Below are 43363 nucleotides of genomic sequence, written 5' to 3'. Positions count from 1 at the left end.
ACGGCTTGAGCCCTGTCGAATACAGGTCTCAAGCCGCTTAGGCTGGTTTTCATTATTTACCCTGTCTACTTGACGGGGAGCAGTTCAATGCGGGCTCGCCTTTTTGCTTGCGCTACATTTGGGTATGATAGAACGGAAAGGGGAGGACACCTATGGGAGAACAATTATCAGACCGCCTGCTCGGGGACTGGTCACATTTGATTGAATCCGAGATGGAGGAGCCATATTTTCAAGCGTTGAAGACGTTCGTCGACGAGGCGTATAACACGACGACGGTCTATCCGGCGCGCCAAGACATTTGGAACGCGTTCGTCTACACGAAGTTCAAGGACGTCAAGTGCGTCATTCTCGGACAAGATCCGTATCATGGCCCGAATCAGGCGCACGGCCTCAGCTTTTCGGTACAGGACGGCGTTCGTTTCCCACCATCGCTTCGAAACATCTTCCAAGAGCTGGCCGATGACATCGGTTGTACACCACCGAAGAGTGGGAACCTTGAGAAGTGGGCGCGCCAGGGCGTATTGCTCCTCAATACGGCGCTCACCGTCGAGGCGGGCAAAGCCGGTTCACACCGGGGTCAAGGATGGGAAACGTTCACCGACACGATTATCCGAGAGCTTGGCAATCGAGAGCAACCAATCGTTTTTATTCTTTGGGGTAACGATGCCAAGAAAAAACAGACGCTCATCGGTGAGCAGCACTTAATTTTGACATCGGTCCATCCGAGCCCGCTCTCGGCTCACCGCGGCTTCTTTGGTTCAAAGCCATTCTCGCAAGTGAATGCGAAGCTCAGTGAATGGGGCGTCGAAGAAATCGATTGGTGTTTATGACAGTTCGCGCATGCGGACTGTTTTTTTGGTTGACGTCAGAAAAAAGGTCTGGTATCGTTACTACCAACAAGATGCTTTAGTGCTTAAAAGCGAATGTGCATAAAAGCATAACTGTATAACAGTAAAAGTGATGACCAAACCGAAGTAGAGACATCTTCCCTGGCCCAGAGAGCGTGTGGTGCTGCGAACACGCCCAAAAGATGAATCGAATTACAGTTTGCGAGCTCTCAACGATTGAGCGGTCCCCCGTTACCGGAATGAAGTGACTAGACGTCTGTCTAGTAATCAGGGTGGTACCGCGGCAACCGTCGTCCCTATCGAGTGATTCGATAGGGACTTTTTGACGTTTCATATACAAAAGGAGGAACCAACATGTTGACACAACTGATCCCACGCCACTTGGCGCCACATATCTCTCCACAATTCTACGACGAGTACACGCCGACCGATCACGCTGTTTGGCGGTTCGTCTTACGGCTCAACTTGCATACGCTCGAAGGGAAAGCCCACCCGTTTTACATCGAGGGATTGAAGAAGACCGGGATGGGGCCGGAACGGTTGCCAAACGTCGAGGCGATGACCGAAGAGATGCGTTCGGCCGGATGGTCGACGGTCGCCGTCGATGGACTCATCCCTGGTGTCGCCTTCTTCGACTTCCAAGGGAACGGGATGCTTCCGGTCGCGACCGATATCCGAAAAGTCGAAAACATCTTATACAGCCCGGCGCCGGACATCATTCATGAAGCGGCTGGCCATGCCCCGATGCTGATGGACCCCGATTTTTCAAATATCGTTAAACGGTTCGGTCAACTTGGTGCCAAGGCGTTCATGAACCGGGAAGAGCATGCCTCGTTCGCGGCTTTGAAACGGTTGACTGTCGTGAAAGAGAACGCCAACTCGACGGATGAAGAGATTGCAGCGGCAGAGGCGGCGGTCCATGCGGCGAAAGCGCAAGTGACCGGATTCTCTGAAGCGCAACAAGTCGCGCGCATCTTTTGGTGGACGGTCGAGTTCGGATTGATCGGTGACGTTGACAACCCGCTTATCTACGGGGCAGGCCTCTTGTCTTCAGTAGGCGAGAGTCGTCACTGTTTGACAGACGCCGTCACGAAGCATCCGTTCGACCTCGAACACGCCCTCGAGACGAAACAAGACGTGACGAATATGCAACGTGAGCTGTTCGTCATTCGGGACTTTGACGCTTTGATCGATGCGCTTGACGAGCTCGAGCGCCGGATGGCCGTTCATCAGGGCGGTATCGCCTCAATCGAGAAGGCGCTCGCCTCGGGCAGTCAGGCGACCGTCCGCCTCGAAGACGGGACGGACCGAGTCGGCGTGGTCCGCCACATGACGAAGCACGACGGGCACGTCCTCATCCAATGGAACGATTGTGTGAAAGTCGACAACGGACAATTAACGAACCTCGAGAACCACGGTTTGCTCATTCTCGACGGGCCGATTCAAGACGTGTTGGCGACGGCAGCGATTCGACTCGATGGACAGGTCGTCAACGAGATGGCAGACGAGTTGCGTTTAGAAAATGTCGTCATTGAGCTGGAAGGGCGCCGAATCGAACTGGCGACACTTGAAATTCGCCAAGATTCGATTCCGTCGGTCTTTCCGGGGACCGACGTCGAGGAGCTCGTCCTCATCGAAAAACCGGTCATCGTCGAACGAGATGCGCGCGTTTGGACGAACGATGATCCGATGTTCAACCGTGTCCGTAACTTGCGCGAACAAGGAGCATCTATCGATGAGATCGTCCCGACGATCCTCGAAGACCACGCGGACGCCTGGTTGCTTCAAATCGAGTGTCTCGAACTCGTCGAATCCGAAACGCTAAAGCAGGCGCTCATTGAACGGCTCCAACAGTTACGTGCGACATCCGCTTCACGGAACGAACTGATTGGCAGGGCGTTTGATTTGCTACACATTTGAACAAGACGAGAAAAAAATGACCGCCCACTCGCAAGAGTAGGCGGTCATTTTTGCGGAACGACGATGGTCACGGATTGACTGACGTTGTCGTCTCGCGCAAGAACGTGATGAGGCGGCGATACGTCGAACTCGCGGCCGGTTTGTCCATCTCGAAGTGATACGCGTGACCAAGTTCCCCTTCGTCATAGAACACGCTCGTCACATCGGTGCGACCAGCGAGGATGGTGGCGAACTCTTTTGCCTGCGCCTCGAACGAGCCCGTGTTGCCGTCCGTGATAAACGTCGGGACGAACGTCGCTGGAATGTTGACGAGCGGGGACGCTTCCGTAACGACGGGGAGGTTCTCCCAGTTATACGTCCCGAAGTACGCCCACCCGATCCGTTTGAAGAGGAAGCGGTTGACCGCTTTTGACGACTCGAGCATCGTCCGCTTCAAGTCGTACGGGCCAGACATCAAAATCGTCCCGAGAATCGATTGTTTCGGTACGACTTGCTTCACTTCGGCTGATGGGGCGTAGCCGTCGTTCAATTGAATACCGACGAACTGAGCGACGAGTTGCGCGCCGTTTGAATCGCCGGCGAAAAAGACGCGGTCGAGGTCGAGCCGGAAGCGGTCGTTGTTCTCGACGATATAGGCGTACGCTTCCTCGATTTGTTGGAGCGGCACGGGATACGTTACGTCCGGCGCGAGCGCATAGTTGATGCTGACGACGTTGTAGCCGTTACTCGCGATGGACGTCGCATATTTGAAGACGTCGGCCTTGTCACCGCCGACGAACGAACCGCCGTGCACCCAAAAGATGGTCGGGACTTGCTTGTCGCCTTCATAACGAATCAAATCAAACGTCCCGTTCTCGTAAGACGAATGATAGTCGATATCTTTTCGGACCGACGTCTTTTGAACGACTTCGTCAAATCCTTTCATTGCGACTTCGTTGCCACCGGAAAATGAGGTTTTGACGAGGCGGGACGTCGGTTTCGGGGACAAGAATACGTACGCGGCTCCGGCGACGGCCGTCCCGACTAGTCCGAGTCCTGCTCGTTTCAATCCTTTATTCATCATACTTCCTCCTTTATGAAGCGTTGCTTCACGATTTACTGATCGATGAGGACACTGCTCATGAACGTCTCGACGACATGCGCGATGCCATCCTCGTTGTTTGATTTCGTAATGAAATCGGCTTTTCCTTTGACTGTCGTATTGGCGTTGCCCATGGCAACACCGAGACCGGCCCACTCAATCATCGTCAAGTCGTTGTTCCCGTCTCCACAAGCAATCACTTGTGCTTGGTCGATTCCGACGTGCTTCGCTAGAAACGCAAGACTCGTCCCTTTCGTCACGCCAGCCTCTGTGAACTCGAGGAAGAACGGCTTCGAGCGAGCGACGGCGAGCTTGCCTTCGAGTTCGACTTGGAGTTTCGTCTCGATTGGTGCGAGGGTGTCCCCGTCACCGAGCATGAGACATTTGACGACCGGTGTCGTCACCGCCGTCTTGAAGTCGTCGACGTGGATGACCGGCATCCCCGTCAATTCTCCTTCGATATCGGTGTATGGGTTCGGTTGATCGGTTACGATTTCGTTACCGATGTACGTATGAATCGCGATTTCCTCACGTACACTGATATCATGGAGGTATGCGACCGTTTCAGGTGTAAGCGTGCTCGAGAAGATTTCTTCGTTCGTCGCACAATCAATAATCGACGCACCGTTAAACGACAAGATGAAACTACCGTATTTCGCAAGCTCGAGCTCACGGGCCGCGTCCCACATCGCATATGTCGGACGGCCGCTCGCAAGGACGACTTTATGTCCGCGCTCTTGGGCGTCAAGAAGCGCAGCTTTTGTTTTCGGGGAAATCGTATGGTCACTCGTGAGCAACGTATCGTCCATATCTAACACAATCATTTTATAACTCATATCGGGATGAGTCCTCCTTCGGAATCTAATGACTCCATCCTAATACGATTTAAGGTCAATTGACAACCTTGTCGCAAAAACGTAACTATAATGTAGAGAAGTGAACTTCAGAAGAGGTGGATATATGAATCGGATATTAGTAGCCGAGGATGAGCATGCGATTCGCAGCTTTATCATCGTAAATTTAAAGCGAGCGGGGTTTGATGTGTTCGAAGCGACGAACGGGCGTGAAGCGGTGACAGCATTCGACCGCCAGCCGTTCGATATCGTCTTGCTCGATGTCATGATGCCAGAAATGGACGGATTCGAAGCGTGCGCGGCGATTCGCGACTTAGACGAGAACGTCGGGATCATCATGTTGACGGCACGGACGCTTGAAGAGGATAAGATTGAAGGGCTCGGGAAAGGTGCGGACGACTACATCGCCAAACCGTTCAGTCCAGGCGAACTCGTCGCCCGGATTCAAGCGCTCCTTCGCCGGGTCGAGAAAGTGAAGCGTAAAGAGAAGAAACGGTTGAAGTCGGGCCCGTTCGCCATCGACCTTGCAGCCAAGCAAGTGACGAAGTACGGGCAACCGATTGACTTGACACCGACCGAATACGACTTGATTTGCCATCTCGTCCAAAACGAGGAAGTCGTCTTGTCGCGCGACGCCTTGCTCGACGCGGTTTGGGGCATCAATTACTTCGGGGACCGGAAGACCGTAGACGTGAACATTCGGCGACTGCGGCAAAAGATTGAAGATGATCCGAGCCATCCGGCGTTCATTGAGACGCTGTGGGGGCATGGGTACAAGTGGCGGAGACATGACGGATGAAGCAACAGCTTGTCCTTCGTATTATGATTGTCGTCACACTCGTCCTCGTCCTGCTCGTGAGCGTCCTCTCTTACGGTACGTATCGCTATTACTATGAGTATGAGTCCGAGGCGCTCCTCAGTCACGCCACGACGAGTGCCTATCTGTATCCGCAAGCGCAAGTCGGCTTCGAGACGCCGAGCGCCTTCTCGGTGCTCGTACGGACGTTCGGTTACCCGGGAACGGATTTGACGATTGTCGACCGAAGCGGCGACATCATCAAGACGACCGGACAACGAGATCAACAGGCGCTGTTCACCGAGTCGCAACTCGACCGCTTGGCCCGAGGGGAATCGGTCGTTCAAGATTACGATGTCGGTGACGAACACTTCTTATCGGTAACGAGCCCGATCATGACCGGGGAAACGACCGAACTCGCCATCAGCTTCACCCGCCCGCTCGAAGACCTCGACACGCTCATCCGAGAGATTTGGATGGCGGTCGTCATGATTGGCGTCCTCATCTGGCTCATCGCCCTCTACGCGGTCATTCGCATCGCGGACCGGTTCGTCCGTCCGATTCGAGAAATCATCGAGACGGCTGATGAGATGGCACAAGGAGATTTCGATCTCGAAGTCTACTCGAATGAGAAACATGAGCTTGGGGCGCTCGCGCGGACGTTGACGTATTTAGGCGCAAAAGTCCAACAGCATCAGTCGACACGGAACGAATTTTTATCGAACGTGTCCCATGAACTGCGGACACCGCTCACGTCAATCAAAGGATGGACCGAGACGATTCGCGGCGGCAACGAGAAGTTGTCCGAAGAGACCGAGCTCGGCCTCAGCATCATCCATTCTGAGACCGAGCGGATGATCGGCCTCGTCGAGCAGCTCCTCGATTACACGAAGATCGAAGAGAGCCGCCTCGTCTTGTATCGTCAGGAACTCGACCTCGTCACGTTGTTGCGTAAAGTGTCCGTGCAACTAAAACAGTCGCTTGAGGATAAACAGATTACCCTCATCGAGCGGTATCCACAAAAATCGACGGGTCTATTCGATGAGAATCGACTGAAGCAAGTGTTTTTGAACTTGCTCGACAACGCGATTCGATTCTCGCCGGAAGGCGGGACGTTGACCGTTCGGTTCGTTCAGTCGGAACGGGTCGCCTTCATTTCGATTATCGATGAAGGACCGGGCATCTCAAAAGAACATTTACAACGCATCACCGAGATGTTCTATCAGGCGCAAGTGACCGAAGGCAGTAGCGGCCTCGGCCTTGCCATCGCCAAAGAGTTGATTGAAGCGCATGAAGGAAAACTCGTCATCGAGAGCGAGGTCGGGCAGGGTACGACCGTGACCGTCCTCTTGCCGCTCGACCCGAGCGAGTTACATTAATAGGGTTAAACCTCCCCGATTCAGGATACATGTAATTGTATGTAGAATAAGGGAGGTTTTTCGCGTGGCCACGAAATCATTGAAACCAATTAAAGGGACACCGAACGCCGTATCGACACAGACGTCGAACGAGGCGCTCAAGATGGAGCCGCTTCCGTACGGGCGCGACCGGGCCGAGACGGTCGGAGCGATTAAGATGGTCATGGGGCAATTGCCGCGGACCGAGCTCATCGACGAGACCGAAGAGTCACTCCATTACGTCGTCGCGACGAAAGTGATGAAGTTTAAAGATGACGTCGAGTTTTTATTCGACGACGAGACACGACAAATTGAATTTCGTTCAGCATCAAGAGTCGGCTATTCAGATTTCAATGTGAATCGGAAACGGATGGAAGACGTGAGCGAGCGATATCGGAGGTTGATCAAATGAAAGATTATCAGTTGATTGTAATCGGAGGTGGCGCCGCCGGGATGACGGTCGCCGCAGGTGCGGCCAACCTAGGCGCGAAAGTCGCGCTCGTCGAGAAGAAGAAGCACCTCGGGGGCGACTGTCTCCACGTCGGATGTATCCCGTCAAAGGCGCTCATCGCCGCCTCGAAAGAAGCGAGTTCGATGATGCAAGCAGCCCGCGTGCTCGGCACCGAGTTCGATGGACGAGACCATTACCAGTCAACGAAAGCCCGTGTCGATCGTGCCCGCGAAATCATTCAAGAGCATGACGGGACGGAACGTTTTACGAAGTTAGGCGTTGACGTTTATATCGGCGAAGCGTCGTTCCAAAGCCCGTACGAGTTAAAAGTCGGGGACGATCTTTTGATTGGGAAGAAATTCGTCATCGCAACCGGATCGCAACCGACCGTCCCACCGATTGACGGACTTGATACGGTACCGTACTTAACGAACGAAGACGTCTTCCACGAGGAGACGCTACCAGAGAGCATCATCGTCATCGGAGCCGGCACGATTGGGCTCGAGCTCGCTCAGTCATTCGCTCGGCTAGGCAGTCAAGTGACGGTGCTCGAGGCGCTCGATACGTTTTTGCCAAAAGAAGATGAGTCGGTGCGGACGCTACTTAAATCTCAACTTGAGATGGCGATGCGTTTGAAGATTGGCGTGGACGTCAAACACATCTCAGAAGTGGACGGCAAGATTCATGTCGAAGCGGAAATCGACGGGGAGACCGTGCATTACGAAGCGGACAAGCTGCTCATGGCGACGGGACGAAAGCCACGGCTCGAGGCGCTTCGCCTCGACCGGGCCCACGTCCACGTCAAAGACGGATACGTTGACGTCTCATCGACGTATCGGACGTCACAACCGCACATCTTTGCAATCGGCGACACGATCAATACGCTCCCGTTCACGCACGCTGCGGGCGAAGAAGGGAAAGCCGTCGTCGCGAACGCCTTGTTCGGTCTATGGAACAAAGTCGATTATAAGAAGATGCCGTGGATCACGTTCACGGACCCGGAAGTGTTCCACGTCGGTTTGACCGAGGCCGAGGCACGAGAACAGTACGGGGAAGACGTCGACATCTTTGAAGCGAAGCTGTCCGAGGTCGACCGTTTCGTCGCCGACCGTCAAGAGACCGGTTTCGTCAAAATCATCACGCGGAAGAACGGTAAAATCATTGGCGGTCACGCGGTCGGAATGACGGCCGGCGATTGGATGCAAATCGTCGTCTACGCGATGCAGCGCGGGGATAAGATTGGAAAGCTGTCCCGTATGATTTATCCGTATCCATCACGGAGCGAGGCCGTGAAGAAGGCGGCCGACCTCTACTGGCGCAAACGTCTCTTCAACAGCCCGCTCACTGACCTCGCCCGTAAATATTTTGAATGGACAAGATGACAAAAAGCCCACGCGAGTGGGCTTTTACTGTGGCAAAATAATCGTCTCAATCATTTTTGGTGCACCTTCGGATAGGTCGACGAGTGGTTTAATCAACACTTCGACGCGACGATTCTTGGCCCGTCCTTCCGGCGTGCTGTTCGTCGCAATCGGCTTATATTCCCCATAGCTCGCGAGTGTGAATTGGCTCGGATTCAGTGTGTCGTTCGTCAATAAGCCACGCATGAAGGCGGTCGCCCGGGCCGAACTGAGTTCCCAGTTCGATGGGAAGCGGGCCGTGTTGATGGGGACGTTGTCCGTATGGCCCGAGACGACGATTTCCCGGTTACCGGCTTGCTCGAGGATGCCGCTGATGGAGCGGGCGACGGCTCGAGCCTCGGCGTCTAACGTCGCGTCCCCCATGCTGAAGAGCGCACGGTCTTGAATCGTCAAGACGAGACCGCTCGAATTGATGGTCGCTTCAATCTCGTCTTGTAGGCCGTTCTGTTTAATGTACTCGTTCACTTGTTCTTTCAGTTCGTCGAGTTTCGCGAGTTCGTACGTTCGCGGGTTCGCCGTCGTGTCCGTGTTGTTCGTCCGGTTGATGTCGCTGTTTGAGGCGGTCGATGCTTGGAATACGCTCGTCCCGCCAGAGAAGACTTGGTTGAACGACCGTGACATCTTCTCGAGTTTTGTCTGGTCGACGTTACTCGACGCGAACAAGACGATGAAGAGCGCGAGGAGGAGCGTCAATAAGTCGGCGTAGGGGATGAGCCAGCCTTCTGAAATATGTTCTTCATGATCATGCTTCTTTTTGCGCTTCATAGTCGGCTCGCTCCTTTGGAGACAAATACACAGACAGCTTATCTTCTAACGTCTTCGGCGATTCGCCGCCTTGAATCGAGAGGATCCCTTCAATCATCATCTCTTTGATGAGCACTTCGCTCTTCGAGTATTGCTTCAGTTTATTCGCGAACGGGAACCAGAGCACATACCCTGAGAAAATTCCGAATAGCGTCGCAACGAAAGCGGCTGAGATGGCGTAGCCAAGTTTTTCGATGTCGGATAAGTCTTTTAAGGCAGCGACAAGCCCGATGACGGCTCCGAGTACGCCGAGTGTCGGGGCGTATGTACCGGCTTGTGTGAAGACGTCAGCGTTCGCCTTATGGCGGATTTCCATGTTTTCGATATCACGTGACATGACTTCGGCGATATATTCGGACGGTTGTCCATCGATGACCATCATCATGCCTTGCTTCAAAAACGGTTCATCGACTTGTTCGAGCGCTGTCTCAAGAGAGAGAAGCCCTTCTTTTCGTGCTTGTGTCGATAAATCGACGAATTGCGTCAACATGCCGGTCTTACTTGGGAGCGTTTGTTTCGTGAATAGAATTTTAAAAAGTTTTGGAACGGTTTGTAGCTGTTCTTTCGAGACGGCGATACTGACCGCAGCGGCCGTCCCGACAAAAATGATGACCAATGCGGCCGGGTTAATCAGGGGGGCTACGCCTGCACCTTTTAGAAGCATTCCACCAATCAATGTGAAAAAGCCGAGTATAAGCCCTACTAACGTGACGACATCCATGTCTATGTTTTCCACCTTTCTAATCCAGGACATAAAAAAGCGAGAGACGCCACTCGTCTCCCGCATAATGCGTTCCCGATGGTTAAGCGCCGTTTTCGTCAATCAGCAATTGGATGCTGACATTTCGTTCTTCACGCTCTATATCGGTTAATACGTCGTATTTTTTTAACAATGCGTACAATTGATTCACAACTTCTTGATCGAGTGACCAATGCAACAATTCTTCAAGCTGGAAATAAAGATGGGCGGGCATGTACTGTGACTGGCGCTCCAAACTTCGCGAGACATCCTTTAGCGAATGATCTACCGTACTAGGGTCCACGGTTTCATTCAACCTCCTCAACGTTTATAAAGTCTATCTATCATATTACCAAAAAATCGAAGAAAGGGTTAGCGTGACATTTTCCTAGTTGGCAATTTTGTCGGCAAGGCGTAATATGTGGCTTAGAAAGAGTGAAGGGGACATGGGGATGCGACATCCATTATCGATACGGGAACGGCGGCTGAAGCGAATCGAGGCGTTATACCGAATCGTATTCGAGAAACCGGCCCGTTTTATTGCCAGCGGCTTTTTACTCGTGATTTTGATTGGGGCGACGCTCCTTTATATGCCGTTCGCGCAAAGTGAACCCGTCGCGTGGATTGACTGTCTCTTCATCGCGACGTCGGCCGCTACGGTGACAGGGCTTTCCACAGTCGACATCGGGACGGCGTTTACGACGTTTGGTGAGCTTGTCATCATGGCGTTGATTCAAATCGGGGGGCTCGGTTTTATGACCGTCGCCCTCATGCTCCTCAGCGTGCTCGGACGTAAAATCGGTTTGAAACAACGCATCTTACTCCAAGAGTCCCTCAACTTGTCAGGACCGGGCGGGACGGTAAGGCTCGTTCGAAACATCGTCTTCACGACGATCATCGTTCAAGTGATCGGTCTCTACTTTTTGACAGCAGAACTGTACGGCACAGGCGACTACTCGTTCGGTGACGCCTTGTACTACGGCTTCTTCCACGCCGTCTCGGCGTTCAATAACGCCGGGTTTGCCCTATGGCCAGATAGCCTCATGCAGTTTGAACAGAACACGTCCATCGTCATCACGATTTCCATTCTTATCATGATTGGCGGCCTCGGCTTCACGACGATTGCTGATGTGACCGAAGTGAAGGGCTGGAAGCGCTTGGCGCTCCACTCGAAAATCATGATCGGCTCACTACTTGTCATCAATGGAATCGCCTGGTTCGGCCTCATGCTGTTCGAGTGGGTGTCGAGAGAAGGGGCGCTTTACGGACGCCCACTCGGCGAAGCGCTTCACGCGACGTTTTTCCAAGCGATCACGACACGGACGGCCGGCTTCAATACGATGGATATCGCGACGATGGCGCCGGTCTCAATCGGTCTCATCCTCATCCTCATGTATATCGGGGCAGGGGCCGCCTCGACAGGATCAGGGATTAAAGTGACGACTGTAGTGGTCATTTTGGCCGACATGTGGGCGTTTCTGCTTGGGAAGAAGGAGACGGTCATCATGGAACGGACAATCGACACGTTTCAAATCAAAAAAGCGTACATGGTCGCGATTACGAGCTTCTTCTTTATAGTATTTATTACGACCTTGACGGTTTTGACGAACGGTCACTTGCCAGCGACGGCCGTATTGTTTGAAGTCGTCTCCGCGTTCGGGACGGTCGGCTTGTCGCTCGGGATCACGGCCGAGTTAAACAACAGCGGGAAAGAACTCATCATGTTCATGATGCTACTCGGTCGCGTCGGCTCGCTCACGATCCTCTTCACCGTGGCACGGCAGCTCGACCGTAAGATTCGCTACCCGAAAGAAAAACTATTGATTGGATGACAAAAAGCCCTATTAGGGCTTTTTGTGTGTCTCGTAATAGGTGACGACTTGCGGCAAATAATCTTTCAAGTCCGGGCAGACGATCCCGGTCCCGCTCAATGCGCGCATCGCCTGTGTCGTATCGAACCGGACTTGATGCTTGAAATAGTCGAGCAGTTCGCGCGGGACGCCGTACCGCTCTTGAAGCTTGAGTGCGGAAAACCCAGCCTCGGCGGCGATATGGGGGATGGTGCCGCGCGGGGCACGTGCAAACATCGTCTCGTGAATCATCCGGTACACTTCACGGACGCCGTGCGGGAACGGATCCGTCAAATGGAACGTCCGGCCAAGTCCGGCCGGGGCATGCGCGAGATAGGCTGTCGCCTCGACGACATAGTCGTACGGGACGAGGTTCACTTCGACATTTTGACGTCCGATGTAAGGAAGCGGGGCCGCCTGGCGCAACTGGTCCATCAGTTTCAAGACGAAATAGACGCCGTCGAACTTCTTCGTCTCCCCGGTCACGCTATGGCCGATGACGATGCCGGGGCGGATAATCGTGATCGGCATCGAACCGAACTCGCGCGAGACGATTGCTTCCGCCTCATACTTCGTCGCCTCATAATGATTTTTGAACGGCAGGCGGTGCCATAATTCATTCTCATATACGGTGCCTTGGCGCCGACCGGAGACGTAAGCGGTGCTGAAGTAGACGTATCGTTTGAGATGAGCGGCACGCTTCGCGAACGCGGTCATATGTTTCGTCCCGAGCATATTGATCCGATAGCCAACGTCATACGGGATACTCAAGTCGTAAGCAGCAGCGAGGTGGAACACGTAATGGACGTCCCGTTCGATGACCGAACGCGTGATTGGGTCAAGAATCACTTCGGGGAGCGTGATGTCGGCTTCGACGAGAACGAGTTGTGTTTCCTCTAACGTCGTCGCCTCGAGCAGCTCGTCTTTCAAGACGATGGCTTCTTCTTTTTGATGGGGCAAATGGAGCGCATAAATCGTGCCGATTTGGTTCGGTACCGACGCGAGATGGGTGATCAGCTTCCCGGCCAAAAAACCAGGGAACCCCGTAAAGGCGTAATGGTTCATAGTGTCTCCTCCGCTAAGTCGAGCGTGAACGTGAACGTCGAGCCGACGCCGACCGTCGATTCGACTTCGATGCTACCGCCGTGCGACTCGATGATTTCCTTACAGATGGACAACCCGAGCCCCGTCCCCCCGATTTGGCGCGTATCGGAGTTGTCGACGCGATAGAATTTCTTGAATAGCTCTTCGAACGCGTGCTCGGGGATGCCGATGCCGAAATCTTGAATCGAGACGAACGCTTGTCCATGCTCGGCTCGGATTCGGACCTCAACTTCGTGGTGTTGCGGCGAATACTTGATTGCGTTCGACAACAGATTGATGAGCACTTGCTCGATACGCGCTTGATCGGCGATGAGAGGCAGTGCTTCATCGGCGTCGTCAAAATGGATGGAATGGTTGCTCGTCTCACGGAACCGTTCGACGACGTCACGAACGAGCTCGTTCAAGATGAAACGGTCCTTTTTATACTCCTGATTGCCGTCCTCCATGCGCTGAATGTCGAGGAAGTCGTTCAACAAGTCCGTCAACCGTTTCGCTTCTTTAGCCATCGTCTTCAAGAAACGCTCTCGTTTCTCCGGCGTCAGCTCTCGACTTTGCATGAGCTCGATATAGCCGGATAAGGAAGAGAGCGGAGTCCGCAGTTCATGGGAGACCGTGCTGACGAGCTCGTTCTTGATTTGGTCCATCCGCTCTTCCTCGGTTCGATTTCGGAAGACGAACAAGAAACCACTGTCGACGCCGACTTGACGCTTCGCGTCCATACCGGTCGCGTACATCTCGTAGTACTGTTCATCCCGGTCGTTCGGTTGCGGAATCGAGAAGCGCATCGATACCTCGTGGGCCGAGCCGTCGAGCAGGAGGTCGACTTTTTTCAACATCTCCGTCCGGTCTCGTTGTCGGAACGTCGTCAAGAGCGGGATGCGCTCTTGCATCTTATTCGGGGCGATGCCGGGCAAGTCGAGCAGACGGCGGGCGTGCACGTTCATGAACAGGACGCTGCCGTTCGATTCGGTCAAGACGAACGCCTCGTTCGACGCTTGTAAAATCGACTGGATGATATCGCGCTGGCGGGCGATGGCGTTCTTCTCGCGCTCGAGCATCCGTTCGACTTTCTTACGGTCGCTAATGTCACGCATGACGGCGACGCGGAGCGTCTGGCCTTGATACGTCACCTCTTTCGGGTACACTTCTATCTCGAGGAACGTGCCGTCCTCGCGTCGACCGATGACTTCGTACGGCGTCTGGATATGGTTGCGGATACGTCGCAAGACGTCGGCCCGGTAGCCTTCGGCGATGAACTCGATTGTCTGGCGACCGACCATGTCTTCAGCGGGGATGCGGAAAATCGTCTCGGCCGCCTTGTTGGCGTCGAGAATCGTCCCGTCCTCATGGAACAAAACGGCTTCGATGACCGACTCAGCGAACATCCGATAGCGCTGTTCTTTATGGAGCAACTCGCCTTTTAACGCAATCTCCGGGCTGACGTCGAAGACGAAGAAGAAGAAGCCGATGACGCGGGCTTGCTCGTAGACGGGATGCATGAACAGCTTCCCGACGAAGTGGGTCCGGTCTTTCCGTTGAAACTTCCATTCGCGGTCGCCACGATCGAGTGCGACGCGGAGCATCTGTTCGAACGATAGCAAGCGTTCGGTCTCGTCCTGGTAATGCGTCCGTTTCTCGCTCAATTCGCGGGACTCGAAGAGGGCGAATGGGGTCATCTCGTATAAGACTTCATGGGGGGCATAGCCGAACAGCTCGGTCGCCCCTTTATTGAATCGGTTGATGAGCAAGTTCGCATCGGTCATGATCATCGCCATGTCGAGCTCCGTATGCATCATCGCTTCGAAGGCGTTATGTTGGACCGTCACCCGCGTATCGAGCGGGAGCGGTTCGATTGAGAGAATATAGACGTCTCCGTTCGGGATGGCGTGGATGCGGATGGTCGGCATCTCGTACATCCAAGGGAGTCCTTGTTCCATCCGGCGCGACAGCTCCATCGTAATCGGGGATTGATTGACCATATGAAAGATGTTTGAACGCGTCTGTAAATCTTCAGGAAATTGTTTTAAGAACGGTCGGTTCGCTTGCACGATCGTGCCGTCTGTTTGAATTAAGGCGACACCGTAAGGCAAAGCATGCAACAGGTCGTTCTGGAGATGCACTCTTTTCTCCATCAACGGGTAATCCCTCCTTCTATAAATCAAACGGGTACATCTTCATACCATTCGACACCTGTGCCTTTGTTTTCCTGCCTAGAGACGGTAAAGTAATAGTGAACGAACGATGGAGAGGACGATGAACGTGAAAGGAATGGGCTTGAGTCTCATACTCGGACTTGTGCTTTGGTGGATGGACGCCCCGGTTTGGGCGATCGTCACGGTAATCATACTTGGTCTCGTCTGGCTCATCTGGCGGAAGCGCCTATCGACGATTGACCGAATCGACCGCATGGACGGACGTGAGTTCGAGTTGTTTTTAGAGGACGTGTTCCACGCGCTCGGCTACAAGGTGACCGTCACACCGGCGTCTCGTGACTTTGGCGCCGACTTGTTGCTCGAGACACCGGACGGCTGGTCAATCGCCGTCCAGGCAAAGCGCTACGAGAAAGTCGTCGGGCTCGAGGCGGTCCAACAAGTGGCGGCGGCCGTTCCATACTATGGGGTGGATGAGGGATGGGTCATAACGAACTCGTCTTATACGGAAAGTGCCTATGAATTGGCGGCACCAAATCAAGTTCGTCTGATTGCAAGATCAGAGCTCGAGCAACTGTTGAAAGAAGCAGGGTTTAAGCGCTAGGGCAGGCGGTTTTCACATGTTTGTCAAGATGACGGATTGTGTCGAAGAAAAAGGGGTTGTCTTTTTGTTCAAACGGTGCAATAATCATCTTCGTCATATGAAATATGTAGTAGTTGAACAGAGAGATTCGGCTACACGAAACAACATTGGGGTTTCACAGAATGACCAACCGGACAAATAGAAAATTCGTGGTTGGAACGTATTAGGAGGAAAAGCGGTGCGCAAATTAATTTATGTAAAAGGTTGCGTCTTTACGCAAGGCGAGGCAACCATTTATGACGAGACAAATGATGCGATCGGATCTGTTCACCGCGACGCGGAAGGCAGTGTCCAAGTGCACAATTTGTCTGGCCGACAAATCGCTCTCGGGAAATATATCCCGAACTGTCAGAAATGGGTCGTGATGAACCACGACGGGCAAGCGATTGGTCAATTGAAAGACAAATTCTCGTTATTCGGGAAAAAGTGTGAGTACAACGTCTATGAACGCGGGCTCTATACGATTCAATACGACGTCGAGCGCTACAAGTTCAGTGTACGCGACAAGGCGGGCAAGTTAGTCGCCGAGCTTCGCAAGCACGAGGACGACAGCTTCTGTCTGACGAAAGAAGCCGACCAGCTCTCGATGTTTGAACTATTGTCGGTCTTGAAGACGCTGAGCGTCAAATCACGGATGCCGCTTGCGGTTTCTGTCTGAACGTAACGACAAGCACCAGCCTTCGGGTTGGTGCTTTTCTGTATGCAAAAAACCGCTTCATCACATGAAGCGGCCCAAGTATTGTTTTGCCTCGAGCTCGAGTGTCGTGACGCGGTGGGCGTACAAACAGAGCTTCAAGACGTGGATGATGTTCGGATGGGAGTGTCCCATTTTCTCGACCGAGCGTTTTGCCCGGGTGTCGAGCAAGTCGATTGGACTCGTCGACTTGGCATATTCGGCATATAACCGATAAAAATCGATCGGCGAGATGAAGTCGTCCTCATCACGGTCCGGGTTGTTAAATATGAGCGCAAGCAGCGAGCTCGTCTCTTCAAGCGAGAACAAGTGCTTCAAGTCGTCGAGCAAATAGATGATTGCCGCCTGTTGCAAGGAATATTTCTTTCCGACACGCGGGACGCCGATAATTTTACGCACCTCGCGCTTCGTCCAGTTTTGAATCGTCGTCGCCGATAAATGCTCGCCGGTCAACGTGTTGGCGAGAGCGACGATTTGATTGATGGACAGTCCGTTCTTTTCAATATGAAACAAATGGATTTTACGGAGCTCTTTCGGAAAGTGGTCACGGACTTCTTCCGGGAACAAGGCGATGGCCCGATCGACGTCGCCAACTTGCATATAGTGAAGGCAGTCCGCCAAAGTTTGAATTGAAGTTGCGTCGCGCATAAAGCCACCCTTTCTATAGCCGGCTTCGTTCGCCGTCTATACAGTCATTTGACCTCATTCTACCAAATGTTTGAAAAGGAAGCTAGGTTCAGACCCGATTAAGGTATAATGTAAACGTAGAAAAACTGTAGCTAAAGGTGGTCTATCGATGAATGAATGGGTCAGCTCTATCTTATCGATCGTCATCGTCCTCGTATTCCTCGTCGGACTCGAACAAGTCGGCAAGCGTCTAGGTTGGACGGACGAAACAATTCGTAAAAGTGTACATATCGCGGTCGGACATTGGTCGCTCCTCGCCGTCTGGCTCATGGAGACATGGTACGTCGCGGCAATCCCGCTCGTGTTCTTCACGTTCGCGAACGCGTTCCTTCTTTATAAAAGTCCGTCGCCGGTGCATCAAACCGAACGGAAATCATTCGGCACCGTCTATTACCCAATCGCACTGCTCGTCATCTTATATTTCTTCTTTGAATCCGAGCCGCTCGCCTTCTTGGCCGGTTCGCTCGTGTTGGTTTGGGGGGACGGCTTGGCCGCACTCATCGGTCGCAAGTATGGCACGGTGACGTACGACTTATACGGTCAAAAGCGTTCGTTCCAAGGCAGTATGGCCATGTTCCTCAGTTCATATGCCGTTCTCTTTTTATTGTTTTTGTGGGATGATGTTCCCCTTTGGCAAGTGGTAACATATGGGTTCATCATTTCCGTTGTCGCGACGCTAACAGAAGCGATTTCGTATCGAGATTGGGATAACTTTACAATTCCGATTGTAGTGGCTGTCGCCACATCGTTATTGTTGTAAATCATTTGCTCGATTGTAAAGAAAACGTTGCTTGTCACTCCCGGCAAACATTTGTATACTGTGATTCGTACTGAAACCATTCAGCGACGTGCGTCGAAGCCATTCGATGCATTCATCAGATAAAAATAGAACGTAAAGGATTGAGTGAACGCATGAGCTTTTTAAATCAATTATTAACGATACTCCCAGCCGATCGCGTCAAACAAGACGAGCCTTTGTCGGCGCACACGTATACAAAGCTTGGCGGGAACGCGGACTATTTCGTGGCACCGCATACGTATGAAGAAGTTCAGGCCGTGCTTGAACTCGCACACCGCGAGAGCATGCCGTTCATGATTCTCGGGTTCGGTTCGAACTTGATCGTCCGGGACGGGGGACTCCGCGGCATCGTCTTGAACTTGAACGAACTGAAGACGATTCGTCGTGAAGGCAATCACGTCATCGCGCAAGCAGGGGCTGCCATCATCGACGTGTCGCGCCAAGCGCTCACAGAAGAGCTGTCAGGCCTCGAGTTTGCCTGCGGTATCCCGGGAACGGTCGGCGGTGCCGTCTACATGAACGCCGGTGCGTACGGCGGTGAGACGAAGGATGTGATCGTCAGCGCGGTCGTCTTGACGCCCGAAGGCGAACTGCTCACGCTCACGAAAGACGAGCTCGACCTCGACTATCGGACGAGCCGAATCGCCAAAGAGGGGCTCATCGTGCTTGAAGCGACGTTCGCACTCGAGCCGCTCGCGTACGAGGCCATCAAAGAAGTGATGGATGACTTGACGTACAAGCGCGAGTCGAAGCAACCGCTCGAGTACCCGTCATGTGGCAGCGTCTTCAAACGACCACCGGGCTACTTCGCCGGCAAGTTGATTCAAGACTGCGGCCTGCAAGGGAAACGCATCGGCGGCGCCGAAGTGTCATTGAAGCACGCCGGCTTCATCGTCAACATCGCCGACGCGACAGCGACCGAGTACATCTCGCTCATCCGTCACGTCCAAGCGACGGTGAAAGAGAAGTTCGAAATCGACTTGGAGCCAGAAGTGAAAATCATCGGGGAAGATATCGCCGTCGAAAACGCATAAAAAAGACGCTTGAACGACAATTCGTTCAAGCGTCTTTCGTTTAGGCTTGGAGCTGTTTCGTGATGGCTTCTGACGCCGGGATGAACGGATAGTCGAGGTCACGGGCGACAGCCTCATACGTGACCGTACCGTCGATGACGTTCAATCCTTTGAGGAGGGCGGCATTCTCGCGAAGCGCTGTGAAGATGCCTTTTTGCGCGCACTCGATAATGTACGGCATCGTCGCATTCGTCAGGCCGAGCGTCGACGTGCGTGGGACGGCGCCTGGCATGTTCGCAACCGCGTAATGTTGAACGCCGAAGCGCTCGTACGTCGGTGCGTCGTGTGTCGTGATGTGATCAATCGTCTCACAAATCCCGCCTTGGTCGATGGCGACGTCGACGATGACCGAGCCCGGTGACATCTGTTGCACCATATCTTTCGTCACGAGCTTCGGAGCTTTCGCACCAGGGATCAACACCGCGCCGATGACGAGGTCGCTTTCGGCGACTTGTTTGGCGATGTTATAGCTGTTTGAGATGAGCGTGTTGATCGTGTTGCCGAACTGGTCGTCGATTTGACGAAGACGGGCTGGACTGATGTCCATGAGCGTCACGTTCGCACCGAGGCCGATGGCGATGCGGGCCGCATTCGTCCCGACGACCCCGCCGCCGATGACGGTCACGTTCGCACGTGGGACGCCTGGGAGACCGGATAAGAGGATACCTTTTCCGCCGTGCGGCTTCTCTAAAATCTGTGCCCCGATTTGAGCTGCCATGCGTCCTGCGACTTCACTCATCGGTGTGAGGAGCGGGAGCGTCCGATCGATTTCCACGGTCTCGTAAGCGATTGCGGTCATGCCCGAATCGACGAGTGCTTTCGTCAGTTCCGGCTCGGCCGCCAAGTGAAGGTACGTGAAGAGCGTCAAATCGCGACGGAAGTAGCGATATTCCGACGGTTGTGGCTCTTTTACTTTGAGCGCGAGCTCGACGTGGTTCCATACGTCTGCTGCCGTGTCGACGATTGTCGCACCAGCGTCAACATATTCCATGTTCGTGAAGCCGCTCCCTACGCCTGCTTCCGTTTCAACGAGCACGTCATGCCCGAGCTCTGTCAATACGGCTGCCCCCATCGGCGTCAGTGCGACACGGTTTTCGTTGTTTTTAATCTCTTTCAATACCCCGATTTTCATGATCCGTTCCCCTTTCAATTCCTTGACACAATTTGTTCACACTTCTAGTATAGACCCTTCCGAAAAAGCTGTCTTTATCCCACATTCTAAAAATGAAGACCCTCACTTTGTGAAAAATCACAAGGTGAAGGTCTGGTGTCTCAACGGTATTGGTCGGCTTTAATCGCCAAGTAAATCGTGGCCCGTTCTGGGAGCGAGGCCCGCGTGATTTGGGTCAATTCTTCAATCCGTCGCACCCGATACAATACCGTGTTCGGATGGATATGGAGATGGGCGGCAACTTGTTTCACGTTGCCATCGAAGTAAAAGTACCACTCGAGCGTCGTCACGAGTTCGGTTTGATGGGTCTGGTCGTACGCTTTCAGCCGTTCGAGCGTCGGGTGTGTCTCGAGGCGGAGGTTGATGCGACGGGCGAGGTCGGGCACGAGTTGATAGATCCCGATTTGTTCGAACGTGCGGGCGTTCACCAATTCAAGCGGGAACTTTCGCCGTAGCGAAGTGACACGGCGCGCTTCCTCCGCGGCATGATAGAGCGTCTCGCTCTCGAAAAAGCGACGGCTGATGCCAAGCGTCGGATTCGCCTCGGGGAACTTATCCTGAAGAAGCGTCTCGAACCGCTCAGCCCAGTCAAGTAGCATCGTCTCTTCTTCGGCCAATTCCGTTTTCATGTAATGCCAGACGAGTAATTGTTGTCCGTCAATCGCTTGGAGGACGACCTCAATCGACTGTTGGGTCGCCAGTACATAAAAGAGTCGCTCGGCGAACTGCGGGGTGATCGGTTGCAGACAGTCGATGACCGTCAATCGACTCGCCACGGCAATCGGCGCGAGTTCGTTCAAGCGCTGCTGGTTGGTCGGGCTGAGAGCCGGGGTCGCTAACACATCTAAGAAGAACCGTTCGAGCTCGGCATCGATGCGGCGTTCGTGCATCGCGATCGTCATGAGCAATTTCTTGGCGATGGAAGCCCCTTCTTTTAAGACGGTCAGCTCTTGTTCCGAGAAAGGGGTCGGGCGGGCCAAGCTCCAAATATACCCGAGCACATCATCATGCTGTTTGATGACGACGGCCGCCCGTTCGCCGAGTCCGACGGCGAGCCGCGCCGGGATGACGACGGGATCGTCGCTATCGATGACGTGCTGTAACATCCCACTTTCCCATAAGTCCTCAATGACCGTCTCCGGGACACGGCGACCGATAATCGTGGCGATGCGAGCCGGATCGGTCGAGTCGGGATGGGTGCTGTAGGCGAGCAGTTGATGATGGCGGTTCTCGATCGTGATCGGTGCGCGAATCGCTTGGCCAATCGCTTCGGCGAGCGTGTCGAGTGATTCATAGGACTTCTGCAAAAAAGGCATGTCGATTCCTCCTCTCCTTTGAGTATACCGTCTCTCTTGTGAAACTTCACAAAAAGATGGGGGAGTGGGAATGGACATGCCCGATTCGATTAAATTGGGAAGAAGAGACCGACGACGAGACCGAGCAAGGCACCGACGATGACTTGGAACGGTGTATGGCCAACGAGTTCGTTCAAGATTGGCGTCTCGTGCTTGATTCCTTTGAAATAATCGTTCAAAAGCCGCGCCTGGAATCCGACCGCTTGGCGGACACCGGTCGCATCGTACATGACGATCGTCGCGAAAATCAAGGCGAGGGCAAACATGCTAGAGTCGAGTCCCTCCATCCGTCCGATCACGGTCGCGAGAGCGACGACGGTCGAAGAGTGGGAGCTCGGCATGCCGCCTGAGGCGAACATGATTTGCAGTTCGAAGTCTCTCGTTTTAATGAGTTCTGTCACAAGTTTGGCCGCCTGCGCGATAAACCATGCGAGGAGGGCGGCGAGTAAGGGTTCGTTAAACAGCAATCGATTCACTTCCTGTCTGACAATGGTATCTTCACTATACCCGATATGACGCCACCGTAGACGTAAAGATTTCGTCAAAAAAAGCGCCAGTGGCGGAAGCCAGCTGACGCTTTCTGGTCGATTTTTGTTACCCGACGACGCCTTCAGTTTCCTGAAGTTTGTCCGCGATATTCTCGATGATATAGCGGTTGCGTGGATGCTCTTGGCACTCTTTTGAACATGAGCGCATCTGTTTCGGCTCACATTCTTCACAACAGAAGTGCTGGGCATTACACACCGGGTTGGCACAATTAACGTACCGGACCGTCTTCGTGCCGCAGTGCATGCACTCGGAGACGATGGACGGGTTGACCGTGTTGACCGGGACGTTGATGCGCTCGTCAAAGACGTACAGCTCACCTTCCCAATCCTCGCCTTTTGTCGCCTCGTCTTTTCCGTACATGGCGACCCCACCTTTTAAGTGGAAGATGTTGTCGTGACCTTGGTCACGCATATATGCGGTAAATTTCTCGCAACGGACGCCGCCGGTGCAATACGTGAGAAGCGTTTTCCCTTCGTAGAGGTCCTTGTTCTCTTCGAGCCATTCTGGCATGTAACGAGAAGCCTCTACGTCGATCTTGATCGCATTTTTAAAGTGACCAAGGTCGTACTCGTAGTTGTTACGAACGTCGAGGATGACGACATCATCGCGATGCATCATCTCTTTCCATTCTGCCGGTTCGAGGTATGCACCGTGCTGTTTCGGCACGTCAAACTCGCCATCAAAGCGCCACGTCACGAGTTCCTTTTTGTGACGGACAAAAATTTTCGAGAACGCGTGCTCCTCGACTTCATCGATTTTGAACTCGATGTCGCTGAAGTACGGGTTCGCTTTCAAGTCGTTCATGTACTGCTCGGTCTGTTCCCACGTACCAGAGCACGTCCCGTTGATTCCTTCGGAAGAAATCAAGATGCGTCCTTTGATGCCGAGGTCTTTACAGTACTTCAAGTGCTCTTGTGTGAGCGCTTCTGGGTCTTCGATGTTGACGTACTTATAGTACAACAACACGCGCATTGGTTTTGTTTCCATTTGTGTTACTCCCCTGTGTTCAGTTTTTTGCAGGAAAACGAACGTTGGGTTGTGTCGTTCGACGAATGGGCTTGCCTGCAACCACAAGTCCATTATTATATGATAGATATCACAGCTAATTTTCGCAAATACTTTTTAATTTTTTTTAAGCCGAGCAGGGGGACGTGTCCTCAGACGCGAATTCGGGTACAAAATAGTAATGAAAGCCAAAGGTGGAAATCGATATGCTCACATCACTTGAACAGTGGATCATCCAATTGATTGAATGGCTACAAGAGCTTCCAGGCGGTCCGTGGGCCGGACTCGGGGCCCCGTTCTTAGAAGCGATTTTTCCGTTTCTCCCGCTCGTCCTCATCATTTCGGCGAACGCGGCAACATATGGGTTCCTACTCGGGACGTTACTGTCTTGGGTCGGCAGTTTGCTCGGCACAATCCTCGTCTTCACGGCCGTCCGCTACGTCTTCCGAAAACCGATGACGCGTTGGCTCGAGAAACATAAACAAGGGGTCTATTGGCTTGAACGGATTAATCATATGAGTCCAATCTCGCTCGGGTTTCTCTATTCACTTCCGTTCATCCCCGTCAGTTTGATCACGTACTTACTCGCCCTGATTCAAATGCCGCTCCGCACGTTCATTATGGCGGCCGGATTTGGTAAATTGCTCGTCGTGTTGATTTTCTCGGTCATCGGCGACCAGTGGGAAGAGTTCATCCAAAGCCCGTTCCGTTTGTCGATGCTCGGATTATTACTGTTCGTCCTATGGGCGATTAGCCGTGGCCTCGAGGAACTGCTCAAGCGGCGCGCGTTCAAAAAACGGAACGAACAACTTAAACGTGAGCTCGACGCAAAACGAACGACCCTTTGAACGGATTAGATTCAAAGGGTCGTTTTTGTCAGGCTTTTTTCTTGAAGCGCGGGAAGTTGAATGCGATGGCAAGTCCACCGCAGATGAACAAGAGGAACGGATAAAACATGAACGGGACGAGCGCGGGGGACGCGGTGTTCGTCAATTCGGCAGCGATGAGGAGCTGTGCACCGTAAGGCAATAGTCCTTGGACACCGCACGAGAAGATGTCGAGCACGCTGGCTGATTTTTTCCGCTCAATCTCATACGTGTCAGCGATGTTCGCTGCGAGCGGACCTGCCACGAGAATGGAAATCGTGTTGTTGGCCGTGGCGACGTTCGTCGCACTGACGAGTCCGGCGATGCTCCATTCGGCGCCGGCCCGTCGCTGAATCCGCGAGGTGAGGGCGTCACGCAAGTAGGTAAGGCCGCCGTTATGGGAGATGAGTCCGACGAGTCCGCCCATGAAGAGCGTCAAAATCGAAATCTCTGCCATTCCAATCATCCCGTCCGCGACCGCCGTAACGAACGCGGTCACTGACAAGGTCCCGTCAAGTAGACCGATGATTCCGGTCAACACGATGCCACCGAGCAGAACGAGGATGACGTTCAACCCGGTCAAGGCGAGGACGATGACGGCGAGGTACGGGATGAGCTTGTACCATTCAAACGAAGCGATCTCGACAGAAGAGACCGTGCCGCTCGATAGGACGGCAAGGAGAACCGTCGTAATAATCGCGGCCGGCAAGACGATCCAAAAGTTCGTCCGGAATTTGTCACGCATGTTCGTCCGCTGCGTTCGCACGGCGGCAATCGTCGTGTCAGAGATGAACGACAAGTTGTCTCCGAACATGGCGCCACCGACGACGGCTGCCGCGGCGATGGCGATATTGACGCCGCTCTCTTCGTGGATACCGAGCGCGATTGGGGCGAGGGCGGCAATCGTACCGGTCGATGTCCCCATCGCCATCGAGATGAAGGCGGCGATGACGAACAGTCCACTTAACAGGAGCGAAGGCGGGAGCAATGTGAGCGCCGCGTTGACGGTCGCGTCAATCGCCCCAATCTCGCCCGCGACGTTCGAGAACGCACCGGCGAGGAGAAAGATGAAAATCATAATCAAAATGCCCGGATTGCCGGCACCTTGGGCAATCCGTTCCACCGTTTGGGTGACGCTGCCTTTCGTCATCGTAGCCGCGACGATCAAGGCGATGAGTGCCGCGATGAGTACCGGGAATTTATAAAAGTCACCATAGTAAACCCCGGCCCCGATAAAGAAGGCAAGGAAGACGAGTAAAGGCAAGAGTGCCCATTTGTTTGCAGTTGGTTGTTCCAATCGTTTCACCTCATTCATAGAAATAAAAAAGAGAGCCCTTCGAAAAAGGCTCTCTCCATGTAAGAAGCGCCTTTTTCATCTTTCAAGCACGTGCTTGCTGGATTTGGCACAGGTTCCCCGCTGCCGAGACGTCGCAGGGCCAGTCCCTCGGTCTCTCTTGATAAAAAAGTCGGATGATTTAGTTATAAGACACGTTCCCTAACCTATCTGTTTCGAACCGGTTTGTCAATAGAAAATCCCTATGCGCTTCGCATAGGGATGAGTCAGGTCGTCAAATATTGAAAATGGGCGACCCGGTTGCGCCCGGCGTATTTGCCGCCGACGTAAAGCGCCCGGTCGGCGTTTCGAATCGTGTCGTCGAGTCGTTGATCACCGAACGCTTGAATCGTATCGACCCCGATTGAGGCGGTCACTTGGATGTCGATGCCGTCGACACGGAACGGCGTCGCTTCGATTTTTTGCCGGATACGCTCGGCGATTTCGACGGCCTGGTCGGTGTCGCAATGGTTCAAGAGCAGAATGAACTCCTCGCCTCCGTAGCGCGCCGCAAAGTCCTCGGTCCGAAGCGCCTGGCGAATCCGTCGGCCGAACTCTTGGAGAACGCCATCCCCGACTTGGTGACCATGCGTGTCATTGATTTTCTTGAAGAAATCGATATCGAGCATGGCGACGGAGATGGGGTACATCGATCCGTCTGAAATTTGTTGAATTCCATATTCGTAAAACGCCCGCGCGTTGGCGAGGAGCGTCAGACTATCCGTCCGGCTCTCGGTATACAAGCGGTCTCGCTCATGGCAGCGGCTAATCGTCCGATTGAACGATTTGAGCAGCTTGACGATTTCGCGCTGAATGATGAGCGGGTAACCGTAAGCGTGTTCGCCTGTCATGATGAGCCATGTGCGAATGCCTTCGATCTCCTCGGAACGGACCGAGATAAAACTATGATAGTCGTCATGGAACTCTTCGGATAATGGAGCGTCCCATTCAAACCGCATCTCATACTCGACCGACGTTTCGAAAGGATGCGACGTTTCGAGTAAGTCGAACACGCGGGGCCTTTCGACTGGTTGACGCGTCTTCAAGTCGAAGTAGAGCGAGCGGTCGAACAAGGCGAACTCGACGAAGCCGGCGTCATATTGATTCAGCCGTTCACATTGGCTTAAAAATACTTCAATCGCTTGGGCCTCGCTTTGCGACAAGGAGACAGCTTCTTTTGCCTCGTCATACTGCTCGATGAGCGATTTGAACGCGTCTTGCCGTCCTTTTTGAATCAACAGCCGCTTGATGAAAAACGTGAGCGCGGCGGCGATGCTGCTGACGACGAGCAAGTTCGTCTCGCGGAAAAAGGAAGCGGCCAAAATAAAGACGAGGCTGACGATATACGTGTAAAACGCGATGCTTAAAAAATCACGGACGGGCACATCGACACGGAACCACCAACCGACTTGATACTTTTGAATGACGGTGTTCACGATGATGGCGAGAATCAGTCCGGCGAGCGGGAGGAACGAGTCTTGCGTATAAAACCCAAGACCGGTCTGTCCGCCGAGCGCCAAATAGACGCTTGCCGGGATGGCGAGTTCTAAGAAAGACGTGATCGCATTCCACGGGTACGTGAAGCGGAAACGCCTGAGCGCGACGCGCGGCTTCAAGTTGACGAATTGGAAGACGAGCAATCCGATTTGGTTGACGAATAACGCTGTCTCAAAATCGAAGAATAAAAAGATGATGAGGACGATGCTTTCTGAAAATGTGAAATAAACGCCTTTACGCTCGATTGAGTCCATTTGGAAGATGATGACGAGTAACGCGATCAAGATGAACGGCAGCGGCTCGATCGCCGGTGCGTTCAATACGCCTGTCGCGAACAAGGTGACGGTCAGCAGAAGAAATAAACTCCAAACACCCCAACCGAGGGCAGACATCTTGCGGAAATGGTTCATGGCCCCTCCTACTGTGGGAAATCGATGGTGTATCGTAAAATTCGGCATGATGCGGCGACAGTCCTGCCTAATCCTCATGATGGCGGAATTCTAGCATTGAGTCTACAGGAATTATCCTCTATAATGAAATTGCTTTTCAACCACATAGACGAAAGTCGATGAAAAAGAGAGTAACGATTGTCGAGTCAACAAAGCGACCTAGGGATTGGTGAGAGCCTAGGCTGACAGACGTCGCGAAACGCACTTTTGAGATGCTACCCGAACCTTGAGTAGGCGTAGCCGGGGGACCCCCGTTATCACCGATAAAGCGGTCTGCGTCATGCAGGCAAGAAGAGTGGTACCGCGGGCCATCCCGTCTCTTTGCATCTGTGCAAAGGGCGTTTTTTTTATGTTGTGAATGAGGACAAGGAGGAAATGAAATGAGTTATGAACGCAAGTATGCAGAAGCACTGTCCCGTGTCATCGGCGACGAACTGACGGTCGACCAGATTGAGGACTTGATCGAAAAACCAAAACATGAAGCACACGGGGATCTCGCCTTCCCGTGTTTCCAACTCGCGAAAGCGTATCGCAAGGCCCCGGTCATGATCGCGACAGATATCGCGAACGACTTGAACGACGACTTGTTCACGAAAGTCGAGGCGGCCGGCCCATACGTCAACGTCTTCTTGAGCCGTGACGTCGTCTCGCAAGAAATCATCAACACGGTGCTCGACGAAAAGACGGACTACGCGACGCACGCGACGCGTAACGAGACGATCGTGACCGACTTCTCGTCACCGAACATCGCCAAACCGTTCTCGATGGGCCATTTGCGCTCGACCGTGATCGGAAATGCGATCAACCAAATCGCGCGTAAGAACGGCTACGACGTCGTCGGCATCAACCACCTCGGCGACTGGGGAACCCAGTTCGGAAAGCTCATGGTCGCGTATAAGAAATGGGGCGACGAGGCAGCCGTGCGCGCCAACCCGATTGCAGAGCTTTTGAAGTTGTACGTCCACTTCCATGAGGAAGCGAAGACGCAACCGGAGCTCGAAGACGAAGGTCGCGCTTGGTTCAAGAAGCTCGAGGACGGAAACGAAGAAGCGACCGAGCTTTGGCAATGGTTCCGTGACGAGTCACTGAAAGAGTTCCAAAAAGTGTACGACCTTCTTGGTGTCGAGTTCGACAGCTTCAACGGCGAGGCGTTCTATAACGACAAGATGGACCGCATCGTCGGCATGCTCGAAGAGAAGAATCTTCTTGTCGAGAGTGAAGGGGCGATGGTCGTCTCACTCGAAGACGAGAACTTGCCACCGTGCTTAATCAAGAAAAAAGACGGTGCGACGCTTTATGCGACGCGTGACCTCGCGGCAGCCGTATATCGTCATGAGACGTACAACTTCGTCCAGGCGAACTACGTCGTCGGCGGCGAGCAGGCGCTTCACTTCAAGCAACTGTTCTCTGTTCTTCGTAAACTCGGTTACGACTTCGTCGATGGGATGCACCACGTGCCGTTCGGCTTGATTTTGCAAGAAGGAAAGAAGATGTCGACGCGTAAAGGCCGCATCGTCCTCCTCGAGGAAGTGTTGAAAGAAGCGATCGAGAAAGCGCAAGCGAACATCGCCCAGAAGAACCCGGAACTTGCGAACGCGGACGACGTGGCACGCATGGTCGGTGTCGGCGCGGTCATCTTCCATGACTTGAAGAACGAGCGCATCAACAACATCGAGTTCGACCTCGACAGCATGCTCAAGTTTGAAGGGGAGACAGGTCCGTACGTGCAGTACACAAACGCACGCGCGAACTCACTTCTTCGTAAAGGGAATTACGACGGATCGGCTTTCACCGGTGCGGACGACGATTACACATGGGGTGTCGTGACGATGCTCAACGCGTTCCCACACGTGATCACACGTGCCCACGAGCGTCGTGAGCCGTCAATCATCAGCCGTTACGTCCTTGACTTGGCCCAAGCGTTCAACAAGTATTACGGCCACGTCCGTGTCTTGGAAGAAGACGCCGGCAAACAGTCGCGTCTTGCCCTCGTCAAAGCGGTGACGATCGTCTTGACCGAAGGACTCCGTTTGATTGGTGTTCAAGCTCCAGAGGAAATGTAAGCACGACAAAAGGGACCTGTTTTTTTAAGGTCCCTTTTCTTATGCCTTCATCCGTGTCACGGTCCGTGCTTCGGTATCGTACAAACACCACTCCCGATCGAAAATGATCGCGCCGACGTTGATCACGTAGCGTTTCTTTTTCAATTTAAACGGCGTCCCAATCTCCCAAGGCAACGAGCGACCTTTTCGGTAAATGCCGGGGATATGACTGTGCCCGATAAAGACGAGCGGGTACTTGCCTTTGTCGACGATTGGCTCCCAGTCCTTGTTCCACTTCACTTGATGGCCATGCAAAAACAATGCCTCATCGAGCGTCGTCTGTTCCGGCAAGAGCGCGATGCGCGTCTTGATTGGGTGAGACACGACAAGCACCTCGTCGATTCGCTCCTCTTGATTGCCGCGCAGGCTCGGGAACGTGAGGAGTGCCTCGTAGTCCGGGTCGTACGTGACGACGTCTGTCACGTCATGGAACCGTTCATTGCGCCGCTTTTTGCCGATATGGCACTCGTACAAGTCGCCGAGGCAAAGGATATGTTCCGTCTCGCGCCGGACGGATTCGAGGACGGCTTTCAAATCAGCGAACGAACCGTGTGGGTCACTGATGATGGCGAGTTTCATCTGTAATTCGTGAACTGGGCGTCGACCGACAACTCGAGGTCTCGAACGAGTTGCATGACGGCTTGGAGGTCATCGCGCGACTTGCCTGTGACGCGGATTTGGTCGTCTTGAATTTGTGACTTCACTTTCAGTTTCGATTCTTTGATGGCGTTGTTGATTTTCTTCGCGTCATCCTTGTCGATGCCGCTCTTCAACTTGACGCGTTGACGGACCGTACCACCGAGGGCGCGTTCAACTTTTTGGTAGTCGAGGTTTTTCGTCGGGACGCCACGTTTAATCATCTTCGTGATGAGGACGTCTTTTAATTGCTCGAGTTTGTAGTCATCATCGGAGACGAGGACGAGGTCACCGTTTTCAAGTGACATCTCACTTTTTGACCCTTTGAAGTCGTAGCGGTTCAAAATCTCTTTCTCCGCAATTTGAATCGCGTTTTTCACTTCTTCGAGGTTCATTTCTGACACGATATCAAAAGAATTGTCTTTTGCCATGTTTCATCCATCCTTTATGAGGGTTTTGTTATAATGATAGCAGATTTGAAGTAGTGAAGGAGTGAAAGAATGGAACGTACTATCGATCAACAGACAAATGTAGATTTAGACCATATGGCTTATCACGGGAAAGACCTCGGGGTGACGTTTAAAGACGACATCATCCGGTTGCGTGTTTGGTCGCCCGTCGCCGACGGCATGACCGTCAAGCTTTTCCGGACGGCAAAAGCCCGTAAGTTCGAGCGGATGGAGCTTGAGCGCGCCGAGAAAGGGACTTGGGTCATCGAACTCGACCGGGAAACGTTCGAAGGACAGTTTTACGTGTTCGAGGCGGTCGTCGCCGGCAAACGTGTCGAATCGCTCGACCCGTATGCGAAAGTCGTCGGTGTGAATGGCAAGCGCGGTGCCTTGCTTGACCCGTCGTCGCTCCAACCGGACCATTGGGTGAAAGAACGACCGCTCTTCCACTCTTCGCAAGAAGCGGTCATCTATGAAGCGCACGTCCGTGACTTGACGAGCCATCCGGATAGCGGTGTCCTGCATCGCGGTAAATTCCTCGGGCTGACGGAGGTCGGCACGAAGACGCCGAACGGTTACCCGACTGGCCTCGACTACATCACTTCGCTCGGCATTACGCACTTGCAGCTCATGCCGTTCTTTGACTACGGCTCGGTCAACGAGGCGAAAGAAAGTGAAGATAACTACAACTGGGGCTATGACCCGGTCCACTATTTCGCTGTCGAAGGCTCATACGCCTCGTCTGCGGACGACCCGGCCGCTCGGATTATCGAGTTGAAGGCGATGATTCAAGCACTTCATGACCGGGGCATTCGCGTCATCATGGATGTCGTGTTCAATCATACGTATGACGCGTTGACGACACCACTCGGTCAGTTCGTACCGGACTATTATTACCGGTTGAACGAAGACGGCACGCTCGCAGACGGTTCAGGTTGTGGCAACGACACGGCGTCGGAGCGGGCGATGATGCGAAAGCTCATCGTCGAATGCGTCACGTATTGGGCGAAAGAGTTCATGATTGACGGCTTCCGTTTCGATTTGATGGGGCTGCATGACGTCAAGACGATGAACCAAGTCCGCAAAGCGCTCGACCGGGTCGACCCGTCCATCCTCGTCATCGGGGAAGGCTGGGATCTCGACACGCCGCTATCGGTACGCAAGAAAGCGAACCAACATAACGCCCGCAAGATGCCGCGCATCGCCCAATTCAATGACGCCATCCGCGACGGTGTGCGCGGTGACGTGTTCATCGAAGACTTGCCGGGCTGGGTGAGCGGTAATCTCGACATGACGGCCGACGTGAAACGTGGCATCGCCGGTGCGGTCACGAGTCAAAGCTTTGCCGATGAGCCAAACCAAGTCGTCAACTACGTGGAGTGCCATGACAACTTGACGCTTTGGGACAAGCTCGCCGTGACGAATCCGGACGATGACGAGACGACGCGCCGTCGTCGCCATCGACTCGCGACGTCCATCGTGTTGCTCGGGCAAGGGATTCCGTTCCTCCATAGCGGCCAAGAGTTCTTCCGGACAAAAGACGGAGACGAGAACAGTTTCAACTCTGGTGAAGTGATCAACCGCTTGGACTGGAGCCGGGCCGAGCTTGAGACGCCGAGCGTCGAGTATGTCAAAGGATTGATTAGTTTACGCAAGCAGTATCCGTTGTTCCGTCTCGAGAATGCGGAGCAGATTCGGAAACACTTACGTTTCTTCGACGAGGAGGAAGGCGTGATTGCGTATGAGCTACATCGCCACGTCGAAGGATACGTGGAACGTCATCTCGTTTACCATAACGGCCTTGAAGAGGAGGTCGACGTGAAGTTGCCGTCCGGGAAGTTTGAAGTGAACGTCGAAGATCATACGGTCAATTTGACGGCACCGCGTCTCATCGAAGACCGTCATATGACGATTGCGCCATTATCGACGCTCGTCGTGACGGAACGTCGTCCGGATTACAGCAAGTACGCTGTCGCCGGTGGGGCCGCGCTCGCGCTCCTCGGTCTCTGGTACGTCACGAAAAAACGCAAGAACAAGCAAAAGTGAGCACAAGAAAAGGAGACGTCATTCCGTCTCCTTTTCGTCTGGTGCCTCGGCTTCGCTTGCTTCAAGTTGCATCATTTTTTGAACGAGGATGTGTCTTGGCATATGCATCAGTTCCTCGAGTGGTACGTTTAATTTCTTGGCAAGTTCGACCGCGGTCTCGGGTGATAGTTGAAGTGGGCGCATTCGCTCCCTCCTTTCGTTCCATTCATTCATTACCGTCAGTATACAGTAAAACGGGATGGAATGAGAATGTGTTCGCGGAACACATTGAAAATCGTCAAACGGTTCGGTCGTTGCTAAGCTTAAGCTAGGAAGTGATCAAATGTACAAACAAGTCGCAGACTATCAATTTCATCAGACAGTCGAATGGTTAGAGCGTGTCGGTGGAGGATGGATGTTGTATTTGGCGCAAACCGGTTTTCTATTTTTTGACGAGACGTTTCAAATCCAATGGAAACTCGCGTGGGAATGGACGCCGTGCGCACTTTATATAGAGCCACATGGAAAGAAAGCGGTCGCGATGTTCCGCGACTTGCAAACATACGGAGTCCTCGACCTCAAAACAGGGACGATGGAGTCTCATCCGATACCACGCGCGTTTCACGAGGATTGGTTCAGTAACTTATCGCATTGGGACGGGGACGATTTATACTTGTACTCGGCAGAGTCCGATCTCGTCGCCTTGAACGTGCGCGACAAGACGTTCCGCTACAGTCTTTACGAGGAAGTCCCTACGTTCGGTGCCGTCATCGACTTGGCGTATCAACCGGACTATGATTTTGAACGTTTCACGGCACCGGGGCTTGTCACGTTGTATGATGAATTGAATCGACGTTTTCTCGTCGAAGATGTCGCGGCGAAGGAACGGTGGGTCATCCCGTACGGCGGGGAGCGAGATACGGTCATCGTCGACCAAATCGGAACGACGACCGCCATCACGTCGACGACGTCGTTCCAGTTGTTTGACCGCGAGCACGAACGCTTCTCTTCTGACGTGTGTGCCGAGAACGCCTTATTGAAAGTCATGTTGTTAGACGAGTTGGGTGACCGGCTCGTCGTCTTGTCAACGCCACGCCGGTTTTGTCACAGCTGGATTCAAGTGTTCGAGCGTTGACGTTCCTGAACCTCATTCAAGGTTCAGGAGTTTTTTGTGAAGACTCTGATGAAAGACCGTCAAAACGGGAAGAGTCTTGTGAGATGGAGAGGAGAGGACAAGAATGGAACGATTAGGACAGCATTTGGTCCGCTGGCGCTACATAGTTGTCGCGATTTGGACCCTACTATTGGCGGTATCGGTTTATTTCGGGCTACAGCTCCCTGGTGAGTTGAGGGGGAACGGGTTTGCGATTCAAGACGGTCGCTTCGCCCAAGTGGAAGATCAATTGAATGACCGGTTCGACCGGGCCGGGGCGTCGATGATCGTCTTACTTGAAGGCGGGGACCTCGACGCGGTGCTCGACGCACAGCGCGATCAACTCGAAACGGTGAACGGTGTCGAAGGTGTCATCACACCGAATGAGAATCCGGACGCGCGGTCCGGAGACGTCGCGTATTTGCTCCTCGAGTTTGACGACTACGAGACGGCCGAGGCGTCAATCGAGGCCGTCCGGGACGCGTTGATCACCAATACGGATACAGACGTACGCTTGACCGGTGAGCCGGTGTTTGCCGATGACTTGAACGAGGCATCGAAGAACGACTTGATTCGGGCCGAGCTGATTGGGATTCCGGTCGCGCTCGTCGTTCTCTTGCTCGTTTTCGGGACACCGCTCGCGGCGTTCATGCCACTCTTTGTCGGGGTGATCACGTTCATCGTGGCCGCCGGGGCGCTCTTTTTCTTCGCCCAATCGATGGAGCTTTCGATTTTCGTATTGAACGCGGTCGCCATGATTGCCATCGCGCTCGGTATCGATTTCTCGCTCCTGCTCGTCAACCGTTATCGTGAAGAGTTGGCAAAAGGGAAGTCGCGGGAAGCGGCAATCGTTCGGACGGTCGCAACGGCGGGACGTTCGATTCTTTTCTCAGGGCTTTGTGTGTTCGTCGGTTTGGCCGGGTTGTTGTTCATTCAAGTGGACGTCTTCCAAGCCATCGCGCTCGGCGCGCTCATCGCCGTCGCCGGTGCCGTCCTATCGGCGCTCACACTGTTGCCGTCAGCACTTTACATCGTCGGCGATGCGATCAACAAAGGACGTCTCATCAAGACGAACGAGGTCCGTTCTGAAGTGCGCTGGCAACAGCTCGCCCGTTTCGTGATGAAACGTCCGGTCGTGATGACGCTCGTTGCGCTTCTCCTCTTGTTGCCAAGCCTTTGGTTCGTTCGCGATTTAGAGCTGAACATTCCGGCCGCCGATGCGTTGCCGACATCGTATGAGTCACGTGCCGCCTTAGAACGCTGGGATGATGTGTTTGGCGCGACCGCGACGGATGCAGTCCTCTTGTTCGAGACGAACGATTTGACCGACTCGATGATTTTGGACGAGCTAGTCGCGTTGACCGACGAATTGAACGAAGAACCGATCGTCGATAACGTGACGACGTTCTTGACGGCATCCGGGCTCGAACCGGAAGCGTTCCAACAGCTCGCCGAAGTTGCTCCGGAACAACTTGAGGCGTTCGACCGGCTCGTCACGCTTGACGGCAATACGGACCTCGCCCTCGTCAACGTCAGCTTCGACGTGCCGCCGAGCGATAAAGAAGCGCAGGCGTTCGTCCGCGATTGGCGCGAGAAGGGGTTCGAGGTCGGGGGCCCGGCTGCGTTCAACGAAGAGATTTACGAGGAAATCTATGACAGCATCCCGTATGCCGTCATCACCGTCATCTTGGCGACGTTCGTAATCCTCATGTGGGCGTTCCGTTCCATCTTGATTCCAATTAAAGCGATTATCATGAACGTGCTCGGTCTCGGCGCGACGTTTGGACTCCTCGTCATCATCTTCGAATCGGGTTACGTCTATGACGCCGAGACGATCAGTATTTTGACGCCGGTGTTCATCTTCTCGCTCGTGTTCGGCCTGTCGATGGATTACGAGGTGTTCCTCGTCTCACGGATTGAAGAATATTACCGGGAGACCGGGGACAACGATTACGCGACGGAGATGGGACTCGCGAAGACGAGTAAAATCATCACGTCCGCTGCAATCATCATGATCGTCGTCACCGGCGCGTTCGCCTTCACCGGTGTCAGTCCGATCAAGCAACTCGGGGTCGGGATTGCGCTCGCTATCTTTATTGATGCGACAATCATCCGGATATTGCTTGTCCCATCCTTGATGAAGCTGTTCGGGGACTGGAACTGGTGGTGGTTCGGCAAGAAGAATTTACCGAAACGTAACTTACACTAAATGTACAGTTAATGAAAGAATACTGAAATTGTGGTAAACTGATTCTATTATTACGCGCAATTTTAGAAAGGAAGGGTTTTATGGATACCGAGAGGACGTGGCCTCTGTTCCAACTGCCGGACTTCTAGCGTTGAGTTTTTACAGCTGAATTCATGTAAAAATCAACAAACGGAAGATCGGAGATGGAACAGATGGAACCGCAGCTACGACTGAGGATCCTCCTCTCCGTTGAAAACGGGGAGGACAATCGGAATGAAACGAGTTGCTACCATAGTGCTCGGAACGCTGATTATGGCGTTCGGTTATTATTATTTGAATGAACAGTTTGGTTTGGCAGAAGGGGGCTTCGTCGGGTTATCGTTACTCGGCCGCTATTTATTTGATATCGATCCGGCAATCTCGATGATCGTACTCGACATCCCGTTCTTTTTAGTCGCATTGTGGTGGAAAGGCTGGCGTTTCGTCGGGCAAGCCGTGCTTGCGGCGTCGTCACTTTCGCTCAGCTATGCGATGTGGGATCGGCTCGACTTGCTCACGTTTGACGTACAAGTGTGGCCGGCAACGCTCTTTGCCGCCATCGCGAGCGGTATCGTGACCGGTTACGGTCTCGGGCTCGTCTTAAAGTCAGGCGGAGCGACGGGAGGGGACGATTTGTTCGCCCTCGGCTTGTCGAAGTGGACCGGAATTTCGGTCGGAACGATCCTCATCGCCTTTGATGTGATCGTCTTGGCGATTTCGCTCATCTATTTGCCGCTGTCGAATGCACTGTATACGCTCGTCGCCGTCTCGATCGCGGGACGTGTCGTCACGAAGATGATGACGGACGATGTGATTGAACAGCCTGCGCCGGCAGTCATGAAACCGAAGCTTGCACCAAAAAACGATCTCGCGTGAGATCGTTTTTTGTTTGAAATCATTGAATTGAACTTGCGATTCGTAATAAATCGTCTTTAGACAGGCGATGCCCCTTGTAATCAATCGCATATTCGACGCCTCCATCTTGCCAGCTCACCATTTGAGTGTCGTCCACGTCATTGAAATAAGCGTTTGACCCATCCCCTAATGTGACAGGTTCGTCCCACGTCGCGACATGGTTCCAACCGAGGTCTGTCGTCGCCCAGACGGTCAACTGTTCCGTGTCGTTTTTATAGACGAGACGAGCCTGATTTAATTGAATCACGTTGCCATATGTATCCGTCGATTTTAGAGGGAGATAGGTCGGCTCCGAAACTTCAAACGGAATAAAAGCGGTCGTGAAAGCGATAGGAAGAGGGACTGAACTGCGACCGATGAGTAGCAGTATGAAGGCGAATCCGAACAGATAAAGAAAGACACGTCTATTTTTTCTTCGTTCATTTGATGGAAACATACAAAGCTACTCCTTTTGAACAATTGATTGAATCTGCGTTCCTCAGTAACAAATGTCACAGCTTTTTCATCGCAACGTGCTTTACACTCGACATAGAAGGAGTGAAGCACAATGAAATGGATGATTCCAAAACAGCACGGCGCCTGGTCGATGCTGATTTTACCGTTTTTACTTGGTGGCATCGTCGGCGGCTGGACGCTCGCACACATCCCGTTCGCCATCGCCTGGCTGTTCGTCTACATGGGTACGTTTTTCTTGTTCCAATACGTGAAGCAACGGAAAAAGTCGCAAGAACTGCTTCGTACAGTCACCCTCTATCTGTTAATTGCAACCATCGCCGCGCTCCCTGTCTTCCTGACCGAATGGCGTCTCATATGGTTCGTTTTTGCGATGCTCCCGTTCGGTCTCGTCAACGCTTATTTCGCTAAAATGAAGGACGAGCGCAACGTTTGGAACGACGTCAGTGCCGTCACCTCGTTTTGTATCGGCGGGGTGGCCAGCTATTACCTCGGGGCGCGCGTCGTGGACGGGACGATGGTATGGCTATTCGTCTTACCGTACTTCTACTTTCTTGGCAGCATCTTTTACGTGAAGACGATGATTCGAGAGAAAAAGAGCCAAACGTATCGAAACGTTTCGTGGGGCTACCACGTCTTGCTCGTCATGGCTTTTATCGTGCTCGGTAATCCGTTACTTGCGTTGGCCTATGCGCCGAGTCTCATCCGAGCGATTGGTTTTTACGGGAAACAAGTCCCGATTATGCGCATTGGCATCATTGAAATCGCGAATTCTGTGTTCGTCCTAATCTGTCTGAGCGCCTATTTATATGTATAGAAGGGGAGACCCTTCTTTTTTAGTCGCTCGACGACGTATTCGAGATGACGGCCACTGTCGCGGCGGCCGTGGCCGCTTGTTGCATCGCGAGCAGATGGGCGAACGTTCCATGAAGTAGCAGTTCGCTCGCCTCTTCGGTAATGGTGTCGGCGGCGACGAGCTGCAAGGCGATGGTTAACGCATGCGTGTTGAACCAACGCTGCTTCTCGGTTTCAGCTACGACGATGTCGACCACGACCTGGACCGTTTCGTCGGTCGGTTCGGTGACGATTGTGAGCAGGGCGAGCGGTGGCAGATGTTCGTTTCGGACGGTGATCTTTTGCCGTTGGAGCCGCTCCCGCCAATCGAGGAAGCGTGTGACGGCATCGGTCGGGTCGAGTTCACTGAAGGTGAGCAAGTGCGAAACGAGCTGGAGTTCGTTCGAGCGGGACACGTGGACCTTCAATGCCTCGTAGTACGCCTCGATGCGTTCATTCAAAGTGCTATGGTCGTCAAACGCTTGGACGAGGACGAGGGCGGACAATAAATCTTCTTCGCTCGTCAGCCACGGATGATGTTGTTTGAACGTTTGATAGAGGGACGTCGCCTCGTCGAGTCGGCGTTCCGGGTCGTCGACGTTCAGCAGCTGACTCGCGATGAACGGACGCAACGTGCTGTAACGGAAATGTTTCCGGTCGAGTAACTGATCGAGGCGTAGTGCCTCGTCGATTGCCGGGGCGACGTCTTCATATTTGGCGTCAAGGAATGAGAGCCAGACGAGACTGTTCGTTCCGCGGAACTTTGAGAACATGCCTGTCCTTTGTTTTAAGGCGGCCTGCGCTTGTTCAAACCTGGATGGGTCGAACGGGGCATCGTGAATGGCATAATGGATGGCCATCAACCGCCGGAAGTCATCGGTGAGCGACCATTTGGTGGCTTGTTTGATTGCATCGAGTGTCTCAACGTAACGGGTGTAACGCGTCGTCATCGTACATTCCCCCTTTTTATACGTATACGGACCACCACGAAAAATGATTCAAAAAACCGCCACGGGATTTTTCCGTGGCGGTTTGTCGTCATTGGACTTGTGTGTAGAGCTTCTGCATATACTCGTTCACTTCATCGGCTGCTTGGAACATCATGAACGAGTGTTGCAAGATGATCTCTGGCGAGAAGCCGAGGTCGAGGTCGAGCGTCGATGCGAGTGTGACGTCACGATCGCTGTCGAGGACGCAACGGAAGTATTTGAACTCTTGGTTGAACTCGTTCAAGGCGTTCAAAATCGGTAGGTCTTCGACGTAATCCGGTACGTGCGTCACGGTCGCGGCGTAGAGCTCGGCGTCCGTCGTCTTTTTGTTGAAGGCGATAATCATAACGGGCTGAGCCCCAGATTTAGTCGTTTCACGCGTCAAAAACGTTACGTGCGTATCTGTCTCGCTCTCTTTGAACGTCATGTTGCGTTCAGCGACGAGCGCTTTGAATGATTCCACTTTTTCTTCGAAGTTCACAAAGAAGTCCCCCTTAAAAGTCGTTACTCTAACTTTCGCCCATTTGGCTAGGGAAAGCAAGGGGAACTAGCGTTTCATCAACATTTTGATGGCCTCTTCGACCGTTTCTGACGTATCTTCGCCATCTTGTTGCGCCGTGATGATGCATTGCTCTAAATTCTTCGCGACGATAATCGTCGAGGCGCGGTCGAGCGCCGAACGGGCCGCGCTCAACTGGGTGACGACGTCGCGACACTCTTTCCCTTCTTCCATCATGCGAATAATGGCCCGGATTTGACCTTCGACACGCTTCATCCGATTCAACACTTTCGCATCGTATTGATACTGTTCCATTCGATTCACCTCTATATAAAAATCGTTCAGTAACCCAACTATTTCTTGTGTAGTCTCATCTTAATACGTAGGGGAGTATGTGTCGAGTGACAACGTTTGATGGGAAGAATTTTTGAACGTTTACCATTTCGTCAAACATATTCCTTGCAATCAAATACCGCAGGGGGTATATTAATGACGTGGAAGCGATATGTTCAACGAATCACAAACTTTCATCGGACGCCCGCTACCAAGCTGACGAATAAATAAGTGAAATATCATAGATCAAAAGGATGGGTAAACAAACATGAAAGCATCTGCCTTGAAACGTCAAATGGATTTTGAAGTACCGGTCAACATCGTCGACGTTCGTGAACGTGACGAGTTCCAAGAAGCGCACATTGCCGGCGCGACAAATTATCCGCTATCTGAAATTTCGGAATGGATCGAGACACTCGACCCTGAAGAAGAATACATCGTCCTTTGTCGTTCAGGGGCTCGCAGCACGCAAGCAACTTGGCAAATGGAAGCGAAAGGTTATAAAGTGGTCAATATAGAAGATGGCTTGATGAGCTGGCCTGGTGAAGTCGTCAAAGGAGGAAATGCGCAATGAGTAAAAAAATCGTAATCGTCGGTGGAGTCGCCGGTGGCGCTTCAGCAGCCGCACGCCTTCGTCGCTTAAATGAAGAGAACCAAATCGTCATGTTCGACCGGGGGGAGTATATCTCATTCGCGAACTGTGGTCTTCCATATTATATCGGCGACGTCATTCAAGACCGTCAAAAGCTGCTCGTCCAAACGGTCGAGGGAATGAACAAGCGTTTCCAACTCGACATCCGTAACTTGACGGAAGTGACGAAAATCAACCGTGCCGAGAAGACGGTGTCGGTGAAACACGTCCAGACAGGTGAGACGTACGATGAGTCATACGATGTACTCGTCTTATCACCAGGAGCGAAACCGATTCGTCCGAACATCCCTGGTATTGAAGAGGCAGAAGACATCTTCACGCTCCGCAACATTCCCGATACGGATCAAATCCGCAGCTACGTCGATGACAAAGCGCCGAAACACGCGACGGTTATCGGTGGCGGTTTCATCGGGATTGAAATGGCTGAAAACTTACGGGAACGTGGCGTCGATGTCACGCTCGTCGAGATGGCCGACCAAGTTATGACACCGCTCGACCGTGAGATGGTCTCACCGGTTCACGAACACATGCGTCTCCATGGCGTCGATCTTCAGCTGTCTGACGGTGTCGATTCCTTCTCTGAGAAAGGGAAACGTGTCCACTTGAAGAGCGGTCGCGTCATCGAGACCGATATGGTCGTCTTGTCAATCGGTGTCGTGCCAGAATCGTCGATCGCAACGGAAGCAGGCCTTGAAACAGGCATGCGCGGCGCCATCCGCGTCAACGAGAAGATGCTCACGTCAGACCCGAACATCTACGCGATCGGTGACGCCGTCGAAGTGCTCGATTATATCTTCAAAGAGCCGACGGTCGTTCCGCTCGCGTGGCCGGCCAACCGCCAAGGACGTCTCGTCGCCGATATCATCAACGGTCGTGAGGTCCAATATAACGGAACGATGGGGACTGGGATCGCCAAAGTCTTCGATATGACCGTCGCCTCGACAGGCTGGAACGAGAAGCGTTTGACAGCGGCCGGTAAAGAGTTCGAAGCCGTCCACGTCCACCCAGGTTCACATGCGGGTTATTACCCGGGATCGACACCAGTATCACTTAAACTCTTGTTCCACCCGACGACCGGTGAAATCTACGGCGCACAAGGTGTCGGGATGAACGGTGTCGATAAACGCATCGACGTCATTGCGACAGCGATGAAAGGTGGCTTGACGGTCCTCGATCTTCCAGACCTCGAACTCAGCTATGCACCACCGTTCAGCTCGGCGAAAGATCCGGTCAACATGATCGGTTACGTCGCGTCGAACGTCGTCCTCGGCGATAACGAAGTCGTACATTGGAACGAGATTGACGACTTGGTCCAAAACGGCGCGACATTGCTCGACGTCCGTGACGAATCAGAGCACGAGCTCGGTAAAATCCCAGGCTCAATCAACGTTCCGCTCAACTCGCTACGCGATCACTTGGATAACTACAGCAAAGACGAAACGATTTATGTGACATGCCAAGTCGGGCTTCGCGGATATCTCGCATCCCGCATCTTGCGTCAAAACGGATTCAAGGTGAAAAACTTGAGCGGTGGCTACAAGACGTGGTCACAAGTGAGACGTGATTTCGATGCGATTGAAGCAGGAACGAAGGCAGCGAATGAGACTGCCGCAACAGCAACGGAGGAGGCACCACCAGTAATGACGAATCAACCAGTCGGGGAACCGATTTTCCTAGATACGTGCGGTCTGCAATGCCCGGGACCGATCTTAGAAGTAAACAAAAAAGTCGCTGAACTAGGCGAAGGCGAGACACTTCGTGTCCTCGCAAGCGATCCAGGCTTCTTCGCTGACATCGAGGCGTGGGCGAAAAAGACGGGCAACAAACTCGTTTCGAAACAGTTCGTCAACGGTCGAGTTGAAGCGATTCTTCAAAAAGGAAATGGCCCTGCGGCCGTCCAAGCAGGTGCACCAGCAGCTGACGGCGCATCGATGGTCGTCTTCAGCGGTGACCTTGACCGTGCCCTCGCTTCATTCATCATCGCCCAGGGTGCGGCGGCGATGGGTAAAGACGTGACGATGTTCTTCACGTTCTGGGGTCTCAACGTCATCCGTAAACCGGACGCACCGGAAGTGAAGAAACAAGGTCTCGAGAAGATGTTCGGCATGATGATGCCGTCACACGCAGGCGAACTCCCGCTCTCGAACATGAACTTCGGTGGCGTCGGACAGAAGATGATGAAGAAAGTCATGAGTGACAAGAACGTCCCATCACTCGACGAAATGATTAAGTCAGCCCAAGAGGCAGGCGTCAAAATGGTCGCTTGCACGATGTCGATGGACGTCATGGGCATCAAAGAAGAAGAGTTAATCGATGGTATCGACCTCGGCGGTGTGGCAGCATACCTCGGGGCAGCTGAAGGCGGCAACTTGAACCTCTTTATCTAATCGCATCGAATCGTAAGGACGAGGCTGGGACATAACTCAGTAGATTTATAACAAAGAGGCCCCCGGGAGCGACTTGTTCGCTCACGGGGGCCTCTTGTCATTTTTATGGGTTCGTGCACACATTTTGGACTAAACAGATAGGGGCGACCTCTGATAAAGTTAAAGTGACCAAA

At 53.1% G+C, this 43363-nt stretch carries 41 protein-coding genes, 1 riboswitch and 2 other annotated features; of the genes, 20 read left to right on the top strand and 21 right to left on the bottom strand.

Annotated features, from left to right (window positions below; translation table 11 throughout):
- Nucleotides 1-152: 152 nt before the first annotated feature.
- The gene (locus KNP76_RS11295; RefSeq protein WP_214844579.1) at nucleotides 153-830 is read left to right on the top strand and encodes a uracil-DNA glycosylase; all 678 of its coding nucleotides are present in this window, start codon (nucleotides 153-155) and stop codon (nucleotides 828-830) included.
- 121 nt (nucleotides 831-951) lie between these two features.
- Nucleotides 952-1149 (top strand) — a binding site (T-box leader).
- A 53-nt stretch (nucleotides 1150-1202) separates the two neighbouring features.
- On the top strand, nucleotides 1203-2768 hold the full coding sequence (locus tag KNP76_RS11290; RefSeq protein WP_214844578.1) for an aromatic amino acid hydroxylase: 1566 nt from the start codon (nucleotides 1203-1205) through the stop codon (nucleotides 2766-2768).
- Between the two features lie 67 nt (nucleotides 2769-2835).
- Here KNP76_RS11290 and KNP76_RS11285 read toward each other — a convergent pair whose 3' ends face one another.
- Both KNP76_RS11285 and KNP76_RS11280 read right to left on the bottom strand, forming a co-directional pair.
- On the bottom strand, nucleotides 2836-3828 hold the full coding sequence (locus KNP76_RS11285; RefSeq protein WP_034808756.1) for an alpha/beta hydrolase: 993 nt from the start codon (nucleotides 3826-3828) through the stop codon (nucleotides 2836-2838).
- Between the two features lie 35 nt (nucleotides 3829-3863).
- On the bottom strand, nucleotides 3864-4685 hold the full coding sequence (locus tag KNP76_RS11280) for a Cof-type HAD-IIB family hydrolase (RefSeq protein ID WP_214844577.1): 822 nt from the start codon (nucleotides 4683-4685) through the stop codon (nucleotides 3864-3866).
- Nucleotides 4686-4809: 124 nt separating this feature from the next.
- Between KNP76_RS11280 and KNP76_RS11275 the strand changes: the two genes are divergently transcribed.
- The 4 genes from KNP76_RS11275 to KNP76_RS11260 all read left to right on the top strand — a co-directional run bounded on the left by KNP76_RS11275 (nucleotide 4810) and on the right by KNP76_RS11260 (nucleotide 8729).
- A complete protein-coding gene (locus KNP76_RS11275; RefSeq protein ID WP_034808752.1) occupies nucleotides 4810-5502 on the top strand; it encodes a response regulator transcription factor in 693 nt (230 codons plus the stop codon).
- Nucleotides 5499-6878: a sensor histidine kinase gene (locus KNP76_RS11270; RefSeq protein WP_214844576.1), complete on the top strand. Its 1380-nt coding sequence runs from the start codon at nucleotides 5499-5501 to the stop codon at nucleotides 6876-6878. Before KNP76_RS11275 ends, KNP76_RS11270 begins: the two co-directional genes overlap by 4 nt.
- A gap of 64 nt (nucleotides 6879-6942) precedes the next feature.
- Nucleotides 6943-7308, top strand: coding sequence for a DUF1499 domain-containing protein (locus KNP76_RS11265; protein ID WP_211780081.1), 366 nt, complete (start codon nucleotides 6943-6945; stop codon nucleotides 7306-7308).
- Entirely contained in the window at nucleotides 7305-8729 is a 1425-nt protein-coding gene (locus KNP76_RS11260; RefSeq protein ID WP_214844575.1) for a dihydrolipoyl dehydrogenase family protein, read from the top strand. The genes KNP76_RS11265 and KNP76_RS11260 overlap by 4 nt, the downstream gene beginning before the upstream one ends.
- Before the next feature lie 24 nt (nucleotides 8730-8753).
- Here KNP76_RS11260 and KNP76_RS11255 read toward each other — a convergent pair whose 3' ends face one another.
- The 3 genes from KNP76_RS11255 to KNP76_RS11245 all read right to left on the bottom strand — a co-directional run bounded on the left by KNP76_RS11255 (nucleotide 8754) and on the right by KNP76_RS11245 (nucleotide 10627).
- Nucleotides 8754-9533, bottom strand: a complete 780-nt coding sequence (locus tag KNP76_RS11255; protein ID WP_214844574.1) for a flagellar motor protein MotB — start codon at nucleotides 9531-9533, stop codon at nucleotides 8754-8756.
- Complete coding sequence (gene motA / locus KNP76_RS11250) at nucleotides 9511-10293, bottom strand: flagellar motor stator protein MotA (protein WP_034807231.1); 783 nt, start codon at nucleotides 10291-10293, stop codon at nucleotides 9511-9513. The genes KNP76_RS11255 and motA overlap by 23 nt, the downstream gene beginning before the upstream one ends.
- A gap of 82 nt (nucleotides 10294-10375) precedes the next feature.
- Nucleotides 10376-10627, bottom strand: coding sequence for a hypothetical protein (locus KNP76_RS11245; RefSeq protein ID WP_251137453.1), 252 nt, complete (start codon nucleotides 10625-10627; stop codon nucleotides 10376-10378).
- Nucleotides 10628-10763: 136 nt separating this feature from the next.
- Between KNP76_RS11245 and KNP76_RS11240 the strand changes: the two genes are divergently transcribed.
- Nucleotides 10764-12143 (top strand): TrkH family potassium uptake protein, encoded by a 1380-nt coding sequence (locus KNP76_RS11240; protein WP_214844573.1) that lies wholly within the window; start codon nucleotides 10764-10766, stop codon nucleotides 12141-12143.
- A 12-nt stretch (nucleotides 12144-12155) separates the two neighbouring features.
- Here the strand turns inward: KNP76_RS11240 and KNP76_RS11235 are convergent, their stop codons facing one another.
- Both KNP76_RS11235 and KNP76_RS11230 read right to left on the bottom strand, forming a co-directional pair.
- Nucleotides 12156-13226: an SDR family oxidoreductase gene (locus KNP76_RS11235; RefSeq protein ID WP_211780078.1), complete on the bottom strand. Its 1071-nt coding sequence runs from the start codon at nucleotides 13224-13226 to the stop codon at nucleotides 12156-12158.
- The gene (locus KNP76_RS11230; protein ID WP_214844572.1) at nucleotides 13223-15397 is read right to left on the bottom strand and encodes a PAS domain-containing sensor histidine kinase; all 2175 of its coding nucleotides are present in this window, start codon (nucleotides 15395-15397) and stop codon (nucleotides 13223-13225) included. Before KNP76_RS11230 ends, KNP76_RS11235 begins: the two co-directional genes overlap by 4 nt.
- Before the next feature lie 121 nt (nucleotides 15398-15518).
- On the opposite strand from KNP76_RS11230, the gene KNP76_RS11225 reads away from it, so the two are divergent.
- Together KNP76_RS11225 and KNP76_RS11220 are read left to right on the top strand one after the other, a co-directional pair.
- The gene (locus KNP76_RS11225) at nucleotides 15519-16019 is read left to right on the top strand and encodes a restriction endonuclease (RefSeq protein WP_251137452.1); all 501 of its coding nucleotides are present in this window, start codon (nucleotides 15519-15521) and stop codon (nucleotides 16017-16019) included.
- Between the two features lie 217 nt (nucleotides 16020-16236).
- Nucleotides 16237-16716 (top strand): LURP-one-related family protein, encoded by a 480-nt coding sequence (locus KNP76_RS11220; protein ID WP_034816745.1) that lies wholly within the window; start codon nucleotides 16237-16239, stop codon nucleotides 16714-16716.
- A 60-nt stretch (nucleotides 16717-16776) separates the two neighbouring features.
- Here KNP76_RS11220 and KNP76_RS11215 read toward each other — a convergent pair whose 3' ends face one another.
- A complete protein-coding gene (locus tag KNP76_RS11215; protein WP_034816742.1) occupies nucleotides 16777-17400 on the bottom strand; it encodes a DUF1836 domain-containing protein in 624 nt (207 codons plus the stop codon).
- A 148-nt stretch (nucleotides 17401-17548) separates the two neighbouring features.
- Here KNP76_RS11215 and KNP76_RS11210 point away from each other — a divergent pair, with 148 nt between their 5' ends.
- Nucleotides 17549-18199 (top strand): diacylglycerol/polyprenol kinase family protein, encoded by a 651-nt coding sequence (locus KNP76_RS11210; protein WP_214844571.1) that lies wholly within the window; start codon nucleotides 17549-17551, stop codon nucleotides 18197-18199.
- A 152-nt stretch (nucleotides 18200-18351) separates the two neighbouring features.
- On the top strand, nucleotides 18352-19272 hold the full coding sequence (murB, locus tag KNP76_RS11205) for a UDP-N-acetylmuramate dehydrogenase (protein WP_211780878.1): 921 nt from the start codon (nucleotides 18352-18354) through the stop codon (nucleotides 19270-19272).
- Nucleotides 19273-19312: 40 nt separating this feature from the next.
- On the opposite strand, the gene ald is transcribed toward murB, so the two are convergent.
- The 4 genes from ald to trhO all read right to left on the bottom strand — a co-directional run bounded on the left by ald (nucleotide 19313) and on the right by trhO (nucleotide 23373).
- The gene (gene ald / locus KNP76_RS11200; RefSeq protein WP_034816734.1) at nucleotides 19313-20443 is read right to left on the bottom strand and encodes an alanine dehydrogenase; all 1131 of its coding nucleotides are present in this window, start codon (nucleotides 20441-20443) and stop codon (nucleotides 19313-19315) included.
- A gap of 140 nt (nucleotides 20444-20583) precedes the next feature.
- Nucleotides 20584-21798 carry a PucR family transcriptional regulator gene (locus KNP76_RS11195; protein ID WP_211780075.1) on the bottom strand — a complete coding sequence of 405 codons (1215 nt, stop codon included), beginning with the start codon at nucleotides 21796-21798 and terminating at the stop codon, nucleotides 20584-20586.
- An 89-nt stretch (nucleotides 21799-21887) separates the two neighbouring features.
- Nucleotides 21888-22313 carry a divergent PAP2 family protein gene (locus KNP76_RS11190; protein WP_029333791.1) on the bottom strand — a complete coding sequence of 142 codons (426 nt, stop codon included), beginning with the start codon at nucleotides 22311-22313 and terminating at the stop codon, nucleotides 21888-21890.
- 118 nt (nucleotides 22314-22431) lie between these two features.
- Complete coding sequence (gene trhO, locus KNP76_RS11185) at nucleotides 22432-23373, bottom strand: oxygen-dependent tRNA uridine(34) hydroxylase TrhO (RefSeq protein ID WP_034816729.1); 942 nt, start codon at nucleotides 23371-23373, stop codon at nucleotides 22432-22434.
- Between the two features lie 224 nt (nucleotides 23374-23597).
- Here trhO and KNP76_RS11180 point away from each other — a divergent pair, with 224 nt between their 5' ends.
- Complete coding sequence (locus KNP76_RS11180) at nucleotides 23598-24239, top strand: TVP38/TMEM64 family protein (RefSeq protein ID WP_034816727.1); 642 nt, start codon at nucleotides 23598-23600, stop codon at nucleotides 24237-24239.
- A 28-nt stretch (nucleotides 24240-24267) separates the two neighbouring features.
- Here KNP76_RS11180 and KNP76_RS11175 read toward each other — a convergent pair whose 3' ends face one another.
- On the bottom strand, nucleotides 24268-25554 hold the full coding sequence (locus KNP76_RS11175) for a Na+/H+ antiporter NhaC family protein (protein ID WP_251137451.1): 1287 nt from the start codon (nucleotides 25552-25554) through the stop codon (nucleotides 24268-24270).
- A gap of 72 nt (nucleotides 25555-25626) precedes the next feature.
- Nucleotides 25627-25721: riboswitch (SAM riboswitch) on the bottom strand.
- Nucleotides 25722-25817: 96 nt separating this feature from the next.
- Nucleotides 25818-27497: a GGDEF domain-containing protein gene (locus KNP76_RS11170; protein ID WP_251137450.1), complete on the bottom strand. Its 1680-nt coding sequence runs from the start codon at nucleotides 27495-27497 to the stop codon at nucleotides 25818-25820.
- A gap of 149 nt (nucleotides 27498-27646) precedes the next feature.
- Nucleotides 27647-27860: a binding site (T-box leader), on the top strand.
- 56 nt (nucleotides 27861-27916) lie between these two features.
- Between KNP76_RS11170 and argS the strand changes: the two genes are divergently transcribed.
- Nucleotides 27917-29599: an arginine--tRNA ligase gene (argS, locus tag KNP76_RS11165; protein ID WP_211780072.1), complete on the top strand. Its 1683-nt coding sequence runs from the start codon at nucleotides 27917-27919 to the stop codon at nucleotides 29597-29599.
- A gap of 39 nt (nucleotides 29600-29638) precedes the next feature.
- On the opposite strand, the gene KNP76_RS11160 is transcribed toward argS, so the two are convergent.
- Complete coding sequence (locus tag KNP76_RS11160) at nucleotides 29639-30217, bottom strand: metallophosphoesterase family protein (RefSeq protein WP_214844570.1); 579 nt, start codon at nucleotides 30215-30217, stop codon at nucleotides 29639-29641.
- Nucleotides 30214-30705 carry a YajQ family cyclic di-GMP-binding protein gene (locus tag KNP76_RS11155; protein ID WP_034804297.1) on the bottom strand — a complete coding sequence of 164 codons (492 nt, stop codon included), beginning with the start codon at nucleotides 30703-30705 and terminating at the stop codon, nucleotides 30214-30216. Before KNP76_RS11155 ends, KNP76_RS11160 begins: the two co-directional genes overlap by 4 nt.
- Nucleotides 30706-30774: 69 nt before the next feature.
- Here KNP76_RS11155 and pulA point away from each other — a divergent pair, with 69 nt between their 5' ends.
- Nucleotides 30775-32769, top strand: a complete 1995-nt coding sequence (pulA, locus tag KNP76_RS11150) for a type I pullulanase (protein ID WP_214844569.1) — start codon at nucleotides 30775-30777, stop codon at nucleotides 32767-32769.
- A gap of 18 nt (nucleotides 32770-32787) precedes the next feature.
- On the opposite strand, the gene KNP76_RS11145 is transcribed toward pulA, so the two are convergent.
- The gene (locus KNP76_RS11145; RefSeq protein WP_081825796.1) at nucleotides 32788-32952 is read right to left on the bottom strand and encodes a YycC family protein; all 165 of its coding nucleotides are present in this window, start codon (nucleotides 32950-32952) and stop codon (nucleotides 32788-32790) included.
- A 139-nt stretch (nucleotides 32953-33091) separates the two neighbouring features.
- Here KNP76_RS11145 and KNP76_RS11140 point away from each other — a divergent pair, with 139 nt between their 5' ends.
- The 3 genes from KNP76_RS11140 to KNP76_RS11130 all read left to right on the top strand — a co-directional run bounded on the left by KNP76_RS11140 (nucleotide 33092) and on the right by KNP76_RS11130 (nucleotide 37004).
- On the top strand, nucleotides 33092-33883 hold the full coding sequence (locus KNP76_RS11140) for a hypothetical protein (protein WP_214844568.1): 792 nt from the start codon (nucleotides 33092-33094) through the stop codon (nucleotides 33881-33883).
- Between the two features lie 103 nt (nucleotides 33884-33986).
- A complete protein-coding gene (locus KNP76_RS11135; protein WP_211780069.1) occupies nucleotides 33987-36110 on the top strand; it encodes an MMPL family transporter in 2124 nt (707 codons plus the stop codon).
- A 252-nt stretch (nucleotides 36111-36362) separates the two neighbouring features.
- Nucleotides 36363-37004 carry a YitT family protein gene (locus KNP76_RS11130; RefSeq protein WP_034804289.1) on the top strand — a complete coding sequence of 214 codons (642 nt, stop codon included), beginning with the start codon at nucleotides 36363-36365 and terminating at the stop codon, nucleotides 37002-37004.
- Nucleotides 37005-37023: 19 nt separating this feature from the next.
- On the opposite strand, the gene KNP76_RS11125 is transcribed toward KNP76_RS11130, so the two are convergent.
- Nucleotides 37024-37290 carry a hypothetical protein gene (locus KNP76_RS11125; protein ID WP_156028800.1) on the bottom strand — a complete coding sequence of 89 codons (267 nt, stop codon included), beginning with the start codon at nucleotides 37288-37290 and terminating at the stop codon, nucleotides 37024-37026.
- Between the two features lie 300 nt (nucleotides 37291-37590).
- Here KNP76_RS11125 and KNP76_RS11120 point away from each other — a divergent pair, with 300 nt between their 5' ends.
- Nucleotides 37591-38313 (top strand): YwiC-like family protein, encoded by a 723-nt coding sequence (locus KNP76_RS11120; RefSeq protein WP_211780068.1) that lies wholly within the window; start codon nucleotides 37591-37593, stop codon nucleotides 38311-38313.
- A gap of 19 nt (nucleotides 38314-38332) precedes the next feature.
- Here KNP76_RS11120 and KNP76_RS11115 read toward each other — a convergent pair whose 3' ends face one another.
- The 3 genes from KNP76_RS11115 to KNP76_RS11105 all read right to left on the bottom strand — a co-directional run bounded on the left by KNP76_RS11115 (nucleotide 38333) and on the right by KNP76_RS11105 (nucleotide 40133).
- A complete protein-coding gene (locus tag KNP76_RS11115; RefSeq protein WP_214844567.1) occupies nucleotides 38333-39280 on the bottom strand; it encodes a DUF4003 family protein in 948 nt (315 codons plus the stop codon).
- A gap of 88 nt (nucleotides 39281-39368) precedes the next feature.
- Nucleotides 39369-39800 (bottom strand): type III secretion system chaperone family protein, encoded by a 432-nt coding sequence (locus KNP76_RS11110; RefSeq protein WP_034807535.1) that lies wholly within the window; start codon nucleotides 39798-39800, stop codon nucleotides 39369-39371.
- A gap of 66 nt (nucleotides 39801-39866) precedes the next feature.
- Entirely contained in the window at nucleotides 39867-40133 is a 267-nt protein-coding gene (locus KNP76_RS11105) for a metal-sensitive transcriptional regulator (protein WP_021068154.1), read from the bottom strand.
- Nucleotides 40134-40419: 286 nt separating this feature from the next.
- Between KNP76_RS11105 and KNP76_RS11100 the strand changes: the two genes are divergently transcribed.
- Both KNP76_RS11100 and KNP76_RS11095 read left to right on the top strand, forming a co-directional pair.
- Complete coding sequence (locus tag KNP76_RS11100; RefSeq protein ID WP_214754892.1) at nucleotides 40420-40725, top strand: rhodanese-like domain-containing protein; 306 nt, start codon at nucleotides 40420-40422, stop codon at nucleotides 40723-40725.
- Entirely contained in the window at nucleotides 40722-43190 is a 2469-nt protein-coding gene (locus KNP76_RS11095; protein ID WP_214844566.1) for a CoA-disulfide reductase, read from the top strand. Before KNP76_RS11100 ends, KNP76_RS11095 begins: the two co-directional genes overlap by 4 nt.
- The last annotated feature ends 173 nt before the right edge of the window (nucleotides 43191-43363 follow it).

Source organism: Exiguobacterium sp. s150, assembly GCF_018618435.1.
Taxonomy (GTDB): Bacteria; Bacillota; Bacilli; order Exiguobacteriales; family Exiguobacteriaceae; genus Exiguobacterium; species Exiguobacterium alkaliphilum.
Note: the sequence above shows the minus strand (reverse complement) of the source record. Positions and strands in the feature narration are given on the sequence as shown.

Coding starts and splice junctions, on each gene's coding strand:
- KNP76_RS11155 (WP_034804297.1), bottom strand. CDS start 30,705: ATGGCAAAAGACAATTCTTTTGATATCGTGTCAGAAATGAACCTCGAA.
- pulA (WP_214844569.1), top strand. CDS start 30,775: ATGGAACGTACTATCGATCAACAGACAAATGTAGATTTAGACCATATG.
- KNP76_RS11160 (WP_214844570.1), bottom strand. CDS start 30,217: ATGAAACTCGCCATCATCAGTGACCCACACGGTTCGTTCGCTGATTTG.
- KNP76_RS11145 (WP_081825796.1), bottom strand. CDS start 32,952: ATGCGCCCACTTCAACTATCACCCGAGACCGCGGTCGAACTTGCCAAG.
- KNP76_RS11275 (WP_034808752.1), top strand. CDS start 4,810: ATGAATCGGATATTAGTAGCCGAGGATGAGCATGCGATTCGCAGCTTT.
- KNP76_RS11195 (WP_211780075.1), bottom strand. CDS start 21,798: ATGCCTTTTTTGCAGAAGTCCTATGAATCACTCGACACGCTCGCCGAA.
- murB (WP_211780878.1), top strand. CDS start 18,352: ATGAGCTTTTTAAATCAATTATTAACGATACTCCCAGCCGATCGCGTC.
- KNP76_RS11270 (WP_214844576.1), top strand. CDS start 5,499: ATGAAGCAACAGCTTGTCCTTCGTATTATGATTGTCGTCACACTCGTC.
- KNP76_RS11215 (WP_034816742.1), bottom strand. CDS start 17,400: ATGCGCGACGCAACTTCAATTCAAACTTTGGCGGACTGCCTTCACTAT.
- KNP76_RS11140 (WP_214844568.1), top strand. CDS start 33,092: ATGTACAAACAAGTCGCAGACTATCAATTTCATCAGACAGTCGAATGG.
- KNP76_RS11170 (WP_251137450.1), bottom strand. CDS start 27,497: ATGAACCATTTCCGCAAGATGTCTGCCCTCGGTTGGGGTGTTTGGAGT.
- KNP76_RS11135 (WP_211780069.1), top strand. CDS start 33,987: ATGGAACGATTAGGACAGCATTTGGTCCGCTGGCGCTACATAGTTGTC.
- KNP76_RS11115 (WP_214844567.1), bottom strand. CDS start 39,280: ATGACGACGCGTTACACCCGTTACGTTGAGACACTCGATGCAATCAAA.
- KNP76_RS11225 (WP_251137452.1), top strand. CDS start 15,519: ATGAACGTGAAAGGAATGGGCTTGAGTCTCATACTCGGACTTGTGCTT.
- ald (WP_034816734.1), bottom strand. CDS start 20,443: ATGAAAATCGGGGTATTGAAAGAGATTAAAAACAACGAAAACCGTGTC.
- motA (WP_034807231.1), bottom strand. CDS start 10,293: ATGGATGTCGTCACGTTAGTAGGGCTTATACTCGGCTTTTTCACATTG.
- KNP76_RS11130 (WP_034804289.1), top strand. CDS start 36,363: ATGAAACGAGTTGCTACCATAGTGCTCGGAACGCTGATTATGGCGTTC.
- KNP76_RS11290 (WP_214844578.1), top strand. CDS start 1,203: ATGTTGACACAACTGATCCCACGCCACTTGGCGCCACATATCTCTCCA.
- KNP76_RS11095 (WP_214844566.1), top strand. CDS start 40,722: ATGAGTAAAAAAATCGTAATCGTCGGTGGAGTCGCCGGTGGCGCTTCA.
- KNP76_RS11180 (WP_034816727.1), top strand. CDS start 23,598: ATGCTCACATCACTTGAACAGTGGATCATCCAATTGATTGAATGGCTA.
- KNP76_RS11105 (WP_021068154.1), bottom strand. CDS start 40,133: ATGGAACAGTATCAATACGATGCGAAAGTGTTGAATCGGATGAAGCGT.
- KNP76_RS11260 (WP_214844575.1), top strand. CDS start 7,305: ATGAAAGATTATCAGTTGATTGTAATCGGAGGTGGCGCCGCCGGGATG.
- argS (WP_211780072.1), top strand. CDS start 27,917: ATGAGTTATGAACGCAAGTATGCAGAAGCACTGTCCCGTGTCATCGGC.
- KNP76_RS11120 (WP_211780068.1), top strand. CDS start 37,591: ATGAAATGGATGATTCCAAAACAGCACGGCGCCTGGTCGATGCTGATT.
- KNP76_RS11285 (WP_034808756.1), bottom strand. CDS start 3,828: ATGAATAAAGGATTGAAACGAGCAGGACTCGGACTAGTCGGGACGGCC.
- KNP76_RS11295 (WP_214844579.1), top strand. CDS start 153: ATGGGAGAACAATTATCAGACCGCCTGCTCGGGGACTGGTCACATTTG.
- KNP76_RS11210 (WP_214844571.1), top strand. CDS start 17,549: ATGAATGAATGGGTCAGCTCTATCTTATCGATCGTCATCGTCCTCGTA.
- KNP76_RS11280 (WP_214844577.1), bottom strand. CDS start 4,685: ATGAGTTATAAAATGATTGTGTTAGATATGGACGATACGTTGCTCACG.
- trhO (WP_034816729.1), bottom strand. CDS start 23,373: ATGGAAACAAAACCAATGCGCGTGTTGTTGTACTATAAGTACGTCAAC.
- KNP76_RS11255 (WP_214844574.1), bottom strand. CDS start 9,533: ATGAAGCGCAAAAAGAAGCATGATCATGAAGAACATATTTCAGAAGGC.
- KNP76_RS11100 (WP_214754892.1), top strand. CDS start 40,420: ATGAAAGCATCTGCCTTGAAACGTCAAATGGATTTTGAAGTACCGGTC.
- KNP76_RS11235 (WP_211780078.1), bottom strand. CDS start 13,226: ATGAACCATTACGCCTTTACGGGGTTCCCTGGTTTTTTGGCCGGGAAG.
- KNP76_RS11230 (WP_214844572.1), bottom strand. CDS start 15,397: ATGGAGAAAAGAGTGCATCTCCAGAACGACCTGTTGCATGCTTTGCCT.
- KNP76_RS11240 (WP_214844573.1), top strand. CDS start 10,764: ATGCGACATCCATTATCGATACGGGAACGGCGGCTGAAGCGAATCGAG.